The following is a 53,704-nucleotide window of genomic DNA, read 5'->3' as shown; positions in this document are numbered from 1 at the left end:
CGGCCAAGGCAATCGCCGAACTGCTCGGCCGCGATCTGGTGCGTCTGCAATGCTATGAAGGCATCGACGCCGCACATGCGCTCTACGAATGGAACTACCAGCGCCAGTTGCTCGCCATCCGCCATGCCGGCGAGCACGAAATCGACATCTATGACGACCGTTTCCTGATCGCCCGGCCTCTGCTGCAGGTGCTACGCGCACCGGAACAGCGCGTGCTGCTGGTCGACGAGATCGACCGTTCCGACCATGAGTTCGAAGCGCTGCTGTTGGAATTCCTCTCCGACTTCCAGATCAGCATTCCCGAGCGCGGCACGATCCGCGCTGCCGCCCAGCCGATCGTCATCCTGACCTCGAACCGCACCCGCGAACTCGCCGAGGCGCTGCGCCGGCGCTGCGTCTACCACTGGATCGGCTATCCCAATGCCGAACGCGAGGCCGCCATCATCATGCTGCGCGCCGGCGATGTGGCCGGGGCCACCGCGCGCGCTGTCGCCACAGCGGTGCAAACCATCCGCGCTCGACCACTGGCCAAGCCGCCCGGCATCGCCGAGGCGGTCGAATGGGCCAACGCCGCCACCATCCTCGAAAAAGGCGGCAGCCCCTGGCCGGAAGCCTTCCGCCGCGCCATTGGTGTGCTGATCAAGGACGAGGAGGATTTGTCCTACATCGCGCCGGAGCTTGGCCGGATCGTCGAGGAGGCGATGGGGTGAGCCGCGTCCTGATTTCGCAACGCTGGCGGGACAGCGCCCCTCTCTGTCCTGCCGGACATCTCCCCCTCAAGGGGGGAGATCATCTGTCATTCCGGTTTTCGCCAATCACCAACGTCGCAGAACCAGACGGCGCGTCGAAACTGCCAATCTCCCCCCTTGAGGGGGAGACGTCCGGCAGGACAGAGGGGGGCCACACGGAATGATGCGGGAAACAAGCTTGCCCCGTCCCGCCCAACCCTTCCTCGGTTTCGGCCGCCTGCTCCGCCGCTATGGCTTCGCCATCGCCCCCGAACAAATCACCAGCTTCATGCAGGCGGTGACCCTGCTCGGCCCCCGCTCGATGGCCGACATCCGCGAGGCCGCCCTTGCCACGCTAGCACCACCGCCCGACCGCCGCGACGAATTCGAAGCGCATTTCCAGAGCCATTTCTACGGCAACACTTCAGCCGTGGTCGAAGGCGATGCCGACGAGGAAACCCGCATCAAGGACGATGGCGGCGCCGACGACGAGCGGATCGAGGCCGAGCACAGCCAGGAAGGCGGCGAGCTGTCTTCGGCGCTGGAGCAGCTGAGCACCCGCGATTTCCAGCGTGATGACGACAGGCTGACCGCCTTCCGCCGCAAGCTCGCTTCCGCCCTGCCCGCGCGCCGCTCCTTCCGCACAGTGCGCACGCATTCGCGCGGCAAGCTCGACCTGCGCCGTTCGCTCAGGGAAATCGTCAGCGCCGACGGCGACGTGCCCTCGCCGCTGCTGCGCCGACGCCAGAGCGTGCCGCGCAAGCTGCTGCTGCTGATCGACGTCTCCGGCTCGATGAAGCTGCACACGGCGGACTACCTCAAGCTGGCGCATGCCGCCGCGCAAGGCGCCGACCGCGCCGAGATCTTCACCTTCGGAACGCGACTGACCCGGATCACCACCGCGCTGCGCATCCGCGACCGCGATCAGGCGCTGGCACGCGCGGCTGCCCAGGTCGACGACTGGGACGGCGGCACCCGCATGGGACCAACACTGCTCGCCTTCCTCTCGGTTCCCCGCTTCTCGTCCTTCGCGCGCGGCGCCGCTGTCGTCATCCTGTCGGACGCCCTGGAGCGCGGCGACCATGCCGAACTGGAAACAGCGATACGACGGCTGAGCGCCCGCGCCTTCCGGCTGTCGCTGGCGACTCCCTTGGCCGGCGACCCGCGCTTCCGGCCGGCCACGGCTGCACTCGCCGCCATCCTGCCTGACCTCGACGACCTCATCGACGGCTCGTCGGTAAAAAGCCTCACCGATTTCATCCTGTCGCTCGCCCGCCCTGCCCCCGCGGCATCGACAATCTGGAAAAGGGTATCGTGATGCAAAAGGCCATCGACGCGCATTTCCACATCTGGCGCCAAAAGGACCAGCCCTGGCTGGTCGGACCGATGGTGCCGCGCATCTTCGGCCCGTACGAACCGATCCGACGCGACTACCCGATTGGCGAATTCCTCGAAGATCAGAAAGGCTCGGGCGTCGAAAAGGCGGTCTATGTCCAGACCAACTGGGCCAAGGAGAATTTCGAGAAGGAGGTCGCCTTCCTGCAGAAGACCGCTGATGAGACCGGCTGGCCGCACGCCATCGTCGGCTATGCCGACATGACGGTCGACGATGTCAGGCCGCAGATCGACCGGCTGACGAAATACAAGCTGTTGTGCGGCGTGCGCATGCAACTCCACTGGCACGAAACGCCGGCTTTCCGCTTCGCCGCCTCTGCCGACCAGGTCATCGATCCGAAGGTGCGAGCCAACGTGGCGAGGCTGAAGGATTACGGACTATCGTTCGACCTGCAGCTTTTCCCCGCCCAGATGAAGGACGGGCTGGCGCTGGTCGGCGAAAACCCGCAGACCAATTTCATTCTCACCCATGCCGGCATGCTGACCGGCATGGAGCCGGAAACCACAGAGGCTTGGAAAGCCGGCCTGCGCACGCTGTCGGCAGCACCCAATTTCTACGCAAAGCTGTCCGGTCTCGGCACCTTCGTCCACCGCAACGAGCCGGCCCTGATCGCCTATATCGTCGATAACGCGATCGACATTCTGGGCGCGGACCACCTGATGTTCGGCTCGAACTTCCCGATCGAAAAGCTCTGGACCAGCCACGCCGAGCTGATCAAGGCACACCGCGCCGCGGTGGCGAAACACGGCGCGGCGGCCGAGGCCGATATCTTCTGGAACACGGCGGAGAAGGTTTACAGGCCCGTCTGACACAGAGCAGCCGCCGCGCTGGCGCGGCGGCTGCTCTGGAAAACCCTTACTGCGTCGGCAGCATGCCTTCGACGTCGCTGGCCGCGTCGGTGAGCGCTTCTTTGGGTGAGGCCGACTGGTCGACGATGCGCGACAGATTGTCGACGATCGTCTGCGTCACCTTCACCCCATTGGTGCCCGGGAAGGCATACCACGGAACCATCAGCGGCATCTGGCTGAGCCCGGCCTGGAACAGCGGGTTCTTCTTGTAGAAATCGCCAAGATAGTCTGATGATTTCGCAGCCAGCTCATTGTTGGGAACATAGCCTGTGCCGGGCACGACGACGGAAGCTCCATAGGGGCCGGCGGCGAATTTCGCGAACTTCCAGGCGGCTTCCTGCTTGGCCGCGTCCTTGGTCAGGATGACCACGGCATTGCCGCCGGTCGGCAGATGGCCGTTGACCGGATCGATCAGCGGGATCTTGGCGGTGCGCAGCGTGAACTTGTCACCGACATTCTTGATCGTGTTGACCAGAGCACCGGTGGTCTGGAATTCGAAGCCGACCTTGCCGGCCGCGAAGGCCTGTTCGCCCGCCGGCTTGGTGAAGACCGGCATGCCGCCCTCCTTCACCATGCGCTCGAGTATCTCCACCGCCTTCTCGCCTTCCGGCCCGTTGAAGGCGACCTTGCTTTCGTCCTCGTTCAGCATCTTGCCGCCGGCGCCGAACAGCAGCGCCGAGAACATCCAGTCGTCGCCCTGCCAGCGGAAGTCGATGCCGTCGACGCCATTGCCGAGCGCCTTGATCTTGCCACCGAGCGCGATGACCTCGTCCCAGGTCTTGGGCGGATTGTCCGGATCGCCACCGGCTGCCTTCACCAGGTCTGCATTGTAATACATGATCGGGTTGGACGTCGCGAAGGCCAGGCCAACCTGCTTGCCGTTGACCTGTGCCAGCTTCAGGATCGTGTCGGAGAAGCCGAGCTCCGCCATGTTGCCTTCCTTCTTGACCAGCGGGCCGAGATCGACGGCAACGTCCCGCTCGTTGAGCATGCGCAGGCGGTTGAGGCCGATAAAGGTGATGTCGGGCATCTCGTCGGTGCCGGCCTGGCGAAGAATGGTCTGGATGCCTTCTTCATAGGTCGCCGACGGGCTGGCGAACTGGATCTTGATATCGGGATTTTCCTCCATGAACTTCTTCGAGATCGTGTCCATGACGTTCTTGAAGAAGCCGGGCATCGGGTAGTGGACCGTCAGCGTCGTTTCGGCATGGGCCGGAAGGGCCGCCGCCAGCGACACCGCCGCCGCGGCGAAAATCCTGGAAATATGCTTCATTGCTCGTGCTCCTTGTTGGCGCAATTGGTTGTAGGCAGATCAGCCTTTGAGACCGGTCATGGTGATACCCTCGACGAAGCGCTTCTGCGCGAGCAGGAAGGCGGCGACGAGAGGGAGGGTGATGATCAGCGTGGCTGCCATCAGCGCGCCGTAGTCGTCGCCGGCTTCCGCGGCGCGGAAATACATCAGGCCGAGCGGCGGCGTGGCGTAGGCCTGCTTGCTGACGACGATCAGCGGCCAGTAGAGATCGTTCCAGTGCGCGACGACGGAAAAGATGGCGAAGGCGGTGACCGCCGGCCACGCATTGGGGACGATGACGCGCGCAATGATACCAAGTTCGGACATGCCGTCGAGCCGTGCCGCGTGCAGCAGATCGTCGGGCATGGCGCGGAAGAACTGCAGGAACATGAAGATCGCGAACACCGATATGGTGAAGGGCGCAACCAGCGAGGTATAGCTGTTCAAGAGCGACATCTTGTCGAAGGCGACATAGAGCGGCAACGCCGTGGCATGGATCGGCACCAGCAGGCCGAGCATGACCAGCACCATCATCAGCCGCGCGGCGCGGAACTTCAGCTTGGCCATCGCATAGGCGCACGGGATCGCGACCACGACCTGGAAGAAGAAGATCAAGCCGCAGACGACGACGCCGTTCCACAGCAGCGTCGTCATCGGCACCTTGGCAAACGCCTTGGCGAAATTCTCGGCGAAGTAGAAATGCTGCGGGATGAGCGTCAGCGACGAGGTGAAGATGTCGCTCTGCGTCTTGCCCGCCGTCGAGATCATGAAGATGTAGGGCGCAAGGATCATCAACGCACCGAGCGAGAGCAGCGCGAAGCGGATGATGCGGCCGAAGGGAAAGGCGGTGCTCGTCATGTGTAGTGCACCCGCCGGTCGAGCACGCGGTATTGCAGAAGCATCAGCACGACCAGGATCGCCAGGAACACGACCGTCATCGCCGAGGCGTAGCCGACGCGCAGATAGACGAAGCCTTCCTGGTAGATGGTGAAAAGCAGCACTTCCGACGCCTTGTTGGGGCCGCCATCGGTCAGCATCTTCACCGTTTCGAAAACCTTCACCGCATTGGTGATGCTGATGGTGACGACGAACAGCGTCGTTGGTCCCAGCATCGGCCAGGTGACCAGGAAGAACCGGTCGAGCGCCGATTTCGCGCCGTCGACATGGGCGGCGGCATAGAGCTCGCGCGGGATCGCCGTCAGGCCGGCCAGGAACAGCACCATGTTGAAGCCGACCGACTGCCAGATGCCGATGATCGACAGGCTGTAAAGCACGGTGTTCGAAGCGCCGAGCCAGTTCGGCCCGGGAATGCCGGCCAGCGAGAGCAGCGCGTTGAGTGGCCCGATCGTCGGGTGGAAGATGTATTGCCAGACGGTGGCCATGGCGACGATCAGTGAGGCGACGGGCAGGAAATAGACAGTACGGAAAAAGCCGCGCGCCCGCCCCTCGCCTTCGATAAGGATGGCAACGCCGAGGCCAAGGACGATCGAGACCGGCGCGACGATCGCCGTGTAGACGGACGTGTTCCACAGCGATCTGCGGAAGGTGCGGTCGTTCAGGAGATGCGCATAATTCTCGAAGCCGACGAAGCGGAACTTGCCGTAGCCGAGCTCGAAATCGGTGAAACCGAGAAAGATGACGGCCGCCACCGGCAACAGCACGAACAGCAGCAACAGCACGATGGCCGGCGCCGCGAGCAGCCATGCGGTCCGGTTCTCGCTACGCTGGCGCAGTGCTGCGGCGCTCGGGATGTGACCCGCCAGCGCGACGCTAGACATGGGCCGGCTCCTGCCGCGCGCCTGCCACATCCGCTATGCGTAGCCGCTTTCCCTCCGGGCCGAAGAGCATCGCTTGTTCAGGGGCAGAAGGATGCCAACCGGCATTCCGGCGATCAGGCCCCTCGCCTCATGCGGCGCCAGCTTGGCGATGACGCTGTCACCGGACGCGCCGAGCCGGCAATGGACAATGACTTCCGAGCCGAGGAATTCGAGGCGCTCGATCCGCCCGGCCAGGCCGCTGCGTCCGCTGGGCGACAATTTGACGAATTCGGGCCGGATGCCGAGACTGACCGGGCCGTTCGCCACCTTCTCCAGCAGGGCCAGCCGGATGCCTTCGAAGCCGACACGGCCGTTTTCGGCCTGCGCCGGGATAATGTTGATCCTCGGCTGGCCGACGAAACGCGCGACCTCGATATGGGCGGGATCGTTGTAGACCACCTCGGGCGCGGCGAGCTGCAGCAGATTGCCGCCGATCATCACCGCCACACGGTCGGCCATCGAAAGCGCCTCGGCCTGGTCGTGCGTCACATAGAGCGTCGGCACGCCGGCGCGGCGATGCAGTTCGACGATCTCGCCGCGTGCATGGACGCGCAGATTGGCATCGAGATTGGAGAGCGGCTCGTCCATCAGGAAGATGCTGGGCTGGCGCACCATGGCGCGCGCCAGCGCCACGCGTTGCCGCTGGCCGCCCGACATCTGTCCCGGCTTGCGATCGAGCAGATGGTCGATCTTGAGCAAGGCAGCCATTTCGCGGACATCGCGCGCGATGCCGGTGCGGATCTCTCTCTGGCCGGGCAGCAGGGAGCCGACCAACGGCACGCGCTGCGAGCGGTTCAGCCGCTTCATGGCAAGCGGAACGGCAATGTTCTGGCCAGCCGTCAGATGCGGATAGAGGGCGTAGGACTGGAACACCATGGCGATGTTGCGGTCGGCCGCGGCAACCGGCGACATGTCCCGGCCGTCGACGAAGATTTCGCCACTGTCGGCGTGATCGAGACCGGCCAGGATGCGCAGCAAGGTGCTCTTGCCGCATCCGGACGGACCGACGAGCGCAATGAACTCACCGGCTTCGGCATCGAGGCTCACGCCATTCAGGATGGCATTGCCGCCGAAGGATTTTTTGAGGCCGCGAAGCGACAGCGCGCTCATGACGCGACCCGCTTTCGGACCTTGTGCGCCTCGTGCGGATAGACTTCGGCAACCACATCATCGAGAACGTAAGTGGTCATGCCGGGGATGGCGACGATCTCGTTGGCGGGCGTGTCGCCGAATTGGTGCCCGAACTGATGGATGACGGCGCCAAGCAGCCGCTCGCCCGGCATGTCGCGTTCCATGTCGCCGACCACGAAGGCGGCCGACGGGCCCCATATCAGCGAGGTGTTTTCGTAATGGCCTTGCCATGCCCGGTGCAGGTGGCCGCTTGCAAACAGCGCGACATCGTGAGCCGCTATCAGATCGTAGAGCCGCTGGCGCTGGGCCGGCCTGACGCTCCAGTAGCCGGTATCGCCCTCGCCGGGCTCATCGATGAACAGCGGCTTGTGGGCGAACATCGCGACGCGCCGGCCGCCCCGACTTTCCAGCACGGTCCGCAGCCATGCGAACTGTGCCTCGTCCTCGGCATCGTCAAAACCCATCAGTAGGCTGTCGAGCCCGATAAAACGCCAGTTGCCAGTGTCCTCCATCCAGTAATCCGGGCCGACCAGCCGGCGCCAGCGCTCGAGGCGTCCGGCATTGACCGGCTGCAGGGAACCCGGGAGATGGCCCACATCATGGTTGCCGGGCACCAGCAGCATTGGCGTGGTGATTTCCCGCATCAGATCCATGCAGAAGGTAATGTCGTCGTCCTTGTCGGCACCGTCGACGCTGAGGTCGCCGGTGTGGATGACAAGGTCCGCGCCGCTCTGCTCGATCCAGGCGGCCAGCGGCTGCCAATTGCCGTTGAAATGCGGCTTGGTCGGGCTGAAATGGGTGTCTGTGATCTGAACGATTTTCATGCCGGCTCCACCATGCGAGCCGCGCCCCCAGGCGAGCGGCATCGCATGGGGCTTCCTTAGTGCCGTTCCATGTCACTTCCTTAACAGCGGCTGGGATAAATTGCGCAATTGCGAACAGCTGCCGACGAAGAGGCTCAGCGAAGATCGCCGCAGCGCGGGAAACTGAATAGATTTCAGGCGTTTGCCGCAGTTCGATTACACGTCGGCCGCACTCGCAATCTTGTCACGACGCAGCGGCAGGTCACGCTCACATCACCTCGAATTGCGGATCGACCGGGATCTGCATCGCCGTCACCAGATGGTTGGTCTGGCCGGCGAGCCCGATGATCGACACCAGCTCGCCATGCTGCGCATCGGTCATACCTTTCGCGCGTGCCGCCGCCGTGTGCGAATGGACGCAGTAGGAGCAGCCATTGGCCGTCGACACGGCTATGTAGATCATCTCCTTGGTCAGCGGATCGATAGCGCTGTCCGCCACCATCACCACCTTGAGCTGTTCCCACACCCGCTTCAGGGAGGCCGGATCATTGGCCAGCCCGCGCCAGAAATTGTTGACGAAATCAGATTTGCGCGTCGCACGGATATCGTCGAACACCGCCTTCACCGCGGGGATCGCATCGACCTCGGCATCGCTGAGGAGTTTTGTGGTGGCCATGGTGTTTCTCCCTCGTTGAATTGTAGTGTGAATTGAATCAGGTCTTGAGCAATCGCGGCCAATCCACTCGCCCGATTCACTTTTCCAGCGCTGGCGTGGAGATTCAGGTCAGGCCGAGTCGAAAATGGTGGGTTCCGAGAACCGGAGCGGAGCGTACTTTTCGTACGTGAGCACAGTTCTACTGCAACGCAGTAGAACGGGGAAGCGCGGAAGCCGCCATTTGCAGGCCGGCCTAACCTGAATCTAATGCACCGCCGCGTACATGATCTTCTCCTCCGTTGCCTCCGCCGGCGAAAACTCCTCGACGATGCGGCCCTGGCGGCAGACCAGAATGCGATCAGACAGGTTCATGATCTCCGGCAGGTAGGACGAGATGACGACCACGGCGAGCCCCTCGTCGGCCAGCCGGTTGATGATCTGGTGGATCTCGGCAATCGCCCCGACATCCACACCGCGCGTCGGCTCGTCGAAGATGACGATGCGCGGCTTTTGCACCAGCCCCTTGCCGATCACCACCTTCTGCTGGTTGCCACCCGACAACTCGACGACGCGGGCATTGTCGTTGATCGCCTTGATGTTCAGTGTCTTCGTCCATTCCGCCGAAAGCGTGCGCATTTCCTGCTGGTTGATCACCCAGGCCTTTTCGCGACCCGCCGCCAGAAGCCCGCCGAACAGGTTCTCGGCGATGCCCATCGTCTCGAAAATGCCTTCGCTCTTGCGATCCTCGGTGACGTAGACAATGCCGTCGGCCACCGCTTCGCTCGGCACGAGATACCGCACCGGCTTGTCGTCCAGTTCTATCGCCCCACCGCGCAAAAAGTCGCGCTTGTAGATACCGGAGACGATCTTGAAGGTCTCGGTGCGGCCGGAGCCGATCAGCCCGAACACGCCGGTGATCTGACCCTCGAAAATAGAAAAGGACGTGTTGCGCACGACATTGCTCATCGAAATGTCCTGCACCGACAGCACCTTCTTGCCGGCCTTGCGCAGCTTGGCCTCGTCGCGCTGGCGATAGATCTGCCCCGAAAGCGTGCGCCCGACCATGGCGGCGACGATCCTGTCGCGGTCGAAGGCCGACGTGTCGTCGGTGATGACCAGCTCGCCATCGCGCAGGATGGTGATGCGGTCGGCAATGGCAAGCGCCTCTTCCAGCGCATGGCTGATGAAGACGATGGACACACCGCTCGCCTTCAGCCGCCGGATCAGCGCGAAGAAGTGGCGCTTCTCCTCCGGCGTCAGCGTCGCCGTCGGCTCGTCGAAGATGATGATCTCGGCATTGTGGTGCACGGCGCGCGCGATCTCGACCATCTGCCGCTTGGCCGCGCCCAGCGTCGCCACCATCGCGTTCGGATCGACCGGGAAATTCAGCGACTGCAGGAATTGCTGTGCGGAGATGTAGGTGCCGCGCAGCCGGTTCAGAAACTTTTCCGTGCCGAGATAGAGGTTCTGCGCCACCGTCATCGACGGCACCAGACTGGTCTCCTGGAACACCATGGCGATGCCGGCTTCGAGCGCCGCATGCGGCGAGGCGTAGGCGATCTCCCGGCCCTTGTGGAACATCTTGCCTGAGGTGGCGTCGACCACACCGGCGATGATCTTGGTCAGCGTCGATTTACCCGCGCCATTTTCGCCGAGCAGCGCGTGGATTTCGCCCTTGCGCAGCTCGAAGCTGACGTTCTTCACTGCCGGCACGCCGCGATAGTTCTTGGTGACGTTTTCCAGACGAACGATCGGTTCCATCAGAAACCTCCCGGAGCAATGTCGACAGCCAGCACGCAATCACCGCCCCTGGAAGCGATGAACAAGCGACCGTCCTTCTCCGCCACGCTGCAGATGCCGTGGCGCGTGCCATTGGCGCGGCTGTGCAGGCTGAATTGCGGTTGCATCTTCTGATCGAGCCTGACCACCAGCCCGTAGGAGCGGCTGGGCGACCACGGCTTGTGGATGCCCATGGTTTTGATACCGCCGCATTGCAGCGGCTCAAGGAAGCTGCGGCTGGAGGCCAGCGCCGGCGCGATCCAGTAAGCCGGCGGCACCTGGTCGATCATGTCCTGACGGTAGTGCGTTTCCTGCAGCACGAATTCGATCAGCCGGTTGCGCGGCGCAAACAGCGCCAGCCACGCGCCGCCATCGCCAACCGGCGAAAGCCGCGCGGGATAGCCGGGCAGATGCGTCAGCACGGTCGAACGGTTGCCGGTCGCACCATCGAAGCGGACAAGCTGGTGACGCCAACTCTCGCTGACCAGCACATCACCGCCGATGGGGTGGAGCCCATAGGGAAAAGCGATGTCGCCGGCCACCTTGCGAAACTCGCCACTTGCCGCATCCCGCTTCCACAGCGAACCGGACGCGCCCTTTTTCATCAAATCGGCAGCCCATTGCGACGGCGCATGCTGAGCCGAACCATTGGCCAGCCACAGCGTGCCATCCTCGGCATAGGCAAGTGCGGTGATGCACCTGATATCAGCCGGCAGCGAAATCTCCTTGCCTGATACCAGCAGCTTGCCGCTTTCGAGGCTCACCGTCAGTTCACCCGATGGCGACAGAGCCAATGCGGTGATGGGGGACGTAAAGGTTTCGACCACGACAGGCGCAACGCCGGCGGCAATCGAATAGAGGGCGTTGCCACTGGAGGCGAGCAACTCGTTCCCTGAAACAACCAGATTATCCGGCTCGATCAGCCCGGCAAACGCCGGCGCATCATCGAGGCGCGTGTTGGGCCGGAAAGCGCCATCGAGCGGCGGGATGGTCACCGCCTTGCCGCGAAACATGTCCAGGATCGGATCGAGGATCATGATCTCGCTCCCCAATAGGAAGCCGGGCTGGTCCAGTTCGGATCGGCGCCCGCAATCTTGTAGCGGCCGATGCGGTTGTTAAGGATGCCGCCGACGAACAGAAATCCCTTGTGCTCGCGCATCGAGGTGACCATTGGATGCGCGCCGCCCGAAAGGTCGCCCATCGCCTCGACGATGCCGCCCTTCTCCGTGAATTTCACCACGCCGCCGGTGTTAATGTTGGGAAAAAGCCATTCGTCCTGCGGCAGCCGGCGCGTCATGCGCTTGCGCATGTCGGGATGGCGCAACGACAGGTCGAAGCTCGGCGTGCGCATGCCGAGCCACGCCATCCAGTAATTGCCGTCCGATGCCCGGTTGATGTTGTCGGGATAGCCCGGCATGTCGCGGATGACGCATTCGGCGGTGCCGGCCTTTGGCCCCTCCAGCCAGTAACGATGCACGCGGCAGGCCCAGCTTTCGGCGAAGAACAGCGACTTGCCGTCATGCGCCATGCAGACACCATTGGTGTAGCGATAGCCGTCGAGCAGCGTCTTCGTCGAACCGTCCTTGGGGTCATAGACCAGCAGCCGTCCGGTGGCGCGGTTCTCGATCGAGTCCAGTGCCCAGTCATGGGCATCATAGCGCTTGGTCGAGTCCGTGAAATAGATGCGGCCGTCCGGCGCGATGTCGCAATCATTGGGATCGCGCAGCCGCGCATCGTCGACGATCGAGGTCCAGGAGCGCGAGGTCTCGGCGGACAGGCGTTTCACCTCGCGTTGCGGCGAGACGGAATAGAGCCCCATGGCGCCAACGCAGCTGATCAGATTGCCTGCCTTGTCGAAGGCCAATCCGAGCGGGAAGCCGCCAATGTGGGCAAAGACTTCCGATTTGACATAGTCTGGCGCGAAGAAGCGGACGATCTCGCCATGGCGGGTGCCGCAATAGAGATTGTCGTCGCGGTCGAGGATGACATCCTCCGGCCCCTCCAGTTCGCCAAGCCCAATATGGTCGGCCGCCGACAACCGGTTGTCGAGCGCGTAAGGCGTGCCGGAGCCTGGCACCGCCGACTGTGTCTCGCCCATCTTGAGATAGACCGGCGCGACATAGACTTCGTTCAGTACCTTGTGACGGTTCTTCAGCCAGCGGATGTCGATGGTCACCGCCACCGCCAGCATGATGCCGAGCACCATCTGGTTGGTGCCGGTGCCATAGCCCAGCCGGATCAGTCCGTTGGTCATGGTCAAGACGATGATGGCGCCCATCAGCCCCTTGATCACCGAGCCGCGCCCGCCGCCAAGGCTGACGCCGCCGACCACCGCCGCCGTCAGCGCCATGATCTCGAGGTTGAGGCCGGTGCCCGGCCCTGCCCCGCTCAAACGGCATGCAATGAGAAAGCCGCCGATCGAGGCGCAAAACCCGGAGAAGACATAGGTCATGAACACGGTGCGGCGCACGCGGATGCCGGCATTGTGCGCCGAACGCCTGGAGCCGCCGACCGCCAGCACGTGCCAGCCGGGCCGCGACCGGGTCAGCGCGATATGGGTGACGATGGCCAGGATGATCGCCAGCCACACCGAAACGGACAGGCCCCAGAAGGTGCTGTCGCCAATGAAGTCGAGCACATCCGATGTGGCGGTCGAAAGCTGCACGTCGGCGGCATAGGTGGTGACGAGGATGTCGAACAGCGCCCGGCCGAAGATGAAGGTGACCAGCGTGGTGAGAAAGGCGCGCAGCCTGAGATAGCCGACGAGATAGCCGTTGACCGCACCGAAGATTAGGCCGGTGGCGAGCGAGGCCGCCAGCGCCAGCCAGATAGACTGTTCGAGGATGAAGAAGACGTAGACGGCGGAGAAGCAGGACAGCGCGAAGATCGAGCCGACCGAGAGATCGATGCCGCCGCCCAGCATCACCACCGTCATGCCGGTGACGACCATCGAGAACTCGCCGAGCTGGCGGGTCGATTCCTGCAGCGAGGTCAGCTTGAAGAAGCCCGGAATGACCGAGCCGAAGGTCGCCAATGTCACCACCAGCGCCAGGAATGGAATGGCGTTGTCGGTCCAGCGTTTGGTCAGGATCTCGCCGACCAGATGGTCGGGCACAAGATTGTAGCGCCAGGACTGAAGGCGTTCGCGAAAGGACATCAGCTCACTGCAGCAAGAGAAAGAGGCGGCCGGGGCAATCCGGCCACCTCGTTGATATTGATCGGCGGGGATCGGCTTATTTTGCCGCCGCCGCTTCGGCCTGCAGCGCCTTCAGGTCCCAGCAGCTGTCCGGCTTGAGATCGGCCTTCGTCGTCGCCTTCTCCAGCGTGTAGATGTAGGTGTGCGAGGTGCCGGCCGGCTGGCCGCTCTGCAGCAGGAACTTGATGATGGCGTTCATGTCGCCCGACTGGCGGGCAAGATCGGTCATCACCACGGCGCCATAGGTGCCGTCCTGTAGCTTGTCGCAATCGGCGGCCTTCTCACCGCCGCCGGTGGTGACCAGGAACACCTTGCCGTCGAGCTTGGCGTCGCGGATCGCAGCCGATGCACCGGTGGCGTCACCATCCCAGAAATCGATGATCGAGCAGATATCCGGATTCTGCTGCAGCATCGTCGTCGTCACATTGCGCGAGGTCGTCGCATCCCAGTTGGAGTCGGGCTTGGCGACCACCTTGAAGTCGGGATGCTTGTCCAACACCTTCATGATGCCGGCATATTGATAAAGGCTGGAAGAGTTCGCCTGGTCGCCCTGCACCAGACCGATCTTCTTGGAAGAATTCTCGCCGCAGCCCTTGATCGCCGCTTCGGCCTCGAGCTGGCCGAGCCGGTCCCAGTCGCTGCCGACGAACGCATCGGCCGGGAAGTTGGCGGGGTTGTCGACCAGTATGACATAGGTGCCGGCGGCCTGCGCCTTCTTCATCAGCTTGGAATAGGAGTTGAGATCCGGTGCGTGGATGATCAGCACGTCAGGCCTCGTGTCCGACGAGATCGCGTCGGTGATCGCCTGCGCACCGGCATCGACGACCCAGTTCGGGTCGCGCGTCTCGAACGTGCCGCCCCAGGCGTCGACTTCCTTCTTCAGGTAATGCGCCCAGCCCTGCGCCAGGTCGAAGCCCATCGCCAGCGGCACCAGCATGACGCGCTTGCCCTTGAGCGCCTGTGCGTACGCAGCCGGGCCAGGATCGTCGGCGGCGAAGGTCGGCGCCACGAAGGCGGTAACGGCGAGCGCCGTGGCGGCTGCCATGAGTGTTCTGATCAGTTTCATGTCACATCCTCTGTTTTCACTTATTGCCGGCCGGTCGGCATGACCCGGTCGGGTACCCCTAAATGTCGCCTTGTTGCGCGGTCTGCTCGTCGCGCGGATTGATGATGCCATCGACGATGATGGCGCCGAGCAGGATCGCCGCCTTGATCAGGTTCTGGTAGAGCAGCGGAATGTCGATGATGGTCATGGCGTTGAGCAGGATGCCGATCAGCGCGGCGCCCACCAGCACATTGCGCACCCCGCCCCGCCCGCCCGACAGGCCGATGCCGCCGATCACCGCCACCAGCACGATGTCGTAAAGCAGCGTGGAGTTGACGATGCGGGTGTTGATCGAGTGCAGGCTGGCCGCCGTCAGCAGGCCGGCGACCAGCGCCACGAAAGCCGAGAGCACATAGCGCAGCACCAGCATCGGCCGCACCGGAATGCCGATGTTGCGCGCTGCGACCGGATTGTCGCCGGCGAAATAGATGTAGCGGCCCCATTTGGTGTAGCGCAGGAACAGGAAGAACAGGAAGGCGAGCCCCGCGAAGACGAAGACCTCGATGGGGATGTCGAGGAAGCGCAGGCCGCCGATCAGTTCGACCCAATGGCCCTGCGGCACCGGCACGGCGTCCTGCGTGATCAGTTGCGAGCGCACATAGCCGAAGACGAAGGAGCCGGTCGCCAGCGTGACGAAGATAGCCGGCACATCGGCATAGGCGACGAGAAAGCCATTGAGCAGGCCGATGGCAAGCACGCCGGCCAGTACATAGGCGAAGGCCAGCCCATCGGGAGTTCCGGTGTTGAGCAGTTGCAGGTACCAGGCAACCGACATCGCCATGATCGCGACGGCCGACAGATCGATGCCGCGGCCGATAATGACGACGGCCATGCCGAGCGCCAATATGCCCAGCACCGACACGGATCTGACGATGGCGACGAGATTGTTGGGGTCGATGAAGCCCGGCAAGCCAATGGCAGCGGCAACGAACAGCACCACCGCGATGGCAAAGACAATGCCTTCCTGATTCAGGCTCTTGAGGTTTGGCCAGCCAATCGTGTTCATGTCTGCATTTGCCCCGATGGCAGCGCTGCCATCCCGAAAGCAGAGCTAATCGGCTCGGCGCCGGTTCGTCAACTGAATCCACGTTCAGAAAGAGGCTTCATGTCGATATTCGCCGAGTGGACGCATCGATTGCCGAAGCTGGCGCAATGCGCGGAAACTGCTGCATTTTTGGCAGTCGATTGCGCCATCCCAGCACTTCGCGGAAGGGCTGCATCAAGACGAATGGATGTGGCGGAATTTACATCCGCCAAGGCCGAAAAAATTCGATTTCAGTTCCCCGGCGCATGACCGGAAACCTCGGCTCCGGCACTTGCCGGCAGCACCAGAAAACGCAGCGCCGCCACCAGCCCGATGGCACCGATCACCACGAAGGCGATTCGAAAATCGATGAGGTCGAGCGCCGGCTGTGCCCTCACGATCTGCGACAGATTGAGGATCGCCGCGGCCACGGCAACGCCGAACAGCATCGCTACCTGCTGCAGCATCGAGGACAGCGTCGCCGCCGAGCTACGCTGCGTCGCATCGATATCGGCGAAGGCCAGCGTGTTGAGCGCGGTGAACTGCATCGAGCGCGACAGGCCGGCAATCAGCATCAATGCCACCACCAGAGCTTGCGGCGTCTGCGGCGAGATCGCCCCGCAAGCCATGATCGAGGCCGAGGCGATGATGCCGTTGACCACCATCACCGAGCGGAAACCGAAACGTCGCAGCGTTGGCGTGGTCACCGTCTTCATGCCGAGATTGCCGAGGAAATAGGCAAGGATCATCAAGCCGGCATCGACGGGCGAGAGGCCGAAGCCGACCTGGAACAAAAGCGGCAGCAGGAACGGCGTGGCGTTGATTGCCACCCGGAAAATGGTGCCGGCAGCAAGTGTAGAAATGGCGAAGGTCAGCACCTTGAACGAAGAGAGGTCGAGCAGCGGGTGCACCGCGCGGCTCAGGTGACTTATCGCCAGCCAGCCGATGACGATGCCACCCGCGATCAGCAGCACCGTCAGCAGCACGCCGTCCTCGGGATGCGCGATGCGCTCGAGGCCGTAGAGCAGGCAGGCGAGCCCGAGCGAGGTCAGGAAAAATCCCGGCCAGTCAAGCGGCTTAGGATCGGCCTCGCGATCGCCCGGAATGAAGCGGGCGACCAGCGCCAGACCGATGGCGCCGAGCGGTATGTTGATGAAGAAGTTCCAGTGCCAGGAGAGATATGTGGTGATGAAGCCTCCGAGCACCGGCCCGACCACGGGCGCGAACAGCGCTGGCCAGGTGATCAGCGCCGTGGCGTTGAGCAGCTCGGACTTCGAAGCGTTGCGCAGCACGAGGATCCGGCCGACCGGCGTCATCAGCGCACTGCCTAGCCCTTGCACGATGCGGGCAACGACGAACTGCGTCAGATTTTGCGAGAAACCGCAGGCGAGCGAAGCCAGCGTGAACAGGACAATCGCCAGCAGGAAGATGTTGCGCGCGCCAAAGCGGTCGGCGAGCCAACCCGACAGCGGCACGAACACCGCCATGGTCAGCATATAGACGGTGATGCCGATGCTCATGGCCACCGCCGGCACGCCGAAGGAGGCGCCCATCTGCGGCAGCGAGGTCGAGATGATGGTCGAATCCAGCAGCTGCATGAAGAAGGCGATGGCCACGATCAGCGCCACGCGCCGCGCATTGGTGGCCGTTTCGTGTAAGGCTTCAGTCTCGGGAATGGCAGTCATGACGGGTCCGGTTTGAACAGTATATGGCCGGCCGCGTCCAGACACAGCGCAACAAACTTCCGTGTCGCGTCGTGGCCTGCTATGGGAGGGACGGGGCGACCGAGGAAAGTGCGCGCGTAAAATGAAGCCCATCTATATCGACTATCTCAATGCCCTCGACATCGAAGCGCTTGCCATGACCGATGGTGAAATCATTGCCGCCGTCGAAGCTGGCCTTGTCGCCCAGGGCAAGGGCCAGACGGTGATCGAGCCGCGTGTCCATCTCGAACCGGATCCTTCCTTCCACGGCCATTTCAATGTCTTGCGCGGCTATGTGGCGCCGCTCGATACGGCGGGCGTGAAAATCGTCGGCGACTATGTCGACAACTATCTGCACGGCCTGCCCTCGGAATTCGGCATCCTCAATTTGTTCGATCCGCGCACCGGCACGCCGCGCGCCATTCTCGACGCCACCGTCATCACCGACATGCGCACCGGCGCCGTCACCGCCATCGGCGCGAAGCATCTGGCACGCAAGAATTCCAAGGTGCTCGCCCATATCGGCGCGCGTGGCACGGCCTACTGGAACGTGCGCCTGCTCGACCATCTCTTCAACTTCGACGAGATCCGCGTCCATTCGCGCCGCCCGGAAAGCCGCGACGGTTTTGCCGCCAGGCTCTCCGCCGATCTCGGCAAGAAAGTCACGGCGGTCGCCGATTGGGAGAGTTGCGTCAGGGGTGCCGACATTGTCGTCGAGGCCTCGCGGCTGCCGGAGCCGCAACCGCTGCTCAAGACCGAATGGATCAAACCTGGTGCGCTGGTCGTGCCCTATGGCACGATGAGCGCGGTGGAGCTGTCGCTGACCGACATCATGCAGAAGATGGTCGTCGACGACTGGGGCCAGTGCAAGGGCGGCAAGTTCGGCTCGCTGCGCGCCCATGTCGAAACCGGAAGGCTCAGCGAAAAGACGCTGCATGCCGAGCTTGGCCAGATCGCCGCCGGTCTCAAGTCCGGGCGTGAAAGCGACGACGAAACCATCCTGTTCTGGCATCGCGGCCTGTCGCTCTCCGACATTGCGCTGGGCAAGGCGATGCTCGCCAAGGCCGGAGAAAACGGCATCGGCCAGAGGCTGCGTTTCGCATGAGCGCGCTCGTCCTCACCGGAGCCGGCGTCCGTGTCGGCGATGTCGCCAGCGTCGCCCGCGAAGCGCGCAAGGTCGAGATCGGACCCGGAATCATCGGCAGGCTGGAAAAAGCTCGGAAGGTGCTCGACCAGGCCGCCGCCTCCGGCCAGCAGATCTATGGCCTGAACACCGGTCTCGGTGCCAATCTCGGCACCTCCGTGGAAGGCGACGCCAGCGCCTTCCAGCGCCAGTTGCTTGAGGGCCGCAGTGGCGCTGTTGGCGAAGCCTTGCCGGTCGAGACTGTCCGCGCCACCATGCTCGCTCGCGCATCGATGCTGTCGGCCGGCGGCTCCGGCCTGTCGCCCGGCGTGTTTGTCGCTTTGATCGATACGCTCAATGCAGGCGTTCATCCGGTGATGCCATCGCTCGGCTCGATCGGCGCCGGCGACCTCGTGCTGATGACCGCACTGGCCCGTGTGCTGATCGGCGAAGGCGAGGCCGACTATCAGGGTCGCCGCATGCCGGCCGCCAAGGCGCTGATGATGGCCCGCCTTGCGCCGATCAGCCTGGCGCCGAAAGACGGACTGTCGCTGATCAACGCCTCGGCGGTCTCTTCCGGCAGCGGTGCGCTTGCCGTGACGGATGCGTTGTCGGCGCTGGCCCAGCAGCAGCAGGCCGGCGCGCTGACCATGGAAGGTTTTGGCGCCAACCGCACCATCCTCGATCCTCGCCTGCATATGGCGCGCCCGGCCGTCGGCCAACAGGAGGCAGCCAAGGCCCTGCATGATCTGCTCGCTCGCGACGAGGCGCCGGTGCCGACCACGATACAGGATCCGCTGTCGATCCGCTGCATGCCGTCGATCCATGGCGCGCTGATCGAGGCGATCGGCCAGGCCAAGCGTGCCGTCGAGATCGAGCTCAACGCCGCCGCCGACAACCCGCTGGTGCTGGGGGATGACGACCTGGTGCTGTCGACCGGCAATTTCCACACGGCGTCGCTGTCGCTCGCCTTCGAGACGCTTGGTCTTGCGGTTGCCCAGGCAGCGGCCGCGAGCGTCGCCCGCTTCATCCAGCTCACCGGCTCGGGCCGCAACGGCTTGCCAAAATATCTGTCGCCCATCGGCGGCGCGTCGGCCGGTTTCGTGCCGCTGCAGAAGACGGCGACATCGATCCTGGCCGCTATCCGCCACAAGGCCAATCCGGTGATGCTCGACTTTCTGCCCGTTTCGGAAGGCGTCGAGGATCACGCAACGCAGACGCCGCTCGCCGTTTCGAAATGCGCCGGCATGATCGCGCTGTGGCGGCGGCTGATCAGCTTCGAACTGATGGCTGCGGCGCAGGCCGTCGACCTGCGTGAAGGGTTGACGCTGGCGCCACGCACCGGCGCGATCTATGCGGCGGTGCGCGCGCATGTGTCGATGCTGAAAGACGACCGGCCGCTGGGGGCCGACGCCGAGGTGCTCCACGCCATGCTCGCCGATGGAACATGGCAAGGCGCTGCGACGGTCGGCAGAGACCCCGAGTAATCAGCTCTTTGCGTCTGCCCTTTTCAGGAACAGGCTGAGCTCGGCTGGGTCCATGTGCACGATGTGCCTGTCCTCGGGATAGGCGCCGCTGTTGACGTCGGCGACATATTCGGAGAATGCTGCCACCCGCTCCTCCTGCAGCCGGTCATACTCGGCGGCGAAATTGCGATAGACCTTGGAGTGGCGCGGCATGTGGCCACGGTTCTGGCCGAGAATATCGTCGGCGAACAGATATTGCGCGTCGCAGCCGGTGCCCGCCCCCATCGACAGCATGATCAACGAGGTCCGCTCCGAGATCGCCTTGGCCACCTCGACCGGCACGACCTCGATTTCGGCGCCGATGGCGCCAGCAGCTTCCAGCTGCTTCACTGCTTCGAAGACCTGGATGGCCGTGTCGGCGGTCTTGCCGACCGCCTTGAAGCCGCCGGTCCAGGTGGCGCGGGAAGGAATGAGGCCGACATGGCCGATGACGGGAATGGCGTCGTCGGCCATGCGCTTGATCGTGGCATAGCCGGCGCTGCAATAGACCGCGTCGGCGCTTGCCTTGTAGAGCCGGAAGGCCCAGCGGACGAAATCATCCGCCGTACCGACCTCGAAGAAATTCTCGCCCGGCATGGTGAAAAGGCTGGGCGCCGCATCGCGGTATTGCGGGTTGAGCACCAGCTCGGGCGGCACCGAGACGATGTCGACCCCTGCCCGTTCGGCGGCCTCCGCCTCGTCCAAGTTGAGCACGCGCAGCATGGTCAGCTGGCGCTTGCCCTTCATCGCCCGCAAATCGGCGACGGTCGGTCTCTTTCGGCTCATCGGATATCCTTGTTTGGTAGGCATTCAGTTGATTTCATCACCTTACCGGCCAAGAGGCTAACCGGATAGCTGACAGGACGGCTACTCGGCGGCCCTCGACATATCGACCTCGTGCAACTCGCCGCGAAAGGGCCTGGCCGTCGGCGGCAATTCGCGCTTGAGGTAATAGTCTTCGTATTTCAGCTGCCTGAGCAGGATCGGCCAGACCTCGCGATAGGCATGCCACATTGACGGATTCGGCTCCGGCAGGTCGTGCTTGATCAGGTCGTGCAGCCTGGGCAGCGCGTGATACGGCACCATCGGGAACATGTGGTGCTCAACGTGATAATTCATATTCCAGTAGATGAACCGGCTGATCGGATTCATGTAGACGGTGCGGGTGTTGAGCCGGTGATCGATCACATTGTCGGCGAGGCCGATATGCTGCAGCAGGCCTGTCGTCACCATGTGCCAGGTGCCATAGAGGCGCGGCAGGCCGATCAGCACTAGCGGTATCCATGACCCCAGCGCGATCGCAAGCGCGATCGTCGCAACGTACACGGCCATATGCCAGCGGGCAGCGGCCACGGCCTTGTGCTGCTCCATCTCGGGGATATAGCTCTTCTCGTCATCCGACAGCGTGCCAAAGGCCTGGCGCACCAGCGTCGGCAGGGAATAGCGGAAGTCCAGAATGCCGGTGAAGGCCAGCCCCGCCTTCAACAGGTCCGGCGGGCGCATGACGGCGATCTCGGCGTCGCGGCCGACGATGATGGTGTCGGTGTGGTGGCGGGCATGGCTCCAGCGCCATTGCACGGGATTGCGCATCAGCATGAAGGAGGCGATGTGGTAGACCACATCGTTCATCCAGCGCGTGCGGAACGCCGTGCCGTGGCCGCATTCGTGCCAGCGCGAGTCGCTCGACGAGCCGTAGAGTACGCCATAGACGAACAGGAACGGCACCACCCACCATGAACCCCAGAACCAAATGATGCCGGCCGCGGAGCCCAGGATAGCGGCGATCCAGATGATGGTGTCGCGGATCGCCGGGCCGTCGGAGCGCTGCATCAGCTCCTTCATCGCCTTGCGCGGCACGTCGGTGTGGTACCACTCGGCCGAGGCCAGGCCGGTCTCGATCGCGGCCCGCGTGCTTTCGCCGACCAGGCTATAGTCGCGTTTTGTGTTGGCGGCCATCGTCACTTCCAGCCTGATCCTTACAGACCGTTGACGCGGAATTTCCCGTCGAGGAATTTCTTCGCGCGCGGCACGTCATCCTCTGTCAGATGCTCGATGATGACGGGGATGTTCGGGTGCTTCTCGCTGAGCCGCTTGAGGTAAAGGTCATAGTTGAGCGAGCCGAGACCGGGCGCCGGCAATTCGATCTCGCCGACGCCGCGGAATGTCAGCCCCTCATGAGCGTCCGCATCGCCGATATCGGCATGCTTCTCCGTCTTGTCGCTGCCCGATCGTTTGACGTCCTTGGCGTGTGCGATCCGGATCTTGTCGGTCAGCGTGTCGAAGACCTGGTTCAGCACCTGGTCCATGCGGTCGATGTTGTGGGCCTCGAAATAATTGGTCGGATCCATCAGCAGGCCAAGGCCGGGATGGTCGACCTGTGCGAACATCCTGACCGTCTCCTCGACCGAACCGACGACATTGTTGACATAAGTTTCGAGCAGGAACACCGCGCCGTGGTCATAGGCGGTCTGGGCTAGATCGGAGATCACCTTGCGGCATTCCTCGAACCCTTCCTCGGTCTTGTTCTTGGGGTGATAAACCCAATCGGACTCGGTATTGTAGGTGCCGGTTTCCGAGATCACATAAGGCGAGCCGAAGTCGCGCGCGTTTCGGATGATCTCCTTGAGGTAATCGACACGCTTCTCGCGCTCGGATTTGTCAGGATGGATGATGTTGGTGTAGCCGGAAATGCAGCAGACCGGCAGATTGTGATCGCGCAACGTGTCACGCACCTTTCTCGCCTTGTCCTTGGTGATCTGTCCGGCGGAGAGATCAATATCCCTGAAATGGAGGTCGAGCTGCACCGTGTTGAAACCGAGCGCGCGGATGCGCCTAGCCACCTCCTCGAGCGCGTACGGGAAATAGCCGGTAAAGATACCTGCCTGCATCATGATGTGAACTCCTCCCGGTAAGCAATTCAGCCGCCACGCTATTCGGCGGCACTATGTTCAGTCGGTCGATATTTCGGACAGCTTGACGGTGCGGCCTTCCGCCATCGAGCGGTACCCCGCCTCGACCAGCGCCATGGTCTTGACGTTGTCGGCGACGGACAGCGCCGGCGGCGTATTCGTCCTCACGGCGTGCTGCAGCTGCTCCATGACGCCGATGAAGGCATGCGGGAACCACATCGTGTCCCAACTCGGGCTGACCCATTCGCCGCCCGTCGTCTGCGTGGACGCAAAGGTCAGGGTCGAAGCGACGCCCGTCGGCCAGCCGATCGTGCCCTTGGCAACGCCCTTGGTACCGTCGACGCGCCAGTTGATGTGCTGGTCGTCCTTGTAGCCATCCTGGCGCGGACCGGACCAGACATCCTCCAGCGACACGGCCAGCACCCCGGACGGGAACCGCAATGTAGAGACGGTGATTCCATCGGAATGGTCGAATGTCGTGCGCGGGTCCTTTCGCGTCAGCGTGGTGATCTCCGAGGGATCGCCGAACAGGAAGCGTAGCACGTCGAGGTGGTGCACACTCATATTGGCAAGCGTCAACCGGTCGTAATCGGCAAGGAATGCCTGCCAATGCGGGATGGCGTGCATATCGATTTGCGCGAAGACAATCTCGCCCAGCGCACCGCTGTCGATGATCTGCTTCAGCACGCGCATCGACTGGTCGTAGCGCATGTTCTGGTTGACGGAGAGGATCTTGCCGGACCTTGCCGCCTCATCACGCAGCTTGACGGCCTCCTCAACCGACAGCGCCAGCGGTTTCTGCGCCAGGATCGCTTTGATGTGTGGCTGCTTCAGCGCGTGGCGGATCAGCGCCGGCTGCTGGTCTGGCGGAAACGCCAGGTCGACGATCTCGATCTGGCTGTCCTCGATCAGTTGTTCCGGCGTGTCGTGAACGGTCGCAATATTCCAGCGCCTGGCGACTTTCTCGGCGCTGGCTTTCGTCCGTGACGCGATCGCCACCACCGGAAACCCGGCCTGCGCATAAGCTGCCAGATGGCATTCGGCCATGATCATGCCGGCGCCGATGCAGCCAATGCGGTATTCCCTAGTGCAAACCGTCACATCCGGTTCGAAATCAGTGCCTGCCATCCATTCCTCCCTGGAGGACAGCATATAGCGCCATGGCTTACCGATCAGCCAAGGCCCGCACCATCATTTCCCATCACCGCCATCAGCGGCGACACTGATCACTGGGGAGCTTTCGACAGAACGAAGGTCGCGCCAGTTTGCGCGCTCCCCTGCGACTGGCTGGCATTGGACTTTATGAATGATCGCTTCGCCCGCCTCGCCAGCACGAACCGCGATCCGGTCGCCAGAAACGATCTCCGCAATGTTGCAGACCACCAACGGCATGCGAATCTCGTAGAGAAACTCGGCGACGATGGCGCCCACCGCCAGGATCGGGTCCGGCCGTTCCAGAAGAATACCTGCCGGCGCCGTGCCCCTACGGATCGCTTCAGCCAAAACCGAGGAGGACGACGACGACCCTCGCCCGCTCGGCATGACCAGGATCTTGCCGGCGACATTCTGGCCGAGCCCCGGATGAGAGTGGTCGATGATCTCGCCAGTCTCGGCATCGACACCGCCCCAGAAGCTGAGCGGCTGCGAAAACACCAGCGCCTCGCCATCGGCGTTGCCCGCTAGCTGGAAGATGCCGGATCGCTCCACCGGGTGCGTCATGATGCACCCCGCACGACATGCCCGACCGCAGCGGAGCGGATGCAATCCTTCATGTCGGCGAAGGCGACGGTGACGCCGATATTGCCCGGCGCGTAATGCGCCCATTTGCCGGAATTGGTCATCACCACGCCGTCGAGCCGCTCGAGAATCGAGGTGACATAGGTGCAGGTGTCGGCAACCGGGATCAGGCTGAACGCCTCCATGCCTGTGAGCATGCCTTCTTCCTGGAGCCGCGTCAGCGTCGCGCGGCCGGTGTTGACATAGATCGGGATGCCCCGGCCAGGGGCCGCCTCGCGCAGCAGCGGCAACAGGCGCATCCATTCCTCATGCGAGAAATGCGGCGTGCCCAGTGACACGGCGGCGAGCGGCGCCCCGTCCGGCACCATTGAAAGCCTGGCCAGCGCGTGATCGACATCGGCGCGGGTGATACGGATCGTCTCTTCCGGCGCTTGGCCGTGGAACGCCTTATCAGGCGTGCTGGCTTCCGGCGTGATGCCGACCGCATGGAACAGCGCCACGGCGCCGGTCGTCGCGGCCGCCGCGCCCAAAGCCTTCAGCTGGTCCTCGTCACGGGGCCGAGGCAGGCCTGATATGACCGGAATGCGGTCACCGCTGGCTTGCCCGATGATCAGTCCGACGCCGACAAACAGGCTGTCGCTCGGCACCGGATCAGGAATGGCCAGATCGAACAGGATGCGGCCGCGCCGGTTCTCGCTCAGATGCAGGCCCCAGGCTGGCGCGCGGCCAGTCATGGCGCAGCACAGGTCGATGAAATCGCCGTAGCGGTTGGTGCGCGCGCCGATCACCGAATTGGCAAACACGATGGCGTTGGATTCGCCCCAGGCGATCTGCTGGCCGAATTCAGGCCGGAAGCGTGTCTGGTAGGGCGCGCAGGTGAAGGTCGCCTGGCAGCCCAGCTCCAGATGCGCCTTCATCAGCCGCCGCGCCAGCACCTCCTCGGCCGCCGGCATTTTCACCATGCCGGGATGGATGAGGTCGAACGAACCGACATTTAGCGTCGTCGGCACTTGCACGCGCCCGCCGCCCTCGACCAGCCTTTCGACAAAATCGAGGCCGGCTTTGCCGTGGTAGAGGCAACCATCGATATGAGCGCCTGATATGTCGAGCAGACTGCCTGCGCCGATCGCGTTGGAAAAGGCAACGAGAATTTTCATCGCGGCGGCGGTCGCAAGACCTTGCTCGCCGTCGAGCATGAATTGGTCGTGCGTGCTTAGTTCCAACGTCATTGGCACTCTAGCTCGTTATCCGACGGGACGGCCGGACAGCGCCCCCCCTCTGCCCTGCCGGGCATCTCCCCCTCAAGGGGGGAGATTAGCTATCATTGCCGCTTTCGCAAATTAGCTGCGTTGAAGAAAGAGCGGCGGCGTTGAGGCTGCCAATCTCCCCACTTGAGGGGGAGATGTCCGGCAGGACAGAGGGGGCGACAAGGAATGAAACCGGTCCCAGCCGGCGACAGCGCCACCTACCCCGCAGCGATCAACACCGTACTTTCCGGCGACCAACGCAGCACCACATCCTGCCCTTCGGCCAGCCTGTCGGCACCGGTGTTCTGCACGATGACCTTCAGCGTCTGGCCGGCACGCTCGACAAAATACGTGCTGTTGTTGCCAGCGAAGATGCGCTTGGAGACCTGGCCCTTCAGCGTATTGTCATGGCCGTCTGAAGTCCCGGCATCCGTCGCAATCCGAATGCGCTCCGGCCGAACGGCACAGCTCGCCTTGGCACCAGCTGCAAGCGTAGCGCCCACCCCAGCGGCAATTGCCGTACCGTCCGGCAACCGGATGCCATTGCCGGTCGAGTCGCCGCGAAAGATGTTGGCGTCGCCGAGGAAGGTGGCTGCAAACTCGCTTTTCGGCCGGTCGTAGATCTCCTCCGGCGGCCCTTCCTGCACCACCCGCCCGTCGCGCAGAATGCCGATGCGGTCGCTCATCGTCAGCGCTTCTTCCTGGTCGTGAGTGACGAAGATGGTGGTGATGCCGATCTCGCGCTGGATGCGCTTGAGCTCGATCTGCATGTCGACGCGTAGCGCCTTGTCGAGCGCGCCGAGCGGCTCGTCGAGCAACAGCACGCGCGGCTTGGTGACGATGGCGCGGGCAAGTGCGACGCGCTGCCGCTGGCCGCCGGACAGCTGGTGCGGACGGCGGCCGCCGAGCTTGCCCAACTGCACGAGATCGAGCGCACGCTGCACTTCCGTCGCAATCACGGCCTTGGCCTCGCCGCGCACCGACAGGCCAAAGGCGACATTGTCGGCGACGCTCATATTGGGAAACAGCGCATAGTTCTGGAACACCATGCCAATGCGCCGCTTTTCGACCGGCACCCGTTCCACGCTTTCGCCACCGATGGCGATGCGGCCAGAGTCCGGAAAGTCGAAACCTGCGATCTGGCGCAGCAGCGTGGTCTTGCCGCTGCCCGATGGCCCGAGCAGCGCATAGAAGCCGCCATCGGCGAAATCGATGGAGACGTCGTCCAGCGCCTTGTGCGCGCCAAAGCTGCGCGAGACGTTCGATACCTGCACGCCGGCCATTATTTCTCTCCGCCGAATTTGAAGAACCGCGCCGTGAGCAGCATGAGCGCCATCGACACGACAATGATGATGGTCGAAACCGCATTGATCTCGGGCGTGAAACCCTTGCGGATCGCGGCATAGATCTCGACCGGCAGCGTCGTCTGTCCCGGCGTCGCCAGGAAATAGGAGACGACGAACTGGTCGAACGACACCGCAAAGGCAAACAGCCCGCCGGCAATCACGCCCGGCATAATCCAGGGCAACGTGACGCGCCTCGTTACCTGCCATTGGTTGGCACCGAGCGAGCGCGCCGCCTCTTCGAGTTCCGGCGCGAAAGTCTGCAGCCGGGCGGAGACGACGACGATGACATAGGGGAGCGCCAGCGCGACATGGCCGAGCAGGATGGCGAACAGGCCGCGCCCGATGCCGACGCCGAAGAAGAAGATCAGCATCGCCGTGCCGGTGATCAGCCACGGAATGGCGATCGGCGGGAACAGCAGCGCCTGCAGGAACTTCTTGCCGCGAAACTCATAACGAAAAAGCGCCAGCGATGCCGCCGAGCCGAGCACCACGCAGATGATCGTGGTGATGACCGCGATTTCGAGGCTGTTCCATGTCGCGGCGATGATCTGATTGTCCTGCCACAGCGACGTGTACCATTCCGTCGTCCATTCGAACGGCAACTGGTAGAAGGGCGAGACGTTGAACGACATCAGCGCCATGATGATGATGGGCAGATAGAGGAAGGCGAGCAGCAGTCCGACGTAGAGGCGGCCAAGCCCTTCCAGGATACGCGTGGTCATCATCACGCAGCCCTCCGCAGCACCGGCGAGGCAACAGCCAGGATGACCAGCACGACGGCAAGCAGGATGAAGGACAGTGCGGCTCCGAGCGGCCAGTTGAACACGGCGACGAACTGGTCCTCGATGACAGTGCCGTAGAAGGTGCCGGTGCGGCCACCGAGGATGCGCGGCTCCATGAACGAACCGACGACGGGGACGAAGATAAGTGCCGCACCCGCCACCAGGCCGGGCATCGACAGCGGTATGATCACCCGCTTCAGCACCTGCAGCCGCGAGGCGCCGAGCGAGCGCCCAGCCTCGATCAGCGAGTCGTCGATCGCCTGCAAGGTGAGATAGCAGGTCAGCACCATGTAGGGCACGTAGGAGTGCACCAGGCCGATAATGACGGCCGGGTAGGAATACATGAGATCAATGTTGATCTTGAACGGCAGCACGGCATTGAGCGCCGTGTCGAGAATGCCACCTTCGCGCAACACCATCGCCCAGGAGAAGATGCGTACCAGCCCGTTCGACCAGAACGGCAGGATGACGAGCAGGAAGATCGCCTCGCGGCTGCGCCCTTTCAGCACCTTGGCCAGCACATAGGCTGCGGGATAGCCGATGACGACACACCACAGCGTCACTTCGAGGCCGAGCCGCAACGAGGCGAGCAGCAGTGTCAGATAGAGGCTCTGCGAGAAGAAGGCGGCGTAGTTGCCAAGCGTGAAGGCCCAAGGCTTTCCCGACAGCGGCAGCTCTGTCATGAAGGAGAAGAAGACCATGGCCGACAGCGGCAGGAAGATCGCCACCGTCAGCCAGAGATAGGCTGGCGCCAACAACGGCAGAGCCGATCTCAGCCCGCTTCGCGACGCAATCGCTCCCTCTACTGCCATGGCACCCTCCTCCCCAGGATTGCAAGAGCCAGCCGGCGCGAACCGCCGGCTGGTCCGGACGCGAACTTTACTTCACGTCGACCTTGAGCTGCTGCCAGAGCGCCAGATAGGCCTCGCGCTGGGCGTCGGTGATCGGCGCCTGGAACTGGATGCGCTTGGCGACCTCGGGATCACCCATCACCTTGCGGTTGAAGGCATCTTCAGGCAGCGCTTCCACCGCCTTTGTGTTGGCCGAGACAGGGGCGCCGACCTTGGTGACCCATTCGACATAGAATTTCGGGTCGATCATGTAGTTGATGAAGGCCTGCGCGCCTTCGACATTCTTGGAACCGGCCGGAATGGAGAAGGCGTCGAGCCAGGCGACGGCGCCTTCCTTTGGAATGACCAGCGAGACCGGCAGCTTGAAGTGGGTCTTGGCGCGGTCAGCCGATCCGCTCCAATAGGTGCCGATGTCGATCTGGTTGGAGGCGACCATCTGGTTCCAGTCGTTTTCCGAACTCCAGAACGTCTTGATCTGCGGCATCAGCGAAGTGAGCTTCGTCTTGACCGCATCCATATCCTTGATGTCGTTGATGTTCTGGCCGGTGGCGATGGCGCCGAACTGGACCGCCTCGACGGCGTCGTCGCGAATGACGACACGGCCCTTGTGGGCGGCATCCCACATTTCGGCGATCGACGTCGGCGGCTTGTCGAAGGACTTTTCGTTGATGGCGAGCGCCGTCAGGCCCCACACCCACGGCACGCCATAGACCTTGCCGTCATGGTCGAGCATCGGCGAACCGGCCTTGTCCTTGCTGATGTCGGCATAGTTCGGCAGTTTCGACACATCAATCGGCTGGATCAGCTTTTCCGCCATCGCCTGGTCGTTGAAGGCGGCGTTGATCATGACGACGTCGTAGAGGCCGGGATTGGTCCGGATCTTGGTCAGCATTTCCTGTTCGGAATTGAAGAAATCGTTGACGACCTTGTTGCCGGTCGCTTTTTCGAAGGCCTCAACGGCCCATGGCTCGTCGGCGCCGTAGCCTTTCCAGTTGAGCACATGCACTTCGGCGGCACTGGCGGCCAGCGTGAGTGCAGTGGTGAAGACGGCAGTCGCCGTCAAGAGAGCAGTCAGTCTTGGCATGCGCATGGTTGGTTCCTCTCTTTGTTTGCCCGCTTCCCGGGCTTGTCAGGCTGTCTGATGGGCCTTCTTTGTCTGGCCCTGCACGCCGGTCGCGGCGGCCTGGCACAGGAAAGTCTGGATTTCCACGTCGGTTGGCGCCGATGAACCGCCATGGCGGGTAACCGAAATCGCCGCTGCCGCATTGGCGTAGCGCGCAGCCTCGAAGGGCGTGATCCCGCGCGCCAATGCGCTGACGAAAGCGCCGATATGGGTGTCGCCGGCGCCATTGGTGTCGATGGCGGCAACCTTGAATCCGCCGATGGTCTGCGCCGTGCCGTCGGCCAGCCTGACATGGCAGCCCTTGGCGGCGGAGCGGATGACGACACCGGTAGCCTGCGGGCAATGCTCGGCAAGCAGCCAAATAGCCAGGGCCTCGACATCACCGTCACCGGCGATTTCGGCGGCTTCCGTGGCGTTGCAGCTGAGCCACGTCGTGCGCGCAAGCACCCGCGACAGGACAGGACGCGGAATGTCTGAAATGACCGGCGTCGGGTCGAAGACAAAGGGAATGTTTGCCGGCAGCGCCTCGATCCAGTCGGTGAGCACTTCGCGGCTGTCGGGATAGCTCAGCGTATAGCCCGAGGTGAACACCCAATCGTCAGGCGCGACCACCACCGGCGCCATCATGTCGAGGCTGAGCACACTCTCCGCGCCGGGCCACGAGACAAAGGTGCGTTCGGCATCGCTTGAGATCATGGCAACGCAATTGCCGCTGTCCATGACGGACGATGGCGGCGTCAGCGTCTCGATGCCTTCCGCAGTGAAAGCAGCGCGCAAAAAATCGCCGTTCGGTCCACGGCCGAGCTGGCCGCCGAACACCACCGTCATGCCGGTGCGGGTGGCAGCGACCATCATATTGAAGCCGCCACCGGCGACCTGGGCAAAGCTCGATGCCGTTTTCTCGGTGCCTGGCGCCGGCAAGGCGTCGATACGGTAGACATAGTCGACCACAGCACTGCCGACATGGACGAGACGCCCGCTCATGCCGCCGCGTCCTTGCCGGAACCGGCTTTCACCACCCTTGCCGCCACGAGGTCGCCCGCAAGCGCACGAACCTCCGACATGTCGATGCCGACGAGCCGGGCGACATGCTGCTGCGGCAACCGTGAAAAACCGGTGCAGGCGCCAGCCATGCCGGCCGCGATGGCACCGATCGTGTCGGTGTCGCCGCCGAGATTGGCGCTGATGACCGCGGCTTGCCAGGGATCGCCGCCGGCGACTTCCAGCACCGCGAAGGCCGCCGGAACGGATTCCTGACTGGCAACGCCGGTACCGACCAGATCGGTGATCAGCCTTATCGCGTCCTTCTTCACCTTGCCGCGCACCAGGTCCTGCGCCCAGACGATGCGCGCGGCGATGTCGCCACCGGTCACCCAATGGCCAAGCGTCGCCCCTCGTCTGGCCGCGGCGACGGCGCTGTCGGAGGCAGCGCGCCAGTCACCACCGGAGACGCCACGGCTGACGGCGGCCGCGACGGCGGCGGCAGAAGCTATGGCGATCGACGTGTTGTGGGTGGCCCGGCAGGTCTCGGCCACCTTGGCAACGAATGCCTCGAGCGGCTCCAGCGGCATCAGGATGCCGACCGGCGCAATGCGCATGGCCGCGCCATTGGTGTCGCCGCTGCGCCCTGCTTCTTCCGCCGGCACGCCATTGTTGATGGCGTCGATGGCACGCTTGGTCGACGGCCCCAAGAGATCGTAGCTGCCGCGCGCCTTGACCTGGCGCTCCCAGTCAAGCAGCGCGTTGACCCAGCGCGCGTGGTCGAAGCGCTCGCCCGATTCGACCAGAATGCGGCCGAGCAGCAGCGCCTGTTCGGTATCGTCGGTGATGGTGCCGGCCAGCAGTCCCTTCGACACCGGATGGCCGGCGAAGGGCGCGATGAAATTCTCGACATGGCCGTAGAGCTCGGCAATCCGGGCCGGCGACAAAAGCTGCGTCGGCATGCCGAGCGCATCTCCCAGCGCCCCACCGACAAGCGCGCCGATAGCGCGATCGAGCATGGTGTTGTCCGGCATCGCTCAAAACCTCATATGCAGCGCGAAATGCGCAGGGTTGAGCAGGCTGGTGACATATTCGATCGGCCGGTCATCAGCGGCGCGGGTCAGCCGCCGTCCGCGCAGGAAGGGCGTGCCTTGCGGGCAGCCGAGTATGGCCGCATCCTCGGCATTGAGCATCTCGATGCCGACCCATTCCTCGCCATGGTCGGGAATGAGGCCGGCGCCGCGCAGCGTCTGGTGCAGCGACCCTTCGCGCAGGCCGCGCAGCGGCACATCCTCCAGCTCCGGCGACAGCGGCAGGCGGCTGCGCTCGATGGAGATCGCATGGCCGTCGCTGGCATTGGTTCGTACGCGGTCGACAGCGATGAAGAACGGGCTTTCGATCCCCAGCAAGGCAGCCAGATCGGGGTCTTCGATGACCTCCAGCCGCAGCGTCCGCGTCTCGGCATTGGCGCCGGCATTGGCCAGCGCCCGCGACCAGCCGATCGAATCGTCGACCGGCTTGCCGTCGAAGGTGACGAAGGAGCCGATGCCGACCTTGGTGGTGATAAGCCCGCGGCTGGACAGTTCCTCGAGGCCCTTGCGGACGGTGTTGCGGCTGACGGAAAAGCGCTGGACGAGCTCGTTCTCGCTTTGCAGGCGGTCGCCGAAACCGAGCACGCCGGAGCGGATTTCATGTTCCAGAACGGTCGCGATCTGCTCGGGCTTGCCCGTGCCGGGAGACAGTTGAACTACGCGCCGCTTCATATGCGTACCTGTTCAGTGAACCTGTATAGTCCTGTTCAATATACGGCGACAAAACGCGAGTCAATCAGATGCGGAAGACGGCTCAAGCAGGCAGCGAGCTCCAGAGATCCCCGCAAAATACGGTGGCAAGCCAGACAGCCGACCCCTTGGTCCGGTAGTGTGATAGGTTCCGCCTTGAAGGAGCACCATGTCCCATTCAACAGAGCATAAAAACCCCAAGCTGATCGTCGTGGTCGCGTTCGATCGCGGCGATGACGGTGAATTGTTTCCGGCCTTCGGGCCCGCCGACCAGCAGAGCGAAGACCGCGCCATACGCACCGCCCGAGGACTGGCGGCGAAACATGTCGGTGTCATCGCCTGGAGCCGCGATGCCGACCCGACAGTCGGGGACTACGGCCCGCCAACCACGCTGTTTGTCAGCGGCGACGTCCCGGACATGGAGTGATCTATTGGCGCCAGGATCTGGCACGCACCCATTGTCGGCGACCAGGCTATAAACATCGCCACAGCCCAATTACTCGACGGCATCCCAAGCAGAGTCGAAAAAATAAAATGTGGTTTTAATATATATTCATCCAAAGGAACTGTTTTCTCTCGACTCCGTTTGTCTGCAGGTCGTTTATTCCAATGACCTCTACAGAGAGGAATTTCCAGATGAACTTCAAGATGCTCACGATGGGCGCTATGGCGCTTGCAATGATGACTGGCTCGGCGCTCGCAGGCACCAGCACGGGCACGTCAGCGCTCGATGATCCGGCAAAGATGTCGCCGTTCTTCACCGATGCCGGCATGAAGACCATGAAGTCGGAGGCGGAATTCAAGACTGCCTGGATGGCCATGAAGGAAGAAGACCGCGCAGGCATGATGAAGGAATGCGGCGACAAGGCCATTGCCAAGTCGCATGACAATTTCTGTAAGATGACCAAGCAGCTCGGCGGCGCGAACTGACGCATCGGTTTGGGCACATGCCTGAACAGAACAGCTGGAAGAAGGCGGGCTAGGTGCTCGCCTTTTTCTATTCGATGGCAGCAAAAAACCCGCCGCCTCCCCCCGAAGGCAACGGGTTCCTCGCGCGACCGGTGAGGGCATCCGAAAGACCGGCCGCCACGAACGGATCATCGATCGCACCACTAACGATGCGCCGTCATTCAAATTTGACATAGCAAACTGCAATCAGCTGAGACGGGACGGATCATCACACCGCCGTGCCCTCGGATTCAATTCGCGACAACGGTCAAGCAAAGGTATAGGGCTGGTGCTTGGAGTGGCAAAACGCTGCTCGTCTGGCTTTGCGCCCATGTTTCAACCCATCGCGAATATCGAGGATGCGCAGACGCTGGCGCAGGCGATCGTCAATACGATCACCGAGCCGTTTCTCGTGCTTGATGAGAAGTTCCGCGTGCTGGCCGCCAGCCGTTCCTTCTACAAGACATTTGAAGTCGATCCGGAGCAGACCCAGGGCACGCTGCTCTACGCGCTCGGCGACGGTCAATGGGACATTCCCGCCCTTCGTGTGTTGCTGGAGACAATCATTCCCGAGAAGACCGCGATGGACGGTTTCGAGGTCGAGCATGATTTCCCGCGGATCGGCCGCCGCACCATGCTGCTCAACGCCCGCAAGGTGCTTTACGATCACAGCTCGGCGATCACCATCCTTCTCGCCTTTAACGACATTACGGTTCGCCGTGTCATCGAGCGCGAAAAGGAAGAATTGCTGCGCCGCACCGAGGATCTGCTTCAGCAGAAGGACGTGCTGTTGCGCGAAATGGAGCACCGGGTCGCCAACAGCCTGCAGATCATCGCCAGCATCCTGTTGCTAAAGGCACGCTCCGTCACCTCGGAAGAGACGCGCCAGCATCTCAAGGACGCCCACCAGCGTGTTCTGTCCGTGGCCGAGGTGCAACGCCACCTCCACACCTCTGTCGGCATCGACGAGATCGATGTCGGCTCCTACCTGCCGAAACTGTGCAGCAGCCTCGCCTCATCCATGATCGGCGAAGCCCAGCCGATCACGGTCAATGTCACGGCCGAAGGCGGCAGAATGGATTCGCAAAGGGCGGTTAGCCTGGGGCTGATCGTCACCGAACTCGTCCTCAACGCCATCAAATATGCCTTCCCCAGGGAGAAGGCCGGCGCCTGTATCCAGGTGACGTTCGAGACCGCGGGCAGTGACTGGAAACTGACGGTATCGGACAATGGCGTCGGCAAGATCGCCAACGACTTGCCGAGCACCGGTCTTGGAACAGCCATCGTCGAGGCACTGGTCAGACAGCTGGAGGCCAAGGTGGAAACGATCAGCGACACCGACGGCACCAGCGTGTCGGTGACCCGCGCGACTTTCACCTCGCGGGTACCGCGCGCTGCGTAAAACCGCTACCACGAGGCCTGCCTTCCGGATATCGCCTCGATCCTGATCTGATAAAAGAGATGGCTGCCTGTAACTGTCGGGGCATGGTCCGGTTTCAGCGCGCCTGGTTCCCACCAGTTCGCGTGCGCGGCAAGAAGCGACCAGGCAAATCTGCGGTCGACGTCTACCGGGGCAATCATCCTTTCAACACCGGCGGCACTGTCATCCAGATCAGGCCCTTTGGGCAGTTCCTCGAAGAGTCCGTCCACGACGACACTCTTCCAGCCATTGATACCGCCCACATCATCGACCTGAAGGCAGACATGGGGATTGGCCTGCATCCACTCGACCTTCCTGCCGGGAAGCGAGAAACTAAAAATGGAATCATCTCCGAAGGCAAAATGAATTGGCACCACATAGGGGCTGAGGTCGCGCACACAGGCCAGCCGGCCAAGGCGTTGCGTCTTCAACAGGGCAATGCAGTCCTGCCGCGTCATCTCCGTGACGTTCATCCGGTCCTCTTTCCCTTCAGATGCGGCGATCAATACGGCTGATGCCCTTGATGGCCTCGGCTTCCGCGATGCCGATCAGCGCGTCGATACCCTGGATGGTCTCTATATGGCCGCGAGCCGCCACCATCCGCCGCAGGAGGTGAAGGTCATCGCGAATTTCGCACAGTGTCATTCTGAGTGTTGCGGGCATTGGGAAGCCTTCCGCAACTCAACTGTCTCGAAGGCGGTTCCCTGGCTCAAAGCAAAGCCCGCTCCGGTAAGCCGGGGCGGGCCTTGGAGGAGGATGAAGGGGTGGGACCCTCTCCTCTTGTTTCCACGGGGGGTGTGGACCGCAATAACCATACGAGAGTCGCGAAGAATTTTGGATCACAAGCCGGCTTGCTTCCATCACAATCCGGTGCATTCCCTTCGTTCAGCGGTCACGTGATCGCGATTGTCCCATGGCTTGAGAGCCGCTAGATCCGCCCTAACACGACAAGGACGATAATGATCAGCAGCACAAGCCCGAGGCCGCCGCCGCCGTAATAGCCGGTGCCATAGAACGGCCCGCCGCCGAGACCGCTGAAGCCGCCCAGCAGCGCGATGACAAGAATGATGATGAGGATGGTGCCGATGCTCATGGTGTTTTTCCCGCTCCTGTAGGCGCTGACACGCCGGTTTGAACATCGTCGCATGCGATGTTTCGAAGACGAGAACGTTCGAACAGCCTTACCGTTCCGCGTGATTATGAAGAGGCGCGCGCACGCAGACCGTTCGCCGGCAAAATGAAGGCCCGCCACCTTGCGGCAGCGGGCCTCATGACGTTTACCGCCTTAGCGGCGCGCGATCAGCAGGCAAAGCTGCCGCAGGTCGCGGTCGTAGCCGCCTGAACTGGCCAGCACGTCGACGCAGCGCTTCTTCATCCGCGCCACTTGGCTGTCCGACATCTCGGCGACGACGCCTGGCAGGCCAGGCTTGCTGGGGTTGGACGGGTTGCTTGGCGTGCTCGGATTTGTTCCGCTCACACCAATGCCGACACCGGCACCGACGCCTTTGCCGATACCGACACCCGCGCCGACGCCAACACCGTTTTGGCCCCCCACTGACGCACCGAGGCCTGCGTTGACCCCGTTGTTGCCACCGATGCTGGCTCCTGCGCCCGCATTGACGCCATTGCCGCCACCGACCGATGCACCGGCGCCGGCATTGATACCACCGCCGCCGCCAACTGAAGCACCAGCACCGGCATTAACGCCGCCACCACCGCCGACCGAAGCGCCGGCGCCAACGCCAATTCCGGCGGCGTGCGCCGGCATGCATAGAACGGCCACGACAGCACTGCCCGCGAGGATCTTGGAAAGTCTTTTTGCGATACCAAACATGAGTCTCTCCCTGGGTTGTTTCGAACAAACCGGACTTGAAAACCGGCTGTATGACCAACCTTCGGTCTCTATCATTGGTTGCTAAAATACATTTGACAACCTGTGGTACAGTTACCCGCATACCGGCCAATTCGAGACAATTGGACCCATCGAGAGGTATCAGCGAATAGGCACCAAATCCGCAACCTTCAAACGGATCGACAGCCTGGCAACAGCGTCCGGTTTGCTAGAATATCGACAACAGAAAGCCCGCCGAAATGGCGGGCTTTCCGACCGGCCGGAGGCCAGGAGAGTGCCGTCAAAGCCTCACGGCTGGTTGTGCACTTCCGATCCCGGCACTCTTAGCCTCAGCGGCTTGCGATCAGCAGGCAAAGCTGACGCAGGTCGCGATCATAGGTGCCGCTATCGCTGAGCACGTCGGCACAGCGCTTCTTCATCCGCGCGATCTTGCCATCCGACATCTGAGCCACCACGCCTGGCAGGTTAGGATGGCTGGGATTGCTCGGGTTGCTGGGATTGGACGGATTGCTCGGGTTCGACGGATTGCTGGGATTGGTTCCGCCGCCGATGCCGAGGCCGACACCAACACCGATCCCGCCCGTGCCGCCAACATTGGCGCCGAGCCCAGCGGTGACGCCGCCTGCCCCACCGACATTGGCGCCAGCCCCGGCATTGATGCCATTGCTGCCGCCAACCGAAGCGCCGAGCCCGGCGCTGACGCCGTTCGAGCCACCGACATTGGCGCCGGCTCCGGCGTTGACGCCACCGCTGCCACCGACGGAAGCACCGGCACCGGCACTAATGCCGCCGCTGCCACCGACCGAGGCACCGAGGCCGGCATTGACGCCGCCGCTGCCGCCAACCGAGGCACCGACCCCAACACCGAGCCCTGCGGCATTTGCCGGCAAGGATAGAACGACGACTATTGCACTACCTGCCAACACACTGGCGACTGTTCTGATGGTAAAAGCCATAACACTCTCCTGTTGTCGTTGCGCTAAGGCAGTCGGCACACGGCCGATTGCAAATCCAGCTACGCAGAAGAAGAGATTGAGTTTCGCATCGGCCAATGCAGAATAATCTGATGGTATTAATTGTAGAAACTCGCAAACGACAATAATAATAAATGTATACTTCAATTGTAAAAAATATTATTTGGAAAATAGCCGAATAATCGATATATCATATTCATGTCGAAGAAAAACGATTTTTCGTCCTCAGGCGCCTTTGAACGGGCCGGTCGTCGGCTGTGACTCTTTGTGGTGAGGTGTCGATAGGGATGGGACCACTCAGCGGTGGCCTGGAGATGCTCCAAGGGCGTGATGGAACGGCAATCGCTCTCGTCAGGGGCGCGATATCATCAATGCCGCGGTAATCGGCACAGGGCTTGGAAGGGTAACTGCCTAAATCGGTCGAAGCCACGGCCGCCTTGTTTCTGCCGGCCGTGCTGTTTTCAGAAAACCCGGAACAACAGCCTGTAGGGCACGCGCTTCATATAGTCGCGATATTCGGGCAGCGCGGACAGCAAAGCCTCCTCGCGCAGGATACGATACAGCTGCATATAGGTGATGACGGCATAGACCGCGAAATTGTGGAAGGAAAAGGCCGACAGCAGGAAGAGAATGTGTCCGGCAAGATAGCCGGCATAGATCGGGTGCCGCACAATCCGGTATGCGCCGCCGGTCATCACACCACGATTGGCAGGCAGGATAGCAAAGGAGCGGCCCAGAGAAGCCTTGCCCCAGATGACGAACAACAGCGCCAGGATCTGCAGCGGCGCGGCAATATCGACGGGAACAAATGCTGTGCCGGGCTCCAGGCTGATCAGCACAACTCCGAAACTGGCGGTGATGGAGACGATGACCGTGAGCGGATTCCAGTCACGCGTGACCGGGCGCCGCGACAACAGCAGCCAGGTGAAGGTAAGGATCTCGGACATCGCCGCCAGCGCTGCATTGAGCCGCGTGGGATCCTCCAACAGCTGGTGTACGCCGCGATAGACAAACAGCCCCGCGCACGCCAGGGCGCAGGCGCGAAAGAAACCTTCGCGAAGATCGACCAGGATCTCGCGCTTGCGCGCTTCGGATATCGCGACCTGATCGGAGCGCGACAGCGTTTCACTTTTTGGCATGAGCAAGGCAAACACCCCGGTGGTCCTCAGAGGAGGACCATTGCATGCAAGCATTGCCGGGCGGTTAACCGGCAAGATCGGAATGATGCCAATCGGAATCTGCGTCGGGTATGCGATCATGCTCGGACATTGTCGGGCGCGGGCCTGCAAGACACGAAGCCGGACCGGGGAAGCCAAGGTCAAACACAAATGGGCAGCGGCTACCACAAGAACGCCGCGGCCCTGGGCGCGAGCGACCTCGCAGCTTGCCTGGACGTCGGAGCACCATGCCTAGCCTAGAGTTGAATTGCTGAAATACTTCGCGAAATCCGGGCGCTGCGTCAGCACTTTGCCGTCAGCATCGCGCAAAATGCCGGCGGTGAAGAGATAGTCGCCGATCGCGTCCATCTTGGCCGAATCCATCGTGCCGATGGCGCCGTTTTTCCCGCGCAGATATTGCCCGTCGATCAGCGCCCTCAGCGACGCCTCGATCAATGCCGGATTGGTCAAGGCATCCTTGTTGGCGGCGATCAGCAGCGCGGCGGCTTCCCCGGGATGATCGACGGTGAACTGATAGCCGCGGCGCGTTGCCTGGACGAAGGCCGACGCCAGTTCCGGGTTTGCCTGGAGATATGCTTCGCTCGACGAGATCAGCGTCGTGTGCTCGTCGGGCACGCCATAGTCGGCATAGACGAAGCTGCGCTGCATGATGCCTTTGAGTTCGGCCTCCACACCCTCCCAGGTCGAGACCTCGAGCGTGAAGTCGACCGAGCCATTGGCCAGCGCCTCGTAGGCGGAGGTGCCGAGCGTCACGGTCTCGAAATTGCCCTTGCCGCCGTCGTGACGGATGATTGTCGAGATCAGCGCGTTTTCCCAGGCACCGCCGAAACCGCCATAGGTCAGGCCGTCAAGATCCCTGGGGCTTTTGATTTCGCTGCGCGCGGCATTGAACACCACCCTGCCGGTTTCGGACTGCACCACCGCATACACGCCCTTCAAATCGGCCCCGGCGGTTTTCTGGGTGAACAGGCTGATGGTGCCGTTGATGCCGAAGTCGGCAACGCGGTTGGCGACCAGCGTGCCGGCACCGGTATCGCTGTAGGGCAGGATATCCACCTCGAGGCCGGCCTCGCCATAGAACCCTTTGTCACGGGCGACGAACAACCCGATGTGGTTGGTGTTGACAGTCCAGTCGAGAGCGACGGTGACTTTTTGCGTTGCCGCCAAGGAGCGGCTTGATCCGGTAACCAGCGGAAGGCCGCTGGCAAGGGTAAGCAGCAAGGCCTGCCGGCGCGTCAGGTCAGTCATGGTCATGTCCTTTGGATGGTTGAGGGTTGAGCAAAATGTCGAGGATTTCGGCCTCGAGCGCGGCGGCGCCCGTCGGATCGTGCGGGCGCGGCAGCGGCACCCGGATCTCACGCAGTACACGGGCCGGGCGTGCCGACAGCACATAGATGCGGTCGGACAGGAACACCGCCTCGCGCACATCATGGGTGATCAGCAGTGCCGTCCAGCGATGCTCCCGCCACATCTGTTCGAGCCAGCGCTGCATGGCTGTGCGCGTCAGTGCATCGAGCGCGCCGAATGGCTCGTCGAGCAAAAGCATGTCGCGCTGCTGCACGACGGTGCGCAAAAGCGCCGCGCGCTGGCGCATGCCGCCCGAAAGCTGCGCCGGGAAATGCCGCTCGAAGCCGGCAAGCCCGAACTCGGCAAACAACGGCGCAACACGTGCCCGCGCTGCGTTGCGTTTGACGCCTTGCACCTCGAGCCCGAGCGTCGCGTTGTCGAGGATGCGCCGCCACGGCATCAGTGCATCGCGCTGCGGCATGAAGGCGAAATGCCTGCCATGGTCGTCGAGCGGCGCACCGTCGAAGAGCATTTCGCCCCCGCCGTGCTCCGCACCCGTCAGAAGCTGGAAAAGCGTCGACTTGCCGGCGCCCGAAGGCCCAAGGATCGAGACGAATTCGCCGGCACCGACGTTGAGCGAAATGTCGGCGAGCACATCGAGCCCGCCAAACGCCTTGCGCACGTGCCGCAATTCGAGCCGGCTCATCGCCGCGTCCCCTTTCGCGTAGGCTGCCGGCCGGCCCGCTCCCAGGGCATGGCGAGGCGCTGCAAAAACACCGTCAGCCCAAACAGGATGAGGGTGAGCGCGGCACTGACACCGACGGCGGCCAGCACCAGATCGGGGCGGAAATTGTTCTTGGCGTTGAGCATGTAGATGCCGAGCCCTTTGGCCGCGCCCGCATATTCGGCGAAGATCGCGCCGACCACGGCATATGTGATGGAGATCCGCAGGCCGGCGAAGAAATAGGGCAGCGCCGAAGGCAGCCGCGCCAGCATGAAGACGCGCCAGCGCTCTGCCCCCATGGCGCGCAGCATCTGGCCGATCTCGGCCTCCGTCGCCTCGTAACCCTGAACCAGAGCCACCAGCATCGGAAAGAAGGTAACCAGCGCCACCAGCAGGATCTTCGGCATCAGCCCGAAGCCGAACCATAGCACCACCAGCGGCGCGATCGCCACCAGCGGCAAGGTCTGGCTGACGATGAAGACCGGAAACAGCGCGCGCCGCAACGGCCGGAAAAAATCGACCAGCATTGACAGAACGAAGGCGGCGCTCAGCGAACACGCAAAGCCGATCAGCGTTGCGCTGATGGTGGGAATGGCGTTGTCGATCAGCGCTTCACGATTGAGCATCGCCTGTTGGAAGACGCGTGACGGCGCCGGCAGGATCGTCGGCTTGATGCCGGAATAGGTGGCGTAGAGCTCCCACGCCGCAAGGAGCAATCCAACCGAGAGGACAGCGGGTATTGCCTTGGCAAGGGAACCCGCGAACGAGCGCAACGCGACTGATGATGAGACCACGGGAATAACCTTTGACGGGTCGCGCAGAAGCGCCGCCGGCTAGACAGCCGACGGGCTATTGGCCGAGACCGTGACGTCGAGGGTTACGTGGCCGGCCCCCGGCCCGAAGCGGCAGAAGGCCTCATTCAGCGCCGAAAAGATCGCGCCCGTATCGCCGCGCAGTTTGGTGCAAAAATTCTTGGAGCGATCATAGACGCCGGACTGCTTCAGGAAATCGATGCAACCATAGATCTCGTCCATGTGGTCGCCGATACCCATCACATAGAGCGAGAACTGCGCCGCCGCCGGCTGGCCGGTGGCGGCAGCATTGCGCACGGCAGTGATGGCGGCTTCCTTGCGGGGGCCAAGCGGCCCGACAGGCCCGCCAAGAGTATCGGTGCGGCAGATCGGATCGTCCGGCTCGCCCGGGCAGCCGCGCGAAATGGTTGCCGACAGCACGCAATGCTTGCCGCTGCGCGCCGCCGCCACGAACAGGTCGCGCAAAGCCGGGAACAACACTTCGGGTGGCCCGACCAGCAAGGTCGAGATGTCGTCGGTCTCGATCCTGAGCCTGTCCCGCCAGGGATCGAGCGCACCGAGCGCGCCAAGGATGACGCCGACGAAATCGTCGGCCATGGGATATAGGGAAATCTGTGCGCCTGAAAACATCGCCCGCCTCGCTCCGCTGGTATTACCCAGATCAGCTTCTAGGGTCTGTGGGCTTGCCGCCCCCGTCTCAGCCCCGACCGTACGGAGCACCCCTGTGGATGGGCGCGTTAAAGCACCATTCGGTCGATCGGGAAAGCATTTTTTTCGAGCCTCTATGCCGAAAGCATTTCGCCAAGTCTGACGTTGGATGCGAACCGGGCACCGCCTCAGGACGTCGAATTTTATCGGGAACTTTCATCGGCCCGAGAGGTTGTCTCACCAGTCGCGAAGCGACGAATTCACAGAAATGGAGACAGACCATGTTCATGAAAATCCTCGCAGCTTCGGCTTTCACCGTTGCTCTTGCCACGTCCGCCATGGCGCAAAGCACAGGCGCGAATGGCGCTGATGGAAGCGGCAGCGGCAAGTCCGTGACGGTAGACCCGGCCACCCCTGCTTCGCCCAACACAGTTGACCCCAACAACGTTGACTCGTCGGCGACCAACAGCACGACCACTGCCCCCGGTGATATGAATTCCAACGCGGACAAGAATTGTCCGACCAACCCGCAGGGCGCGCAGTCCGATGCCAACGGCAATGCGACGGCGCCAACCGTGAATGACAACAACTGCGGCAAGTAAGCTCACTACCAAGCACTGAAAAAGCCGCGGAGCATTTGCTCCGCGGCTCTTTGTTAATAGGACAGCTGCGGGCACGGTCCCGCGACCAGTGTGGATGTTACGAAACCGCCTTCTCGCGAACCGGCAACTTCCAGCCCGGCCTGACAAAATGGCAGGTGTAGCCGTTGGGATATTTCTCCAGATAGTCCTGGTGCTCGGGCTCGGCCTCCCAGAAGGCACCGGCCGGCGCGACTTCGGTGACGACCTTGCCGGGCCACAGGCCGGAGGCATCGACATCGGCGATGGTGTCTTCCGCGACGCGCTTTTGCTCGTCGCTGGTGTAGTAGATCGCCGAACGATAGCTCATCCCGACATCGTTGCCCTGGCGATTGCGCGTCGTCGGATCGTGGATCTGGAAAAAGCGCTCCAGCAGCGTGCGGAAGCTGATCACCGCCGGATCGAAATTGATCTCGATGGCTTCGGCGTGGCTGCCGTGGTTGCGGTAGGTGGCGTTGGGTACATCGCCGCCGCTATAACCGACACGAGTGGAGATGACGCCGGGATAGCGCCGTATCAGATCCTGCATGCCCCAGAAACAGCCACCGGCAAGCACTGCGCGTTCGGTCGAAGTCGCCATGTCACGTCTCCTCACAAAGCAATTCCAGCTGTGTAACGGTTTCCCGTCGGGAATTGCGCAAACAAAATTGGATCTCCCCATAAATGGGCATTGTCGCCGGTTTCGTCCAGTCGCCCGGAAGCCCGCAGCAGCCCAACTGGCCATGAGCGAACGAAATACCGCGACGCGAAGCGAGATTGGACCGCGCGGCTGACTTCAGCTGCGCGGATGCCGGGTCCGGCTATCGATCGCAACCGGCAAGCTGCGCGTACCAGGCAAAATGGCGGCAAAACTGATTGGCACAGGCGGCGCTTCACGCGACCAGTTGAAAAGAACGGTCTTGACCGGAACGTTGCCCAGCCATGCCCGCAGCCGCGGCGGCACGCCGTGCCCCGACCAGACCATAAGCATGCCGTGATCAAGCAGCCGCTGCCTGGTTATCCAAGGTGCGAACCGCATGTTGAGGTCGGTGAAGATCGACGGCTTGTCATAGGCATCGAGGCCGGCCAGCATGGCGAGATTGGTATCGCCGCCGACAATGTCGAGCCGGCCGGGCGCCGCCGCGTGCCAGACCGCTTCGGCCTCGTCCGAGATCGGCTGCGCCGGCCAGCAGACGGCGTCCATGCGCCCCCGCACATTGCAGTCCGTCCAGCGGATGGCCGCATAGGCGCCCGACATGGTGACGATGCAGATGAAGGCGCAGATCGCCAGCCTTCGCATCTCGATGGTGCCGAGCCGGTGGCCAGCAAAGGCCAGCACCACGACACCGACAAGGTTGTACATCGGCGCGCCCCAGGCCTCGCCGGTGCCGGTGATCAACGAGGCCGCCATGACGAGCACCGCCGGCCCAAGTCCCATCCACAGGAGGTAGACGAGCGTGCCGCGCTCGACCGGCCTTTCAGGGGCCGGCGAGCGTCGCAGCAGCCCTGATATTGCCAGCACCAGGAGAAAGCCGGAGAGCCCGGCCAGTTGGACACCGATATAATAAAGGCGTGCACGGTGCTCGATAACCCATGCGTCGCGGTCGGCGAAATAAGTCAGTGGCAGGAAATCGAGGCGGTAGAGCGCGATGGCCAGCGGCGCGGCGACCGCGAGAAAAACGGCAAGGCCGAGCCATGGCCACGGCGTCGCCAGCCGGCTGCGCGCCCGCGCGTCGGACAGCAGCCAGAGAGCGCCGAACACAAGCAGCAGGCCGGTGGAGAACTTGGCATAGAGCCCGACGCCCGACACCAGCCCGAGCGCCAGCCACCAACCAGGCCCGCCGCCACGGCCAGCGCGCCACAGCAGCCAGCAGATGGCGGCCCAGAACGGCATCTGCGCATAATCATGATTGAATTGCGGCGTCGGCCAGCCGAAGAAATAGACCGACGGCATCAACAGCACGGCGGCCAGCGCGCGATTTTGCCCGAGCATGTCGCGGGCCAGCAGATAAACCAGGATGAAAGTTGAGGAGATCGTCAACTGGGCGAGCAGATATTGCGGCCAGCGAAACGATCCCGTCAGGAGATGGCTGATCTCGAGCAGCCAGCCGGGGAGCTGCGGATGCTTGTAGGTCAAAAGCACCCATTCGCGGCCCCACATGAAGCCTTCCACGACATCGCCGGGGGGTGCCGGATCGACCAGCGCCGGCACCAGCGTCCAGCAAAGGATCTGCATCAGGCATAAAAGCGCCAGCAAATACCAGGGATGGCGAAGCAGACCTGGCCAGACCGATGACGAGCGCAGGCCCGCAGCAGTCAGCCCCGCCGGCGCCCAACCATCCATGGAGTCATCGATTCCGACCATGCGGCGCTTAAACCACATCGTCCGGTTTTCCGAATAGCCCCAACCTCAAAGCTTACGAAAAAGTATACTTGCCGGCCATTGCAAGACCAAGATTGAGCGGGAATTTCGACGCTCCGTTGCCCTCCCCGGCAGAACAACCCGCACATTTTGATCCTGTCTGAACATCCCGGATATTCGATGCGTCACCACCATGCCGTCATCCACCACCGCGCGCTCGACTTCTGGCTGGCGCGTGCGGCTGTCCTCGTCATCATCTGTCTGCAGCTCCTGGTGATCAACGATCTTTCGTTTGGCCCGCGCTGGCTGGCGCCGGCGCTGGAGGCCACCTTGCTCGTGCCGCTGTCCATCGCCACCGCCTGGACACAGGTTGCCACCCAGAAGGCGATCGAGGACGAGCACTGGTATCTGATCGGCCGGTTTCGCATCATGATCCGCAGGACGGCGCTGGTGATGACCGGCGTCGTCAGCGTCATGAATTGCGGGGCGCTGGTGTTCCTGGTGCGCGCCTTGCTGGCGGGCCATGCCGGCTCCAGCGGCGAGACGCTGCTGATCGACGCGCTCAACATCTGGGTCACAAATGTCATCGTCTTTGCCTTGTGGTTCTGGAGCACCGACCGCGGTGGGCCGCCAACCTGCGGCCTCGTCAAGCGCGCCCATTCCGATTTCCTGTTCCCGCAAATGACCTTGAACGACCGCGAGATCCGCGACTGGCTGCCGGGTTTCGTCGACTATTTCTTCCTCGCCTTCACCAATGCCACGGCGTTTTCGCCGACCGACACCTTGCCGCTCTCCCAGCGCGCCAAGCTGCTGATGATGGCGGAAGCGATGATCTCGCTGCTGACGATCGCGCTGGTCGCAGCCCGCGCCGTCAACATCCTGGCTTAGTGCATGTCACCCAAAAGTGGCCCCGGGTTTGGCAGAACAGCATGCATAAAAACAAAGACCTAAAGCGTGTCACATGAATCCGTTCAGACGCGGCGCGCTTTAGGGTCAAAACGCAAAATAGCCCGTCCGGCGAACCGGAGCGGGCTATTGGTTTGTCTGCGACTGCCTCGAAGCCGGAGCGCGGGGTCGGAGATTCCTCAGACCGCGCCGAGATCGCGTTCGAAGACCACCTGGTCGCGCAGCGGAATGCCGTTCACGAGCAGGCCTTCGGGGTAACCGGTCGATGGCCCGAAAGCATCCTGCACGATGCGGCACATGCGAAAGCCCTGCCGCTGGTAAAACCGCAGATTGCCGATATCGGCCGTTGCCGTGGAAACAATCAGGCGCCGGCCGCCGCACTCGCGGCAGCGGGTGATCGCCGCCGCGACAAGGGCACGCCCCAACCCCTCGCTCTGCCTCGCCGGACGAACCGCAAGGCTCTTGAGTTCGAACACACCGCCCTCGTCTGCCTCGATGACCTGCACATGGCCGACGATCCTGCCGCCGTCCCGCGCGACCAGCACCTCGCCCCGATCAATATATCCCGAGATCTGCATGGGGGAGTCATCGGCAAGGGCAAACAGCGGCCGTAAAGCCTCTCGGTTTCCGTCATATCGTTCAATAAGCATTCACAAGCCCGGACTGGATCAACGCCACCGCGCGTTCGGCAGCCTCGCGTCGGATATAGCAGTGGCCCATCCGGAGCCACAAACGCAAAAAGGCCCGCCCCGGCGTGAGCCGAGGCGGGCTTTAACTCGATCGAGCCGTCAGGCGCAGATCTTCGACGCCGGGCAAGGCCTGGAACTACTCCTCCGGTGCCGGCCTGAACTTGCGCACGATCACCTCGAACAGAATATCCGAGAAGGCGTCCAGTTGATTGATGGTGACATCGAAATCCTTGGGCAGCACCGAAAGCACGATCTTCAGATACTGGTCCGGCTTGTCGGCCCGCACCTCGGCGATGACGCCAGCGCCATGCGCGCGGAAGTCGGCCCGCACGGCAGCCATGAAATCATCAGCCAGCGTTTTCTTCGTCCGCTTCGGGCGGGGTTTCTGCGCAACCGGCTCACGGGCAGCGGGCTTACGCCTTGCCGGCCTTGTCTGGCGGCGCGCCGGCCTGGCCTCGGCTTCGTCAGCCATTGTCGCGACCCGTGGCGTCGGCGTGGCCAGGCGCCGCCTTCGGCGACGCCGATCTGACCGGCTTCTTCGAGCGGACGGCTTTTTTCTTCACCCTCTTGGCGCGCTTTGGCTTCGTTACCCCCGCCGGCTTCGCCGCATCGGCGGGCCTTGCTGCGCTGACCCGCGCTCTGAGGCGCGCCATGACGAGGCCGACGGATTGGCTGTCGATGGTTGGCTGCGGGAAATAGAAGCCTCCATCCGCATCCCTCACCATGCCGATCAGCACCCCGGGTGCGACCTGCTCGATGCGGCCCAGACGCGCCTGCGGCGCGGCGCCCTCGAACTCGCCGATGGCGCTGACGACCTCGCGGCCGTCATCGTCGGTGATGATGGTAGCGTAGCGTTGGGTCATGGGAGTCTCGCAAAGGTCGCGTTCTGTGGCGCCCCCCTCTGTCCTGCCGGACATCTCCCCCACAGGTGGGGAGATTGGCTGCCATCCCGGCTTTCGCCAATCGCCGACGTTGCAGGAAAGGTACCGCGCAAAAGCTGCCGATCTCCCCCCAAGTGGGGGAGATGTCCGGCAGGACAGAGGGGGGCGCTGTCCCGCCGACATTTCAATGTTGGCCCAAAGCCGCTTCGCTTGAGAAGATCGCCAAAAAACACAAAACCCGCCTCGGCGGCGGGTCGTTGGCGCAAATCAGCACCATGGACAAGAAGATAGCATGGTTGCCCTCACCCCGTCAATCACTTTAAGGAAAAAATTCCTATTTCGTTTTTTGCCACCGCTGCAGCGTTTGCCCGCAACGCCCTTCGATGCCCGCGCGTTGCCTAATGCATCCATTGATGGGAAGCTGCGCCTGAGGATGGAGGACGCGCCATGAGCAACGTCACCACGCATTACGGCAGCGACGGCATCGTCGAGCGCATATTGGCCGCCATCCCCGATGCCAAAATCGATAGCTTGAGTGCCGCGCAACTCTATCCGTTCGACCAGCTTCACGGCCGCGAACTCATCGCAACGCAGGAGCATGCCGCCCGTCTTGCGCCCTCGCCCACCGACCGGATCCTGGATATCGGCAGCGGCATTGGCGGCCCGGCGCGTTTCCTTGCCGCCACCTATGGCTGCGACGTTGACGGGGTCGACCTGACACCGGCCTTCGTCGAGGCGTCCAGCCGGCTGACCAGGCTGAGCGGCCTCAGCGACAAGGTTTGTTTCCAAGAAGTCGACGCAACAAAACTGCCCTTTGCCGACAGCACCTTTGACGCCGCGATCTGTTTCTATGTCGGCATGAACATCGCGGACAAGGCCGCCGTCATCAGACAGGCCCTTCGCGTGCTGAAGCCTGGGGCCAAGCTGATCTGGACCGAAGCAGTACTGGCCGGCGGCGAGCCTTACTACCCATTGCCCTGGGCGGTCGCGCCGGCGACCAGTCAACTCGTTGATGGCAACACCCTGAAAACCCTGTTCGTCGACGCCGGCTTCCAGATCGACGAAATCATCGACGAAACCGGCGAGCATGTCGAACTGGCGCTAAGAAGAGCCAGCGCCGGCATTGTGCCCTCGCCTGCGCAGCAGCAAGCCAATGAAATCGTGCTGGGCGCTGAATTCGTGCAGCGCCGCAAGAACTACATTCGCAGCCTGAGCGATGGCAAGCTGGCTTCGCTCGCCATCATCGCCTCGAAGATGGGCTGACCAGGGAGGCTGACTTCAAGTAGGCAGAAAAAACAAAACCCGCCTCGCGGCGGGTCGTCGGCGCAAATCAGCACCATAGATGAAATCATAGCACAACTGCCCTCATCCGACAACCGGACCGGTGCCGCCTCACCGCCGAAACCTCGCTTTGCCCATCCGGCTTTTCATCAGCCGCCACCTGTGAAATCATTAGCCAGCACTCATGGAATGATTCCCGTCGCACGGCCTTGTGGAGAGGACGATGGACAGACCAGCCATGGCATCCGTGTTCAGGATGCGGCACGCTCCGGCCACGGTTTCCGGCGTGCGCAGCACCGGCCAGGGTCAGGCCGATCCGGTGATCCGCGTGCACTCACTCGGCGAAGCGATCCGCTTCGTCGCCAACGCCTATCCCAGTTATGACATCAGCGCCGTCACCATCGTCTGCGGCGATCCCTCGATCCCACGCCTTGGCGGCCTGGACGTCAAGTCGCTGTGGCGCGAATATGGCGAGCGGCTGACGCAGGAATAGGCTATTTCCTGGTCAACCGTCTCCCGACATCTGGACAGAGGATGACCGTCCCCGGCGCCTTCACCATCATCACAATCATGCTGGTCCTGGTCGCCGTGGTGCCGATCTGGCCGTGGTCGCGCGGCTGGGCGTGGCGGCCGGCCGGGATCGTGGCGGCGATCCTGCTGGCGCTGCTGGTCCTGCTGTTCGCCAACAGGATCTGAGGCCTACCTTCGGATCGGAAACGCCGCTGGCGCGTTTCCTCTTTGGTCAACCGAGGGAAAGCACCATGAACGTCGCCAATCTGCAACTCGAAGGCCTGCTGATGGCCGTCGCATCGATCAACCATGTCCTGGTCCGTAAGGGCGTGCTGACATCGCAGGAGATCGACATTGCCTTGCGCAAGGCCGAGGCCGGCGAAACCGGCGAGGAGCGATCCGGCGGCATGTCGGCATCGAGCCGCGACGCCGTCAATTTTCCGATCCGGCTGCTGGAGCTCGCCAATCAATGCCAGCCGGAGGCGGACATGCCGTCATTCTCAAAGCTCGCCCGCATGGTCGGCCAGATGAAGGAGCCCTACAACGACCAGCTGTAGGGTCAGGACGCTGATTCCGCGCGCTTGACGCCGGCCTGCCCGAGCATGGCGTTTTCGCGCCTATCCATTTTCACGCGCCTTCGCCTATAACAGCCGGATGCCAGGGCCATCCCACCTCCCCCGCAACCGCCTGGACGCGCTGGTCGACGGCATTCTCGCCATCACCATGACGCTGCTCGTCTTCGGGCTCAAGCTGCCCGACGATATCCATGGCAATCTGTTCGGAGCGCTTGGCGAACTCAGGCCCAAGATCGTCTCCTGGGTGGTCTCCTTCCTCATCCTGGCGCTGTGCTGGCAGCGCCATGTCGTCGACTTCCGCCAGGTCGGGCATGTCGACGGTCGGCTGTTCCGGCTGGTCGTGCTCTGGCTGTTGGTCACCAGCGTCGTGCCGTTCACCACCACACTGATCGGCGAGCATGACGAGCTCGTGCAATCGCACATCGTCTACGCCATCAACATCACCGCCATCCAGCTTGTCGCCGTGCTGCGTGACCTGCACCTGAAGGCGCATCCAGACCTGTTCCTCAACGGCAAAGCCGAAGGCCACGAGGTCGGCTGGCGGCCGGCCATGATCATCGGCCTGAGTTCACTGGCCAGCGTAGGCGTCGCCTTCTGGCGCCCGACCGAGGCGTCCCTTGCCTATCTCTTGATCTGGCCGCTGACCCTGCTCGCCAACTGGCTGAGGCCACGCTAGGACGGCCTTGCGGCCTCGCCTCAAGCCCTGCCGGGCCAGCCCAGGTTCACTGCCAACACCCTTCCCGGCCCGTGCACCGCGGCGAACAGCAGTCCGGCCATGAACGAAAAATGGTCGACGAAGAAGCCGAACTCGTTCTGGTTGGCGGCCCAGTGGCTGGGACCGTGGAAGCTGAAGCCGAGGAACAGCACATAGGCGGCCGCGACCAGCGCCGCCTGGGTGAAGAAGGCGCCGCTCAGGAAGCACAGCACCAGCGCGACCTCCAGGATCGCCGCGCACCAGGCGAGGAACAGCGGGAAGGGAAAGCCGGCGGCGGCGATGTAGCCGGCGGTGGCCTCCATGCCCATGAACTTGAACGTCACCGCCATCAGGAAGACGGCGGCAAAGATCAGGCGGGCAATGAGAAGGGCCGCGGTCTGCCACGGCGATTGAGTGATGTCCGGCATGCTGTCTCTCCAGGGTTTGCAATGGCTTTCGACCCAAGGACGAGCGACGCCGTGCAGTTCCGACACCGGCCCCGAAATTTTTTGTCCGCAAGCGCTGCCACGCCGGATATCGGCACCGGTCTGGAGACCGCCGACACGATGTTGTCCCCGGGCTCGAGCCTTGCAGCGTCTGGCTCCGGAGGCTATTCCTCGCAAGGAGTGCTTGATCCATTTGTGAGGAGAGCCAGCGAATGGCGACGGTCCGGTATCTCGTCAGCGATGTCGAGTTGGCGATAGCATTTTACACCAGCCATCTGGATTTCGTGCTGCAGCAGCAGTTTGGTCCGGCGATGGCCATCCTGAAACGCGACGACCTGACGTTCTGGCTTGCCGGCCCGATGGCGTCGGCGGCGAGACCGATGCCCGATGGCCGCACGCCCGAACCAGGCGGCTGGAACCGCATTGTGCTGCAGGTCCAGGACCTGCCGGCGCTCGCCGCCCGGATGCACGAGGGCGGCGTGCGGTTCCGCAATGAGATTGTCGACGGCCCGGGCGGGAGCCAGATCCTTTGCGAAGACCCGTCCGGTAACGTCGTCGAGCTTTTTGAACCAAGGGCATGATCCCTCCCGAAGTCCGCTCGGGATCATTCCTTGGCTCTTCCTTGCCTCACTGCGCGCTCAGTTCGCCACCGGCGCAGGCGTGCTGAGTTCGAGGAATGGCACCGTCGAGCCGGGGATGATCGATTTCGGCAATTGCCCATCCCACTTCCGCGCCAGTGAAATCGGATATTTCGGTTTGCCGGCTGATGGTATGATCGTCCTCGCCCAAGGGGAGGGAATCAAGCATGGCCAAGGCCTTGACCATCGGCGCGCCGCAGCATCCGGCACTGAGCGCCGCCTATGAACAGGACTGTAGGGAGATGCTGATCCCCCATCTCGACGCGCTGCTCGACAAAGTCGAGGCCGCCGGCTGGGATCGTGGCCAGGCCGCCTCGGCGCTCATGTATCTCGCCGCCAGGCGGCTGAAGCCGGCCTGATCAATCCGACACCCACCTGGCTTCTGGCCGTTTACGAACAGTCAATGATCTTGAAACTTGTTCGTAACCACGATCGTGCTATTCTTAGCTGGGGCTAATGCACAGACATGTCTGTTGCAGTGTTGGGTAGGGTAAAAAATTGGGCGCGAGCGTCAAGTTAGGGGCGAGATCCTATCTCGTCCGGTCATCGGTGCTTGAGTGCGAAGGCTGCGGCGGCACCGGGCAGGTTTTCCAATGCCCGCGCTGGACAAGCTCCAACGGCGTTTGCTGTCCCGCCGGCACGCACCAGCGCGGCTGTCCTGGCGCCAGCGCGCCTTGCGCCGAGTGCGGCGACACCGACCATCACGGCACCGACGCGGCCCATCCCTCGGCCTGACCAGGCAGCTCTTGGGTTTCCGCCCGGCAGGCCTGCGCGGCCGGCCATGGAACCACCAGCGCCGCCCGCTGTTATGTCTGACCGCGGCATCCTATATACCGGTGTCCGCGCGATCATGCGGCTGACAGAAAGCGAGGCCTGACATGCCCGACGACAAATCCAAGACCAAACAGGACCGCAAGCTGGTTTCGAGCGAGGAGACCTACGAGGTTGCCGCCTTCGCGCGCAAATACGGCATCCCGCAGAGCGAAGCCCAGACCATCATCAAGCGCTACGGCCCCTCGCGCAAGAAGCTCGACAACCACATGGCCGCGCGCGGATAGAAGGCGGCGTCGGCTGCCGCCAACCATCTCGTCGGCATGCCGACGAAGCCAGACTGGCGAGAACGGAGGGCCGCGATCATGTCCGACACCATACGCAGGACCGGCAGTTGCCTGTGCGGCGGCGTCCACTTCGTCGTCACCGGCCAGCCGATACGGGTCGGGCTGTGCCATTGCAAGGATTGCCGCAAGGCTGGCGGCTCGGTGTACTCGGCCTTTGCCATCTGGCCGCGCGACGCCTTCGAGGCATCGGGCGAAGTCGCCACCTACGGCACGCGCAGCTTCTGCCCGACCTGCGGCGGTCGTGTATCCTTTGTCGGTGACGACGAGGTCGAGGTGATGCTCG

At 62.9% G+C, this 53,704-nt stretch carries 61 protein-coding genes, 2 pseudogenes and 1 riboswitch (2 of these 64 cut by a window edge); of the genes and pseudogenes, 20 read left to right on the top strand and 43 right to left on the bottom strand.

All coding sequences use genetic code 11. The annotated features are described in order from the left end of the window. From ACZYHG_RS18315 to ACZYHG_RS18305, 3 genes are all read left to right on the top strand, one after another. Positions 1-710: the 3' portion of an AAA family ATPase gene (locus ACZYHG_RS18315; RefSeq protein ID WP_464609760.1), read on the top strand. The gene continues 172 nt to the left of window position 1, outside the view; the window shows 710 of its 882 coding nt (coding positions 173-882); the start codon falls outside the window, past its left edge; the stop codon is at positions 708-710. A 199-nt stretch (positions 711-909) separates the two neighbouring features. After that, positions 910-2,046, top strand: coding sequence for a vWA domain-containing protein (locus tag ACZYHG_RS18310; RefSeq protein WP_464609759.1), 1,137 nt, complete (start codon positions 910-912; stop codon positions 2,044-2,046). Next, positions 2,046-2,933: an amidohydrolase family protein gene (locus ACZYHG_RS18305; protein WP_464609758.1), complete on the top strand. Its 888-nt coding sequence runs from the start codon at positions 2,046-2,048 to the stop codon at positions 2,931-2,933. Before ACZYHG_RS18310 ends, ACZYHG_RS18305 begins: the two co-directional genes overlap by 1 nt. 46 nt (positions 2,934-2,979) lie before the next feature. On the opposite strand, the gene ACZYHG_RS18300 is transcribed toward ACZYHG_RS18305, so the two are convergent. From ACZYHG_RS18300 to ACZYHG_RS18250, 11 genes and pseudogenes are all read right to left on the bottom strand, one after another. After that, positions 2,980-4,245 carry an ABC transporter substrate-binding protein gene (locus ACZYHG_RS18300; protein ID WP_464609757.1) on the bottom strand — a complete coding sequence of 422 codons (1,266 nt, stop codon included), beginning with the start codon at positions 4,243-4,245 and terminating at the stop codon, positions 2,980-2,982. 39 nt (positions 4,246-4,284) lie between these two features. Continuing rightward, positions 4,285-5,121 (bottom strand): carbohydrate ABC transporter permease, encoded by an 837-nt coding sequence (locus ACZYHG_RS18295; RefSeq protein WP_464609756.1) that lies wholly within the window; start codon positions 5,119-5,121, stop codon positions 4,285-4,287. Next, on the bottom strand, positions 5,118-6,041 hold the full coding sequence (locus tag ACZYHG_RS18290; protein WP_464609755.1) for a carbohydrate ABC transporter permease: 924 nt from the start codon (positions 6,039-6,041) through the stop codon (positions 5,118-5,120). The genes ACZYHG_RS18295 and ACZYHG_RS18290 overlap by 4 nt, the downstream gene beginning before the upstream one ends. Next, positions 6,034-7,190 (bottom strand): annotated as a pseudogene (locus tag ACZYHG_RS18285) (ABC transporter ATP-binding protein). Before ACZYHG_RS18285 ends, ACZYHG_RS18290 begins: the two are co-directional and overlap by 8 nt. Further along, positions 7,187-8,035, bottom strand: coding sequence for a metallophosphoesterase family protein (locus tag ACZYHG_RS18280; protein WP_464609754.1), 849 nt, complete (start codon positions 8,033-8,035; stop codon positions 7,187-7,189). Before ACZYHG_RS18280 ends, ACZYHG_RS18285 begins: the two are co-directional and overlap by 4 nt. A 247-nt stretch (positions 8,036-8,282) precedes the next feature. Then, positions 8,283-8,690 (bottom strand): carboxymuconolactone decarboxylase family protein, encoded by a 408-nt coding sequence (locus ACZYHG_RS18275; protein ID WP_464609753.1) that lies wholly within the window; start codon positions 8,688-8,690, stop codon positions 8,283-8,285. 243 nt (positions 8,691-8,933) lie between these two features. Further along, positions 8,934-10,430 (bottom strand): sugar ABC transporter ATP-binding protein, encoded by a 1,497-nt coding sequence (locus ACZYHG_RS18270; RefSeq protein WP_464609752.1) that lies wholly within the window; start codon positions 10,428-10,430, stop codon positions 8,934-8,936. Further along, a complete protein-coding gene (locus ACZYHG_RS18265) occupies positions 10,430-11,485 on the bottom strand; it encodes an SMP-30/gluconolactonase/LRE family protein (RefSeq protein ID WP_464609751.1) in 1,056 nt (351 codons plus the stop codon). The genes ACZYHG_RS18270 and ACZYHG_RS18265 overlap by 1 nt, the downstream gene beginning before the upstream one ends. Beyond that, the gene (locus ACZYHG_RS18260) at positions 11,482-13,605 is read right to left on the bottom strand and encodes an ABC transporter permease (protein ID WP_464609750.1); all 2,124 of its coding nucleotides are present in this window, start codon (positions 13,603-13,605) and stop codon (positions 11,482-11,484) included. Before ACZYHG_RS18260 ends, ACZYHG_RS18265 begins: the two co-directional genes overlap by 4 nt. 76 nt (positions 13,606-13,681) lie before the next feature. Next, the gene (locus ACZYHG_RS18255; protein ID WP_464609749.1) at positions 13,682-14,710 is read right to left on the bottom strand and encodes a sugar ABC transporter substrate-binding protein; all 1,029 of its coding nucleotides are present in this window, start codon (positions 14,708-14,710) and stop codon (positions 13,682-13,684) included. A 58-nt stretch (positions 14,711-14,768) separates the two neighbouring features. After that, entirely contained in the window at positions 14,769-15,755 is a 987-nt protein-coding gene (locus ACZYHG_RS18250) for an ABC transporter permease (protein ID WP_464609748.1), read from the bottom strand. A 99-nt stretch (positions 15,756-15,854) separates the two neighbouring features. Between ACZYHG_RS18250 and ACZYHG_RS18245 the strand changes: the two genes are divergently transcribed. Further along, positions 15,855-16,043 (top strand): hypothetical protein, encoded by a 189-nt coding sequence (locus tag ACZYHG_RS18245; RefSeq protein ID WP_464609747.1) that lies wholly within the window; start codon positions 15,855-15,857, stop codon positions 16,041-16,043. Here the strand turns inward: ACZYHG_RS18245 and ACZYHG_RS18240 are convergent. Further along, complete coding sequence (locus ACZYHG_RS18240) at positions 16,025-17,458, bottom strand: DHA2 family efflux MFS transporter permease subunit (RefSeq protein ID WP_464609746.1); 1,434 nt, start codon at positions 17,456-17,458, stop codon at positions 16,025-16,027. The genes ACZYHG_RS18245 and ACZYHG_RS18240 overlap by 19 nt on opposite strands. A gap of 121 nt (positions 17,459-17,579) precedes the next feature. Between ACZYHG_RS18240 and ACZYHG_RS18235 the strand changes: the two genes are divergently transcribed. Together ACZYHG_RS18235 and ACZYHG_RS18230 are read left to right on the top strand one after the other, a co-directional pair. After that, entirely contained in the window at positions 17,580-18,581 is a 1,002-nt protein-coding gene (locus ACZYHG_RS18235; RefSeq protein ID WP_464609745.1) for an ornithine cyclodeaminase family protein, read from the top strand. Further along, positions 18,578-20,086, top strand: coding sequence for an HAL/PAL/TAL family ammonia-lyase (locus ACZYHG_RS18230; protein WP_464609744.1), 1,509 nt, complete (start codon positions 18,578-18,580; stop codon positions 20,084-20,086). The genes ACZYHG_RS18235 and ACZYHG_RS18230 overlap by 4 nt, the downstream gene beginning before the upstream one ends. On the opposite strand, the gene ACZYHG_RS18225 is transcribed toward ACZYHG_RS18230, so the two are convergent. The 13 genes and pseudogenes from ACZYHG_RS18225 to ACZYHG_RS18165 form a co-directional block, all read right to left on the bottom strand. Then, positions 20,087-20,890: a 3-methyl-2-oxobutanoate hydroxymethyltransferase gene (locus tag ACZYHG_RS18225; protein ID WP_464609743.1), complete on the bottom strand. Its 804-nt coding sequence runs from the start codon at positions 20,888-20,890 to the stop codon at positions 20,087-20,089. Positions 20,891-20,971: 81 nt separating this feature from the next. Continuing rightward, entirely contained in the window at positions 20,972-22,060 is a 1,089-nt protein-coding gene (locus ACZYHG_RS18220) for a fatty acid desaturase family protein (RefSeq protein ID WP_464609742.1), read from the bottom strand. A 20-nt stretch (positions 22,061-22,080) separates the two neighbouring features. After that, complete coding sequence (locus tag ACZYHG_RS18215; protein ID WP_464609741.1) at positions 22,081-22,995, bottom strand: sugar phosphate isomerase/epimerase family protein; 915 nt, start codon at positions 22,993-22,995, stop codon at positions 22,081-22,083. 57 nt (positions 22,996-23,052) lie between these two features. Then, positions 23,053-24,141, bottom strand: a complete 1,089-nt coding sequence (locus ACZYHG_RS18210; protein ID WP_464609740.1) for a Gfo/Idh/MocA family protein — start codon at positions 24,139-24,141, stop codon at positions 23,053-23,055. Positions 24,142-24,312: 171 nt separating this feature from the next. Beyond that, positions 24,313-24,732, bottom strand: a pseudogene (locus ACZYHG_RS18205) (aconitase X swivel domain-containing protein); the annotation flags it as partial. After that, positions 24,729-25,979, bottom strand: coding sequence for an aconitase X (locus ACZYHG_RS18200; protein ID WP_464609739.1), 1,251 nt, complete (start codon positions 25,977-25,979; stop codon positions 24,729-24,731). The pseudogene ACZYHG_RS18205 and the gene ACZYHG_RS18200, both read right to left, overlap by 4 nt. 236 nt (positions 25,980-26,215) lie before the next feature. Beyond that, positions 26,216-27,280: an ABC transporter ATP-binding protein gene (locus tag ACZYHG_RS18195; RefSeq protein WP_464609738.1), complete on the bottom strand. Its 1,065-nt coding sequence runs from the start codon at positions 27,278-27,280 to the stop codon at positions 26,216-26,218. Next, a complete protein-coding gene (locus ACZYHG_RS18190; protein WP_464609737.1) occupies positions 27,280-28,068 on the bottom strand; it encodes an ABC transporter permease in 789 nt (262 codons plus the stop codon). The genes ACZYHG_RS18195 and ACZYHG_RS18190 overlap by 1 nt, the downstream gene beginning before the upstream one ends. After that, positions 28,068-28,937: an ABC transporter permease gene (locus ACZYHG_RS18185; protein ID WP_464609736.1), complete on the bottom strand. Its 870-nt coding sequence runs from the start codon at positions 28,935-28,937 to the stop codon at positions 28,068-28,070. The genes ACZYHG_RS18190 and ACZYHG_RS18185 overlap by 1 nt, the downstream gene beginning before the upstream one ends. Before the next feature lie 67 nt (positions 28,938-29,004). Continuing rightward, positions 29,005-30,066, bottom strand: a complete 1,062-nt coding sequence (locus ACZYHG_RS18180; protein WP_464609735.1) for an ABC transporter substrate-binding protein — start codon at positions 30,064-30,066, stop codon at positions 29,005-29,007. A gap of 39 nt (positions 30,067-30,105) precedes the next feature. Beyond that, the gene (locus tag ACZYHG_RS18175; protein WP_464609734.1) at positions 30,106-31,083 is read right to left on the bottom strand and encodes a PfkB family carbohydrate kinase; all 978 of its coding nucleotides are present in this window, start codon (positions 31,081-31,083) and stop codon (positions 30,106-30,108) included. Beyond that, positions 31,080-32,114, bottom strand: a complete 1,035-nt coding sequence (locus tag ACZYHG_RS18170) for an ADP-ribosylglycohydrolase family protein (protein WP_464609733.1) — start codon at positions 32,112-32,114, stop codon at positions 31,080-31,082. The genes ACZYHG_RS18175 and ACZYHG_RS18170 overlap by 4 nt, the downstream gene beginning before the upstream one ends. Before the next feature lie 3 nt (positions 32,115-32,117). Continuing rightward, positions 32,118-32,843, bottom strand: a complete 726-nt coding sequence (locus ACZYHG_RS18165) for a GntR family transcriptional regulator (RefSeq protein WP_464609732.1) — start codon at positions 32,841-32,843, stop codon at positions 32,118-32,120. A gap of 187 nt (positions 32,844-33,030) precedes the next feature. Between ACZYHG_RS18165 and ACZYHG_RS18160 the strand changes: the two genes are divergently transcribed. The 3 genes from ACZYHG_RS18160 (at position 33,031) to ACZYHG_RS18150 (ending at position 35,211) form a co-directional block, all read left to right on the top strand. After that, positions 33,031-33,288 carry a hypothetical protein gene (locus ACZYHG_RS18160; RefSeq protein ID WP_464609731.1) on the top strand — a complete coding sequence of 86 codons (258 nt, stop codon included), beginning with the start codon at positions 33,031-33,033 and terminating at the stop codon, positions 33,286-33,288. Positions 33,289-33,497: 209 nt separating this feature from the next. After that, the gene (locus ACZYHG_RS18155; protein WP_464609730.1) at positions 33,498-33,791 is read left to right on the top strand and encodes a hypothetical protein; all 294 of its coding nucleotides are present in this window, start codon (positions 33,498-33,500) and stop codon (positions 33,789-33,791) included. A gap of 349 nt (positions 33,792-34,140) precedes the next feature. Next, entirely contained in the window at positions 34,141-35,211 is a 1,071-nt protein-coding gene (locus ACZYHG_RS18150) for a sensor histidine kinase (protein ID WP_464609729.1), read from the top strand. A 5-nt stretch (positions 35,212-35,216) separates the two neighbouring features. Here ACZYHG_RS18150 and ACZYHG_RS18145 read toward each other — a convergent pair whose 3' ends face one another. From ACZYHG_RS18145 to ACZYHG_RS18100, 10 genes are all read right to left on the bottom strand, one after another. Beyond that, positions 35,217-35,702 (bottom strand): pyridoxamine 5'-phosphate oxidase family protein, encoded by a 486-nt coding sequence (locus tag ACZYHG_RS18145; protein WP_464609728.1) that lies wholly within the window; start codon positions 35,700-35,702, stop codon positions 35,217-35,219. Positions 35,703-35,718: 16 nt separating this feature from the next. After that, positions 35,719-35,892 carry a hypothetical protein gene (locus ACZYHG_RS18140; RefSeq protein ID WP_464609727.1) on the bottom strand — a complete coding sequence of 58 codons (174 nt, stop codon included), beginning with the start codon at positions 35,890-35,892 and terminating at the stop codon, positions 35,719-35,721. 265 nt (positions 35,893-36,157) lie between these two features. Then, positions 36,158-36,322, bottom strand: coding sequence for a DUF3309 family protein (locus ACZYHG_RS18135; protein WP_080680761.1), 165 nt, complete (start codon positions 36,320-36,322; stop codon positions 36,158-36,160). A 192-nt stretch (positions 36,323-36,514) separates the two neighbouring features. Beyond that, on the bottom strand, positions 36,515-37,063 hold the full coding sequence (locus ACZYHG_RS18130; protein WP_464609726.1) for a hypothetical protein: 549 nt from the start codon (positions 37,061-37,063) through the stop codon (positions 36,515-36,517). 347 nt (positions 37,064-37,410) lie between these two features. After that, entirely contained in the window at positions 37,411-38,037 is a 627-nt protein-coding gene (locus tag ACZYHG_RS18125; protein WP_464609725.1) for a hypothetical protein, read from the bottom strand. Positions 38,038-38,516: 479 nt separating this feature from the next. Continuing rightward, on the bottom strand, positions 38,517-39,344 hold the full coding sequence (locus tag ACZYHG_RS18120; protein ID WP_464609724.1) for a methyltransferase family protein: 828 nt from the start codon (positions 39,342-39,344) through the stop codon (positions 38,517-38,519). A 120-nt stretch (positions 39,345-39,464) separates the two neighbouring features. Further along, positions 39,465-40,481, bottom strand: coding sequence for an ABC transporter substrate-binding protein (locus ACZYHG_RS18115; protein ID WP_464609723.1), 1,017 nt, complete (start codon positions 40,479-40,481; stop codon positions 39,465-39,467). Continuing rightward, positions 40,474-41,226 carry an ABC transporter ATP-binding protein gene (locus ACZYHG_RS18110; protein ID WP_464609722.1) on the bottom strand — a complete coding sequence of 251 codons (753 nt, stop codon included), beginning with the start codon at positions 41,224-41,226 and terminating at the stop codon, positions 40,474-40,476. The genes ACZYHG_RS18115 and ACZYHG_RS18110 overlap by 8 nt, the downstream gene beginning before the upstream one ends. Then, complete coding sequence (locus tag ACZYHG_RS18105) at positions 41,223-42,038, bottom strand: ABC transporter permease (protein WP_464609721.1); 816 nt, start codon at positions 42,036-42,038, stop codon at positions 41,223-41,225. The genes ACZYHG_RS18110 and ACZYHG_RS18105 overlap by 4 nt, the downstream gene beginning before the upstream one ends. A 39-nt stretch (positions 42,039-42,077) precedes the next feature. Beyond that, positions 42,078-42,686: a YkoF family thiamine/hydroxymethylpyrimidine-binding protein gene (locus tag ACZYHG_RS18100; RefSeq protein WP_464609720.1), complete on the bottom strand. Its 609-nt coding sequence runs from the start codon at positions 42,684-42,686 to the stop codon at positions 42,078-42,080. Beyond that, positions 42,677-42,790: riboswitch (TPP riboswitch) on the bottom strand. (Overlaps the previous gene by 10 nt.) Positions 42,791-42,985: 195 nt before the next feature. On the opposite strand from ACZYHG_RS18100, the gene ACZYHG_RS18095 reads away from it, so the two are divergent. Beyond that, entirely contained in the window at positions 42,986-43,306 is a 321-nt protein-coding gene (locus ACZYHG_RS18095; RefSeq protein WP_464609719.1) for a hypothetical protein, read from the top strand. Between the two features lie 97 nt (positions 43,307-43,403). On the opposite strand, the gene msrA is transcribed toward ACZYHG_RS18095, so the two are convergent. After that, complete coding sequence (gene msrA, locus ACZYHG_RS18090) at positions 43,404-43,922, bottom strand: peptide-methionine (S)-S-oxide reductase MsrA (protein ID WP_464609718.1); 519 nt, start codon at positions 43,920-43,922, stop codon at positions 43,404-43,406. 195 nt (positions 43,923-44,117) lie between these two features. Next, positions 44,118-45,704: a glycosyltransferase family 39 protein gene (locus ACZYHG_RS18085; protein WP_464609717.1), complete on the bottom strand. Its 1,587-nt coding sequence runs from the start codon at positions 45,702-45,704 to the stop codon at positions 44,118-44,120. Between the two features lie 159 nt (positions 45,705-45,863). On the opposite strand from ACZYHG_RS18085, the gene ACZYHG_RS18080 reads away from it, so the two are divergent. After that, positions 45,864-46,571: a hypothetical protein gene (locus ACZYHG_RS18080; RefSeq protein ID WP_464609716.1), complete on the top strand. Its 708-nt coding sequence runs from the start codon at positions 45,864-45,866 to the stop codon at positions 46,569-46,571. Positions 46,572-46,768: 197 nt separating this feature from the next. Here ACZYHG_RS18080 and ACZYHG_RS18075 read toward each other — a convergent pair whose 3' ends face one another. The 3 genes from ACZYHG_RS18075 to ACZYHG_RS18065 all read right to left on the bottom strand — a co-directional run bounded on the left by ACZYHG_RS18075 (position 46,769) and on the right by ACZYHG_RS18065 (position 48,141). Then, positions 46,769-47,167, bottom strand: a complete 399-nt coding sequence (locus ACZYHG_RS18075) for a GNAT family N-acetyltransferase (RefSeq protein WP_464609715.1) — start codon at positions 47,165-47,167, stop codon at positions 46,769-46,771. Between the two features lie 247 nt (positions 47,168-47,414). After that, positions 47,415-47,750 (bottom strand): hypothetical protein, encoded by a 336-nt coding sequence (locus ACZYHG_RS18070; RefSeq protein ID WP_464609714.1) that lies wholly within the window; start codon positions 47,748-47,750, stop codon positions 47,415-47,417. Then, positions 47,743-48,141 (bottom strand): hypothetical protein, encoded by a 399-nt coding sequence (locus ACZYHG_RS18065; RefSeq protein WP_464609713.1) that lies wholly within the window; start codon positions 48,139-48,141, stop codon positions 47,743-47,745. The genes ACZYHG_RS18070 and ACZYHG_RS18065 overlap by 8 nt, the downstream gene beginning before the upstream one ends. 465 nt (positions 48,142-48,606) lie before the next feature. On the opposite strand from ACZYHG_RS18065, the gene ACZYHG_RS18060 reads away from it, so the two are divergent. The 5 genes from ACZYHG_RS18060 to ACZYHG_RS18040 all read left to right on the top strand — a co-directional run bounded on the left by ACZYHG_RS18060 (position 48,607) and on the right by ACZYHG_RS18040 (position 51,201). Next, positions 48,607-49,422, top strand: coding sequence for a class I SAM-dependent methyltransferase (locus ACZYHG_RS18060; protein ID WP_464609712.1), 816 nt, complete (start codon positions 48,607-48,609; stop codon positions 49,420-49,422). A gap of 241 nt (positions 49,423-49,663) precedes the next feature. Further along, positions 49,664-49,933, top strand: a complete 270-nt coding sequence (locus ACZYHG_RS18055; RefSeq protein ID WP_464609711.1) for a hypothetical protein — start codon at positions 49,664-49,666, stop codon at positions 49,931-49,933. A gap of 41 nt (positions 49,934-49,974) precedes the next feature. Continuing rightward, positions 49,975-50,136 carry a DUF3309 family protein gene (locus ACZYHG_RS18050; protein ID WP_464609710.1) on the top strand — a complete coding sequence of 54 codons (162 nt, stop codon included), beginning with the start codon at positions 49,975-49,977 and terminating at the stop codon, positions 50,134-50,136. Positions 50,137-50,201: 65 nt separating this feature from the next. After that, the gene (locus ACZYHG_RS18045) at positions 50,202-50,507 is read left to right on the top strand and encodes a hypothetical protein (protein ID WP_027029924.1); all 306 of its coding nucleotides are present in this window, start codon (positions 50,202-50,204) and stop codon (positions 50,505-50,507) included. A 97-nt stretch (positions 50,508-50,604) separates the two neighbouring features. Beyond that, positions 50,605-51,201, top strand: coding sequence for a TMEM175 family protein (locus ACZYHG_RS18040; protein ID WP_464609709.1), 597 nt, complete (start codon positions 50,605-50,607; stop codon positions 51,199-51,201). Between the two features lie 20 nt (positions 51,202-51,221). On the opposite strand, the gene ACZYHG_RS18035 is transcribed toward ACZYHG_RS18040, so the two are convergent. Next, on the bottom strand, positions 51,222-51,647 hold the full coding sequence (locus tag ACZYHG_RS18035; RefSeq protein ID WP_464609708.1) for a DoxX family protein: 426 nt from the start codon (positions 51,645-51,647) through the stop codon (positions 51,222-51,224). 230 nt (positions 51,648-51,877) lie between these two features. Here ACZYHG_RS18035 and ACZYHG_RS18030 point away from each other — a divergent pair, with 230 nt between their 5' ends. Further along, entirely contained in the window at positions 51,878-52,246 is a 369-nt protein-coding gene (locus tag ACZYHG_RS18030; protein WP_464609707.1) for a VOC family protein, read from the top strand. Between the two features lie 46 nt (positions 52,247-52,292). Here ACZYHG_RS18030 and ACZYHG_RS18025 read toward each other — a convergent pair whose 3' ends face one another. Beyond that, positions 52,293-52,478 carry a hypothetical protein gene (locus tag ACZYHG_RS18025; RefSeq protein ID WP_464609706.1) on the bottom strand — a complete coding sequence of 62 codons (186 nt, stop codon included), beginning with the start codon at positions 52,476-52,478 and terminating at the stop codon, positions 52,293-52,295. Between ACZYHG_RS18025 and ACZYHG_RS18020 the strand changes: the two genes are divergently transcribed. Beyond that, positions 52,471-52,662: a hypothetical protein gene (locus tag ACZYHG_RS18020; RefSeq protein ID WP_027029928.1), complete on the top strand. Its 192-nt coding sequence runs from the start codon at positions 52,471-52,473 to the stop codon at positions 52,660-52,662. The genes ACZYHG_RS18025 and ACZYHG_RS18020 overlap by 8 nt on opposite strands. 184 nt (positions 52,663-52,846) lie before the next feature. On the opposite strand, the gene ACZYHG_RS18015 is transcribed toward ACZYHG_RS18020, so the two are convergent. After that, a complete protein-coding gene (locus ACZYHG_RS18015) occupies positions 52,847-53,086 on the bottom strand; it encodes a hypothetical protein (RefSeq protein ID WP_464609705.1) in 240 nt (79 codons plus the stop codon). 95 nt (positions 53,087-53,181) lie between these two features. Here ACZYHG_RS18015 and ACZYHG_RS18010 point away from each other — a divergent pair, with 95 nt between their 5' ends. Both ACZYHG_RS18010 and ACZYHG_RS18005 read left to right on the top strand, forming a co-directional pair. Continuing rightward, entirely contained in the window at positions 53,182-53,361 is a 180-nt protein-coding gene (locus tag ACZYHG_RS18010) for a DUF3606 domain-containing protein (RefSeq protein WP_015317039.1), read from the top strand. Between the two features lie 78 nt (positions 53,362-53,439). Continuing rightward, a protein-coding gene (locus ACZYHG_RS18005; protein ID WP_464609704.1) for a GFA family protein crosses the window boundary here: on the top strand, positions 53,440-53,704 show its 5' portion. The gene runs 191 nt beyond the window's last position; the window shows 265 of its 456 coding nt (coding positions 1-265); the start codon lies at positions 53,440-53,442; its stop codon lies off the right edge, out of view.

The sequence above is a fragment of the Mesorhizobium subarcticum genome (assembly GCF_055456085.1).
Note: the sequence above shows the minus strand (reverse complement) of the source record. Positions and strands in the feature narration are given on the sequence as shown.

What these genes read in the sequence shown, in the direction of transcription:
- ACZYHG_RS18310 (WP_464609759.1), top strand. Translation starts at nt 910, where the DNA reads ATGATGCGGGAAACAAGCTTGCCCCGTCCCGCCCAACCCTTCCTCGGT.
- ACZYHG_RS18305 (WP_464609758.1), top strand. Translation starts at nt 2,046, where the DNA reads ATGCAAAAGGCCATCGACGCGCATTTCCACATCTGGCGCCAAAAGGAC.
- ACZYHG_RS18300 (WP_464609757.1), bottom strand. Translation starts at nt 4,245, where the DNA reads ATGAAGCATATTTCCAGGATTTTCGCCGCGGCGGCGGTGTCGCTGGCG.
- ACZYHG_RS18295 (WP_464609756.1), bottom strand. Translation starts at nt 5,121, where the DNA reads ATGACGAGCACCGCCTTTCCCTTCGGCCGCATCATCCGCTTCGCGCTG.
- ACZYHG_RS18290 (WP_464609755.1), bottom strand. Translation starts at nt 6,041, where the DNA reads ATGTCTAGCGTCGCGCTGGCGGGTCACATCCCGAGCGCCGCAGCACTG.
- ACZYHG_RS18280 (WP_464609754.1), bottom strand. Translation starts at nt 8,035, where the DNA reads ATGAAAATCGTTCAGATCACAGACACCCATTTCAGCCCGACCAAGCCG.
- ACZYHG_RS18275 (WP_464609753.1), bottom strand. Translation starts at nt 8,690, where the DNA reads ATGGCCACCACAAAACTCCTCAGCGATGCCGAGGTCGATGCGATCCCC.
- ACZYHG_RS18270 (WP_464609752.1), bottom strand. Translation starts at nt 10,430, where the DNA reads ATGGAACCGATCGTTCGTCTGGAAAACGTCACCAAGAACTATCGCGGC.
- ACZYHG_RS18265 (WP_464609751.1), bottom strand. Translation starts at nt 11,485, where the DNA reads ATGATCCTCGATCCGATCCTGGACATGTTTCGCGGCAAGGCGGTGACC.
- ACZYHG_RS18260 (WP_464609750.1), bottom strand. Translation starts at nt 13,605, where the DNA reads ATGTCCTTTCGCGAACGCCTTCAGTCCTGGCGCTACAATCTTGTGCCC.
- ACZYHG_RS18255 (WP_464609749.1), bottom strand. Translation starts at nt 14,710, where the DNA reads ATGAAACTGATCAGAACACTCATGGCAGCCGCCACGGCGCTCGCCGTT.
- ACZYHG_RS18250 (WP_464609748.1), bottom strand. Translation starts at nt 15,755, where the DNA reads ATGAACACGATTGGCTGGCCAAACCTCAAGAGCCTGAATCAGGAAGGC.
- ACZYHG_RS18245 (WP_464609747.1), top strand. Translation starts at nt 15,855, where the DNA reads ATGTCGATATTCGCCGAGTGGACGCATCGATTGCCGAAGCTGGCGCAA.
- ACZYHG_RS18240 (WP_464609746.1), bottom strand. Translation starts at nt 17,458, where the DNA reads ATGACTGCCATTCCCGAGACTGAAGCCTTACACGAAACGGCCACCAAT.
- ACZYHG_RS18235 (WP_464609745.1), top strand. Translation starts at nt 17,580, where the DNA reads ATGAAGCCCATCTATATCGACTATCTCAATGCCCTCGACATCGAAGCG.
- ACZYHG_RS18230 (WP_464609744.1), top strand. Translation starts at nt 18,578, where the DNA reads ATGAGCGCGCTCGTCCTCACCGGAGCCGGCGTCCGTGTCGGCGATGTC.
- ACZYHG_RS18225 (WP_464609743.1), bottom strand. Translation starts at nt 20,890, where the DNA reads ATGAGCCGAAAGAGACCGACCGTCGCCGATTTGCGGGCGATGAAGGGC.
- ACZYHG_RS18220 (WP_464609742.1), bottom strand. Translation starts at nt 22,060, where the DNA reads ATGGCCGCCAACACAAAACGCGACTATAGCCTGGTCGGCGAAAGCACG.
- ACZYHG_RS18215 (WP_464609741.1), bottom strand. Translation starts at nt 22,995, where the DNA reads ATGATGCAGGCAGGTATCTTTACCGGCTATTTCCCGTACGCGCTCGAG.
- ACZYHG_RS18210 (WP_464609740.1), bottom strand. Translation starts at nt 24,141, where the DNA reads ATGGCAGGCACTGATTTCGAACCGGATGTGACGGTTTGCACTAGGGAA.
- ACZYHG_RS18200 (WP_464609739.1), bottom strand. Translation starts at nt 25,979, where the DNA reads ATGACGTTGGAACTAAGCACGCACGACCAATTCATGCTCGACGGCGAG.
- ACZYHG_RS18195 (WP_464609738.1), bottom strand. Translation starts at nt 27,280, where the DNA reads ATGGCCGGCGTGCAGGTATCGAACGTCTCGCGCAGCTTTGGCGCGCAC.
- ACZYHG_RS18190 (WP_464609737.1), bottom strand. Translation starts at nt 28,068, where the DNA reads ATGATGACCACGCGTATCCTGGAAGGGCTTGGCCGCCTCTACGTCGGA.
- ACZYHG_RS18185 (WP_464609736.1), bottom strand. Translation starts at nt 28,937, where the DNA reads ATGGCAGTAGAGGGAGCGATTGCGTCGCGAAGCGGGCTGAGATCGGCT.
- ACZYHG_RS18180 (WP_464609735.1), bottom strand. Translation starts at nt 30,066, where the DNA reads ATGCGCATGCCAAGACTGACTGCTCTCTTGACGGCGACTGCCGTCTTC.
- ACZYHG_RS18175 (WP_464609734.1), bottom strand. Translation starts at nt 31,083, where the DNA reads ATGAGCGGGCGTCTCGTCCATGTCGGCAGTGCTGTGGTCGACTATGTC.
- ACZYHG_RS18170 (WP_464609733.1), bottom strand. Translation starts at nt 32,114, where the DNA reads ATGCCGGACAACACCATGCTCGATCGCGCTATCGGCGCGCTTGTCGGT.
- ACZYHG_RS18165 (WP_464609732.1), bottom strand. Translation starts at nt 32,843, where the DNA reads ATGAAGCGGCGCGTAGTTCAACTGTCTCCCGGCACGGGCAAGCCCGAG.
- ACZYHG_RS18160 (WP_464609731.1), top strand. Translation starts at nt 33,031, where the DNA reads ATGTCCCATTCAACAGAGCATAAAAACCCCAAGCTGATCGTCGTGGTC.
- ACZYHG_RS18155 (WP_464609730.1), top strand. Translation starts at nt 33,498, where the DNA reads ATGAACTTCAAGATGCTCACGATGGGCGCTATGGCGCTTGCAATGATG.
- ACZYHG_RS18150 (WP_464609729.1), top strand. Translation starts at nt 34,141, where the DNA reads ATGTTTCAACCCATCGCGAATATCGAGGATGCGCAGACGCTGGCGCAG.
- ACZYHG_RS18145 (WP_464609728.1), bottom strand. Translation starts at nt 35,702, where the DNA reads ATGAACGTCACGGAGATGACGCGGCAGGACTGCATTGCCCTGTTGAAG.
- ACZYHG_RS18140 (WP_464609727.1), bottom strand. Translation starts at nt 35,892, where the DNA reads ATGCCCGCAACACTCAGAATGACACTGTGCGAAATTCGCGATGACCTT.
- ACZYHG_RS18135 (WP_080680761.1), bottom strand. Translation starts at nt 36,322, where the DNA reads ATGAGCATCGGCACCATCCTCATCATCATTCTTGTCATCGCGCTGCTG.
- ACZYHG_RS18130 (WP_464609726.1), bottom strand. Translation starts at nt 37,063, where the DNA reads ATGTTTGGTATCGCAAAAAGACTTTCCAAGATCCTCGCGGGCAGTGCT.
- ACZYHG_RS18125 (WP_464609725.1), bottom strand. Translation starts at nt 38,037, where the DNA reads ATGGCTTTTACCATCAGAACAGTCGCCAGTGTGTTGGCAGGTAGTGCA.
- ACZYHG_RS18115 (WP_464609723.1), bottom strand. Translation starts at nt 40,481, where the DNA reads ATGACTGACCTGACGCGCCGGCAGGCCTTGCTGCTTACCCTTGCCAGC.
- ACZYHG_RS18110 (WP_464609722.1), bottom strand. Translation starts at nt 41,226, where the DNA reads ATGAGCCGGCTCGAATTGCGGCACGTGCGCAAGGCGTTTGGCGGGCTC.
- ACZYHG_RS18100 (WP_464609720.1), bottom strand. Translation starts at nt 42,686, where the DNA reads ATGTTTTCAGGCGCACAGATTTCCCTATATCCCATGGCCGACGATTTC.
- ACZYHG_RS18095 (WP_464609719.1), top strand. Translation starts at nt 42,986, where the DNA reads ATGTTCATGAAAATCCTCGCAGCTTCGGCTTTCACCGTTGCTCTTGCC.
- msrA (WP_464609718.1), bottom strand. Translation starts at nt 43,922, where the DNA reads ATGGCGACTTCGACCGAACGCGCAGTGCTTGCCGGTGGCTGTTTCTGG.
- ACZYHG_RS18085 (WP_464609717.1), bottom strand. Translation starts at nt 45,704, where the DNA reads ATGTGGTTTAAGCGCCGCATGGTCGGAATCGATGACTCCATGGATGGT.
- ACZYHG_RS18080 (WP_464609716.1), top strand. Translation starts at nt 45,864, where the DNA reads ATGCGTCACCACCATGCCGTCATCCACCACCGCGCGCTCGACTTCTGG.
- ACZYHG_RS18075 (WP_464609715.1), bottom strand. Translation starts at nt 47,167, where the DNA reads ATGCAGATCTCGGGATATATTGATCGGGGCGAGGTGCTGGTCGCGCGG.
- ACZYHG_RS18070 (WP_464609714.1), bottom strand. Translation starts at nt 47,750, where the DNA reads ATGGCTGACGAAGCCGAGGCCAGGCCGGCGCGCCGCCAGACAAGGCCG.
- ACZYHG_RS18065 (WP_464609713.1), bottom strand. Translation starts at nt 48,141, where the DNA reads ATGACCCAACGCTACGCTACCATCATCACCGACGATGACGGCCGCGAG.
- ACZYHG_RS18060 (WP_464609712.1), top strand. Translation starts at nt 48,607, where the DNA reads ATGAGCAACGTCACCACGCATTACGGCAGCGACGGCATCGTCGAGCGC.
- ACZYHG_RS18055 (WP_464609711.1), top strand. Translation starts at nt 49,664, where the DNA reads ATGGACAGACCAGCCATGGCATCCGTGTTCAGGATGCGGCACGCTCCG.
- ACZYHG_RS18050 (WP_464609710.1), top strand. Translation starts at nt 49,975, where the DNA reads ATGACCGTCCCCGGCGCCTTCACCATCATCACAATCATGCTGGTCCTG.
- ACZYHG_RS18045 (WP_027029924.1), top strand. Translation starts at nt 50,202, where the DNA reads ATGAACGTCGCCAATCTGCAACTCGAAGGCCTGCTGATGGCCGTCGCA.
- ACZYHG_RS18040 (WP_464609709.1), top strand. Translation starts at nt 50,605, where the DNA reads ATGCCAGGGCCATCCCACCTCCCCCGCAACCGCCTGGACGCGCTGGTC.
- ACZYHG_RS18035 (WP_464609708.1), bottom strand. Translation starts at nt 51,647, where the DNA reads ATGCCGGACATCACTCAATCGCCGTGGCAGACCGCGGCCCTTCTCATT.
- ACZYHG_RS18030 (WP_464609707.1), top strand. Translation starts at nt 51,878, where the DNA reads ATGGCGACGGTCCGGTATCTCGTCAGCGATGTCGAGTTGGCGATAGCA.
- ACZYHG_RS18020 (WP_027029928.1), top strand. Translation starts at nt 52,471, where the DNA reads ATGGCCAAGGCCTTGACCATCGGCGCGCCGCAGCATCCGGCACTGAGC.
- ACZYHG_RS18015 (WP_464609705.1), bottom strand. Translation starts at nt 53,086, where the DNA reads ATGGCCGGCCGCGCAGGCCTGCCGGGCGGAAACCCAAGAGCTGCCTGG.
- ACZYHG_RS18010 (WP_015317039.1), top strand. Translation starts at nt 53,182, where the DNA reads ATGCCCGACGACAAATCCAAGACCAAACAGGACCGCAAGCTGGTTTCG.